48 protein-coding genes (2 of these 48 running past the window's edge) are annotated in these 57123 nt (G+C 71.8%); 26 read left to right on the forward strand and 22 right to left on the reverse strand.

Going from position 1 to position 57123, the window contains the following annotated elements:
* The 3 genes from ACLZN2_RS29050 to ACLZN2_RS29060 form a co-directional block, all read right to left on the reverse strand.
* Positions 1–642, reverse strand: partial view of an FAD binding domain-containing protein gene (locus ACLZN2_RS29050; RefSeq protein WP_416982235.1) — the 5' portion only. The gene continues 288 nt to the left of window position 1, outside the view; the window shows 642 of its 930 coding nt (coding positions 1–642); it begins with the start codon at positions 640–642; the stop codon falls past the left edge of the window.
* 81 nt (positions 643–723) lie between these two features.
* A complete protein-coding gene (locus tag ACLZN2_RS29055) occupies positions 724–2400 on the reverse strand; it encodes an FG-GAP repeat domain-containing protein (protein ID WP_416982236.1) in 1677 nt (558 codons plus the stop codon).
* Positions 2401–2416: 16 nt separating this feature from the next.
* The gene (locus tag ACLZN2_RS29060; RefSeq protein ID WP_416982237.1) at positions 2417–4237 is read right to left on the reverse strand and encodes an alkaline phosphatase D family protein; all 1821 of its coding nucleotides are present in this window, start codon (positions 4235–4237) and stop codon (positions 2417–2419) included.
* Positions 4238–4404: 167 nt separating this feature from the next.
* On the opposite strand from ACLZN2_RS29060, the gene ACLZN2_RS29065 reads away from it, so the two are divergent.
* Positions 4405–5097: a DUF4232 domain-containing protein gene (locus ACLZN2_RS29065; protein ID WP_416982238.1), complete on the forward strand. Its 693-nt coding sequence runs from the start codon at positions 4405–4407 to the stop codon at positions 5095–5097.
* Here the strand turns inward: ACLZN2_RS29065 and ACLZN2_RS29070 are convergent.
* From ACLZN2_RS29070 to ACLZN2_RS29085, 4 genes are all read right to left on the reverse strand, one after another.
* Positions 5081–6157, reverse strand: coding sequence for a LacI family DNA-binding transcriptional regulator (locus tag ACLZN2_RS29070; protein ID WP_416982239.1), 1077 nt, complete (start codon positions 6155–6157; stop codon positions 5081–5083). The genes ACLZN2_RS29065 and ACLZN2_RS29070 overlap by 17 nt on opposite strands.
* Positions 6158–6317: 160 nt before the next feature.
* On the reverse strand, positions 6318–8759 hold the full coding sequence (locus tag ACLZN2_RS29075) for a beta-galactosidase (protein WP_416982240.1): 2442 nt from the start codon (positions 8757–8759) through the stop codon (positions 6318–6320).
* Positions 8760–8886: 127 nt separating this feature from the next.
* The gene (locus ACLZN2_RS29080; RefSeq protein WP_416982241.1) at positions 8887–10644 is read right to left on the reverse strand and encodes a glycoside hydrolase family 35 protein; all 1758 of its coding nucleotides are present in this window, start codon (positions 10642–10644) and stop codon (positions 8887–8889) included.
* Positions 10645–10682: 38 nt separating this feature from the next.
* Complete coding sequence (locus ACLZN2_RS29085) at positions 10683–11897, reverse strand: MFS transporter (protein WP_416982242.1); 1215 nt, start codon at positions 11895–11897, stop codon at positions 10683–10685.
* Positions 11898–12127: 230 nt separating this feature from the next.
* Here ACLZN2_RS29085 and ACLZN2_RS29090 point away from each other — a divergent pair, with 230 nt between their 5' ends.
* Positions 12128–13468, forward strand: coding sequence for an acyltransferase family protein (locus tag ACLZN2_RS29090; RefSeq protein WP_416982243.1), 1341 nt, complete (start codon positions 12128–12130; stop codon positions 13466–13468).
* 189 nt (positions 13469–13657) lie between these two features.
* Positions 13658–14707 (forward strand): Ku protein, encoded by a 1050-nt coding sequence (locus ACLZN2_RS29095; protein ID WP_416982244.1) that lies wholly within the window; start codon positions 13658–13660, stop codon positions 14705–14707.
* Between the two features lie 16 nt (positions 14708–14723).
* Here ACLZN2_RS29095 and ACLZN2_RS29100 read toward each other — a convergent pair whose 3' ends face one another.
* On the reverse strand, positions 14724–15260 hold the full coding sequence (locus ACLZN2_RS29100; RefSeq protein WP_416982245.1) for an ArsR/SmtB family transcription factor: 537 nt from the start codon (positions 15258–15260) through the stop codon (positions 14724–14726).
* Positions 15261–15363: 103 nt separating this feature from the next.
* Here ACLZN2_RS29100 and ACLZN2_RS29105 point away from each other — a divergent pair, with 103 nt between their 5' ends.
* Both ACLZN2_RS29105 and ligD read left to right on the forward strand, forming a co-directional pair.
* On the forward strand, positions 15364–16617 hold the full coding sequence (locus ACLZN2_RS29105; protein WP_416982246.1) for an MFS transporter: 1254 nt from the start codon (positions 15364–15366) through the stop codon (positions 16615–16617).
* A gap of 10 nt (positions 16618–16627) precedes the next feature.
* Positions 16628–17518: a non-homologous end-joining DNA ligase gene (gene ligD / locus ACLZN2_RS29110; protein ID WP_416982247.1), complete on the forward strand. Its 891-nt coding sequence runs from the start codon at positions 16628–16630 to the stop codon at positions 17516–17518.
* Positions 17519–17626: 108 nt separating this feature from the next.
* Here ligD and ACLZN2_RS29115 read toward each other — a convergent pair whose 3' ends face one another.
* Entirely contained in the window at positions 17627–18430 is an 804-nt protein-coding gene (locus tag ACLZN2_RS29115) for a nuclease-related domain-containing protein (protein WP_416982249.1), read from the reverse strand.
* 127 nt (positions 18431–18557) lie between these two features.
* On the opposite strand from ACLZN2_RS29115, the gene ACLZN2_RS29120 reads away from it, so the two are divergent.
* The 11 genes from ACLZN2_RS29120 (at position 18558) to ACLZN2_RS29170 (ending at position 28879) form a co-directional block, all read left to right on the forward strand.
* A complete protein-coding gene (locus ACLZN2_RS29120; RefSeq protein ID WP_416982250.1) occupies positions 18558–19067 on the forward strand; it encodes a protein-tyrosine phosphatase family protein in 510 nt (169 codons plus the stop codon).
* 142 nt (positions 19068–19209) lie between these two features.
* On the forward strand, positions 19210–19944 hold the full coding sequence (locus ACLZN2_RS29125) for a hypothetical protein (RefSeq protein ID WP_416982251.1): 735 nt from the start codon (positions 19210–19212) through the stop codon (positions 19942–19944).
* Positions 19941–21206: an ATP-binding protein gene (locus ACLZN2_RS29130; protein WP_416982252.1), complete on the forward strand. Its 1266-nt coding sequence runs from the start codon at positions 19941–19943 to the stop codon at positions 21204–21206. The genes ACLZN2_RS29125 and ACLZN2_RS29130 overlap by 4 nt, the downstream gene beginning before the upstream one ends.
* Positions 21207–21288: 82 nt before the next feature.
* Positions 21289–21960 carry an SH3 domain-containing protein gene (locus ACLZN2_RS29135; protein ID WP_416982253.1) on the forward strand — a complete coding sequence of 224 codons (672 nt, stop codon included), beginning with the start codon at positions 21289–21291 and terminating at the stop codon, positions 21958–21960.
* 73 nt (positions 21961–22033) lie between these two features.
* Positions 22034–23425 carry an FtsW/RodA/SpoVE family cell cycle protein gene (locus ACLZN2_RS29140; protein WP_416982255.1) on the forward strand — a complete coding sequence of 464 codons (1392 nt, stop codon included), beginning with the start codon at positions 22034–22036 and terminating at the stop codon, positions 23423–23425.
* A gap of 73 nt (positions 23426–23498) precedes the next feature.
* Positions 23499–24956, forward strand: a complete 1458-nt coding sequence (locus ACLZN2_RS29145; protein ID WP_416982257.1) for a penicillin-binding transpeptidase domain-containing protein — start codon at positions 23499–23501, stop codon at positions 24954–24956.
* A gap of 45 nt (positions 24957–25001) precedes the next feature.
* Positions 25002–25532, forward strand: a complete 531-nt coding sequence (locus tag ACLZN2_RS29150) for a DUF3291 domain-containing protein (RefSeq protein WP_416982258.1) — start codon at positions 25002–25004, stop codon at positions 25530–25532.
* A gap of 66 nt (positions 25533–25598) precedes the next feature.
* A complete protein-coding gene (locus ACLZN2_RS29155) occupies positions 25599–26537 on the forward strand; it encodes an AurF N-oxygenase family protein (protein WP_416982259.1) in 939 nt (312 codons plus the stop codon).
* A 95-nt stretch (positions 26538–26632) separates the two neighbouring features.
* Positions 26633–27280 (forward strand): TetR/AcrR family transcriptional regulator, encoded by a 648-nt coding sequence (locus ACLZN2_RS29160; RefSeq protein WP_416982260.1) that lies wholly within the window; start codon positions 26633–26635, stop codon positions 27278–27280.
* Between the two features lie 14 nt (positions 27281–27294).
* On the forward strand, positions 27295–27603 hold the full coding sequence (locus tag ACLZN2_RS29165; protein ID WP_416982261.1) for a hypothetical protein: 309 nt from the start codon (positions 27295–27297) through the stop codon (positions 27601–27603).
* A 115-nt stretch (positions 27604–27718) separates the two neighbouring features.
* Positions 27719–28879 (forward strand): NlpC/P60 family protein, encoded by a 1161-nt coding sequence (locus tag ACLZN2_RS29170; protein WP_416982262.1) that lies wholly within the window; start codon positions 27719–27721, stop codon positions 28877–28879.
* Here ACLZN2_RS29170 and ACLZN2_RS29175 read toward each other — a convergent pair.
* Genes ACLZN2_RS29175 through ACLZN2_RS29195 form a run of 5 tightly spaced genes read right to left on the reverse strand, consistent with a single transcriptional unit; the run spans position 28876 to position 34624 of the window.
* A complete protein-coding gene (locus ACLZN2_RS29175) occupies positions 28876–30129 on the reverse strand; it encodes a styrene monooxygenase/indole monooxygenase family protein (protein WP_416982264.1) in 1254 nt (417 codons plus the stop codon). The two genes, ACLZN2_RS29170 and ACLZN2_RS29175, sit on opposite strands and share 4 nt — an antisense overlap.
* A gap of 47 nt (positions 30130–30176) precedes the next feature.
* Entirely contained in the window at positions 30177–30869 is a 693-nt protein-coding gene (locus ACLZN2_RS29180) for a GTP-binding protein (RefSeq protein ID WP_416982265.1), read from the reverse strand.
* Positions 30850–31296 (reverse strand): DUF742 domain-containing protein, encoded by a 447-nt coding sequence (locus ACLZN2_RS29185; protein WP_416982266.1) that lies wholly within the window; start codon positions 31294–31296, stop codon positions 30850–30852. Before ACLZN2_RS29185 ends, ACLZN2_RS29180 begins: the two co-directional genes overlap by 20 nt.
* Entirely contained in the window at positions 31293–31799 is a 507-nt protein-coding gene (locus ACLZN2_RS29190) for a roadblock/LC7 domain-containing protein (protein ID WP_416982267.1), read from the reverse strand. Before ACLZN2_RS29190 ends, ACLZN2_RS29185 begins: the two co-directional genes overlap by 4 nt.
* Positions 31796–34624 carry a nitrate- and nitrite sensing domain-containing protein gene (locus ACLZN2_RS29195; protein ID WP_416982269.1) on the reverse strand — a complete coding sequence of 943 codons (2829 nt, stop codon included), beginning with the start codon at positions 34622–34624 and terminating at the stop codon, positions 31796–31798. Before ACLZN2_RS29195 ends, ACLZN2_RS29190 begins: the two co-directional genes overlap by 4 nt.
* A gap of 369 nt (positions 34625–34993) precedes the next feature.
* Here ACLZN2_RS29195 and ACLZN2_RS29200 point away from each other — a divergent pair, with 369 nt between their 5' ends.
* A complete protein-coding gene (locus tag ACLZN2_RS29200) occupies positions 34994–35800 on the forward strand; it encodes a hypothetical protein (RefSeq protein ID WP_416982270.1) in 807 nt (268 codons plus the stop codon).
* A gap of 734 nt (positions 35801–36534) precedes the next feature.
* Here ACLZN2_RS29200 and ACLZN2_RS29205 read toward each other — a convergent pair.
* Together ACLZN2_RS29205 and lon are read right to left on the reverse strand one after the other, a co-directional pair.
* Positions 36535–37014: a MarR family winged helix-turn-helix transcriptional regulator gene (locus ACLZN2_RS29205; protein WP_416982272.1), complete on the reverse strand. Its 480-nt coding sequence runs from the start codon at positions 37012–37014 to the stop codon at positions 36535–36537.
* A 180-nt stretch (positions 37015–37194) separates the two neighbouring features.
* Positions 37195–39615, reverse strand: coding sequence for an endopeptidase La (gene lon / locus ACLZN2_RS29210; protein WP_416982273.1), 2421 nt, complete (start codon positions 39613–39615; stop codon positions 37195–37197).
* Positions 39616–39752: 137 nt separating this feature from the next.
* On the opposite strand from lon, the gene ACLZN2_RS29215 reads away from it, so the two are divergent.
* From ACLZN2_RS29215 to ACLZN2_RS29225, 3 genes are all read left to right on the forward strand, one after another.
* A complete protein-coding gene (locus tag ACLZN2_RS29215; protein ID WP_416982275.1) occupies positions 39753–40394 on the forward strand; it encodes a GNAT family N-acetyltransferase in 642 nt (213 codons plus the stop codon).
* Positions 40395–40697: 303 nt separating this feature from the next.
* Positions 40698–41717: a DUF5954 family protein gene (locus ACLZN2_RS29220; RefSeq protein WP_416982276.1), complete on the forward strand. Its 1020-nt coding sequence runs from the start codon at positions 40698–40700 to the stop codon at positions 41715–41717.
* 190 nt (positions 41718–41907) lie between these two features.
* Positions 41908–43434 (forward strand): sulfatase, encoded by a 1527-nt coding sequence (locus ACLZN2_RS29225; protein ID WP_416982278.1) that lies wholly within the window; start codon positions 41908–41910, stop codon positions 43432–43434.
* Here the strand turns inward: ACLZN2_RS29225 and ACLZN2_RS29230 are convergent.
* Entirely contained in the window at positions 43431–44219 is a 789-nt protein-coding gene (locus ACLZN2_RS29230) for a rhomboid-like protein (protein ID WP_416982279.1), read from the reverse strand. The two genes, ACLZN2_RS29225 and ACLZN2_RS29230, sit on opposite strands and share 4 nt — an antisense overlap.
* Positions 44220–44460: 241 nt before the next feature.
* On the opposite strand from ACLZN2_RS29230, the gene ACLZN2_RS29235 reads away from it, so the two are divergent.
* The 4 genes from ACLZN2_RS29235 to ACLZN2_RS29250 all read left to right on the forward strand — a co-directional run bounded on the left by ACLZN2_RS29235 (position 44461) and on the right by ACLZN2_RS29250 (position 51223).
* A complete protein-coding gene (locus ACLZN2_RS29235) occupies positions 44461–45168 on the forward strand; it encodes a spermidine synthase (protein WP_416982281.1) in 708 nt (235 codons plus the stop codon).
* Between the two features lie 122 nt (positions 45169–45290).
* A complete protein-coding gene (locus ACLZN2_RS29240; RefSeq protein ID WP_055635373.1) occupies positions 45291–46031 on the forward strand; it encodes a response regulator transcription factor in 741 nt (246 codons plus the stop codon).
* Entirely contained in the window at positions 46028–47140 is a 1113-nt protein-coding gene (locus ACLZN2_RS29245; protein ID WP_416982282.1) for a sensor histidine kinase, read from the forward strand. Before ACLZN2_RS29240 ends, ACLZN2_RS29245 begins: the two co-directional genes overlap by 4 nt.
* Before the next feature lie 312 nt (positions 47141–47452).
* Positions 47453–51223, forward strand: a complete 3771-nt coding sequence (locus ACLZN2_RS29250; protein WP_416982284.1) for a multifunctional oxoglutarate decarboxylase/oxoglutarate dehydrogenase thiamine pyrophosphate-binding subunit/dihydrolipoyllysine-residue succinyltransferase subunit — start codon at positions 47453–47455, stop codon at positions 51221–51223.
* 61 nt (positions 51224–51284) lie between these two features.
* On the opposite strand, the gene ACLZN2_RS29255 is transcribed toward ACLZN2_RS29250, so the two are convergent.
* A complete protein-coding gene (locus ACLZN2_RS29255; RefSeq protein WP_416982286.1) occupies positions 51285–51467 on the reverse strand; it encodes a DUF6104 family protein in 183 nt (60 codons plus the stop codon).
* Positions 51468–51625: 158 nt separating this feature from the next.
* Between ACLZN2_RS29255 and ACLZN2_RS29260 the strand changes: the two genes are divergently transcribed.
* Positions 51626–52585, forward strand: a complete 960-nt coding sequence (locus tag ACLZN2_RS29260) for a DUF4097 family beta strand repeat-containing protein (protein ID WP_416982287.1) — start codon at positions 51626–51628, stop codon at positions 52583–52585.
* A 1-nt stretch (position 52586) separates the two neighbouring features.
* Positions 52587–53618 (forward strand): helix-turn-helix transcriptional regulator, encoded by a 1032-nt coding sequence (locus ACLZN2_RS29265; RefSeq protein WP_416982288.1) that lies wholly within the window; start codon positions 52587–52589, stop codon positions 53616–53618.
* A gap of 159 nt (positions 53619–53777) precedes the next feature.
* Here ACLZN2_RS29265 and ACLZN2_RS29270 read toward each other — a convergent pair whose 3' ends face one another.
* From ACLZN2_RS29270 to ACLZN2_RS29285, 4 genes are all read right to left on the reverse strand, one after another.
* Positions 53778–54416 carry a Clp protease N-terminal domain-containing protein gene (locus ACLZN2_RS29270; protein WP_416982428.1) on the reverse strand — a complete coding sequence of 213 codons (639 nt, stop codon included), beginning with the start codon at positions 54414–54416 and terminating at the stop codon, positions 53778–53780.
* Entirely contained in the window at positions 54416–54625 is a 210-nt protein-coding gene (locus tag ACLZN2_RS29275; protein WP_416982289.1) for a helix-turn-helix domain-containing protein, read from the reverse strand. The genes ACLZN2_RS29270 and ACLZN2_RS29275 overlap by 1 nt, the downstream gene beginning before the upstream one ends.
* Before the next feature lie 124 nt (positions 54626–54749).
* Complete coding sequence (locus tag ACLZN2_RS29280) at positions 54750–55715, reverse strand: zinc-binding dehydrogenase (RefSeq protein ID WP_416982291.1); 966 nt, start codon at positions 55713–55715, stop codon at positions 54750–54752.
* A gap of 283 nt (positions 55716–55998) precedes the next feature.
* Positions 55999–57123, reverse strand: the 3' portion of a protein-coding gene (locus ACLZN2_RS29285; protein ID WP_416982429.1) for an NAD(P)-dependent malic enzyme. The gene runs 105 nt beyond the window's last position; only the last 1125 of its 1230 coding nucleotides appear in the window; its start codon lies off the right edge, out of view; it ends in the stop codon at positions 55999–56001.

Here is a 57123-nt window from a genome sequence, read left to right on the forward strand (position 1 = left end):
GAGGTCCACCACCGCGGCGGCACCGGCGAGCGCGAGGTCGCCCACGCGCCGGGCCACCTCCGCGAAGCCATGGGCCGCGGTCCTCGGCGTCACCGGGTAGCGGACGGCGACGAGGACCTCCTCGGGCTCCAGGGCCGTGGTCAGCCGGCCCTGGAAGAAGTCCTGGGCCTCGATGGCTCGGGTGCCCGACGGCCCCCGCACGAGAAGCGTCGCGTCGAGCGCCACCGCCGTGCAGGGGAGTTCGGCGGCGGGGTCGGCGAGCGCCAGGCTGCCGCCGACCGTGCCACGATGGCGGCTCTCGATGTGGCCGATGTGACCGGCGGCCTCCGGCAGCAACGGGACCAGTTCACCGACCAGCGGGTGGTCCTCCAGCTCGTACTGGCGAACCCCGGCACCGACCTCCAGCCACCCGTCGGCCGGGCGGTCGTTCCTCTCGTTCCTCTCGATCCTCTCGATCTTCTGCAGGTCACCGATCCCGTTGATGTCGATCAGCGCCTCCGGCCTGGCGAGCCGGAGGGTGAGCATCGGAATGAGGCTCTGTCCGCCCGCGAGGACGAGGGCGTCGATGCCGTACTCCCTCTTAAGGGCGACGGCCTCATCGACGGATTCGGGATCACAGTAGGTGAACGGAGGCGGCTTCATCGCCTGTCCTTGGTTGTGGCTCCTGGGGAAGCCGTTCTCCTCCCAGTGCACCACACTCGGCACAAGGCGGCGCGGGCGCTCTCAGAGCAGATCCGCCCAGCCGCTCCACCCGCTGCTCGCCTTGCTGACCCGGGCCTTGAAGCCGCCCGTGCCCGTGCCCGCGTAGAAGTACAGGGCACCGGCGGAGGTCGTGGCCATGAGGTCGGCCTTGCCGTCGCCGTTGGCGTCGCCCGGGGAGAACACCTTCTTGTACGTCTGCCAGCCCGTGCCCACCTTCACCCGGGACGAGAAGGGGGCGCTGGCGGAGCCGGTGCCCGCGTAGCGCCAGAGGGTGCCGGAGGTGTCCCGGGCCAGGAGGTCGGGGCGGCCGTCGCCGGTGACGTCGCCCGCGCCGATCAGTGTGTTGTAGGTCTGCCAGCCGGCACTGAGCTTGACACGGGAGGCGACCGAGGTGCCGGTGGCGTCGCCGGGGTAGAGGTAGAGGGTGCCGGAGGTGGTGACGGCCAGCAGGTCGCCCTTGCCGTCGCCCGTCACGTCGCCGGGGCCCACGATCCGGTTGTAGGAGGTGGAGCCCGTGGCGAGGGTGGGGTCCGAAAGGGCGTAGAACGCCGGGTTGGTCAGCTTGCCCGTGCTGATGGACTGGACGACCAGGTCGGCCAGGCCGTTCTGGCGGAGGGAGGAGGCGTACGCCAGGCGGGTGGTGGAGGAGGGCCAGGACGAGCCGACCAGGAGTTTGCTGGTGAGGGTGCCCGTGCCGGTGACCTGGTAGCTGTAGACCGAGCCTGCCGAGGTACGGGCCATCGTGCCGTACTTGCCGTAGTGCGGGTTGTTGCCCGCCCCGGCGAACTGGGTCACCTTGCCCCAGCCCTTGCTGCGGGCCGACCTGGTGCCGAAGGTGCCCTTGCCGTTGCCGGCGTAGAACCACAGCTGGCCGGAGAAGTCGCGGGCCAGCAGGTCGGTCCTGCCGTTGCCGTCCCAGTCGCCGCCGCCGACGATCTGGTTGTACGACGTCCAGTCGGTCTTCGGGTCCTTGACCCGGGTGTTGAAGGTGCCGCCCTTCTTGCCCGTGTAGCGGTAGAGGACCCCGGCCGGGGTGCGGGCCAGGAGGTCGCCGACACCGTCGCCGGTGAGGTCGCCGGCGCCGATCAGCTCGTCGTACTGCTGCCAGCCGGTGCCGACCGTCACCCGGCTGCCGAACGCGCCGGTGCCCTGGCCCGGGTAGTAGTAGAGCGTGCCGGCCGGGGTACGGGCCAGCAGGTCGGCCTTGCCGTCGCCGTTCAGGTCACCCGGGGCGACGACCTTGTTGTAGATCTGCCAGCCGGACGCGACCGTACGGTACGAGCCCAGGCCGCCGGGGGTGCGTGCGTAGGCGCCGGAGTGGAAGAAGAGCACGCCGGTGGGGCTCAGGGTCAGCACGTCCTGGACGCCGTCCGAGTCGAGGTCGCCCGGGGTGAGGAGGTCCTTGACCTTGGCCACGTCCGTGTCCAGGGCCATCGTCTCGGCCGCGCCCGTGTTGACGTACAACTGGCCCGCCGCATTGCGGTAGACCAGGTCGGACGTGCCGTCCCCGTCGAAGTCGCCGCGCGCCGGGGCGGTCGCGCCCGCGTCGCCGGGCGACAGGACGAAGACGCCCGCCGCCAGCACCGCCACCGTGCCGGCCAGCGCCCATGCCTTCGTGGTACGGGGGCGGCGGCGGGCGGGGCGCCGTCCGGTGGGCTCAGGGTTGGCGTCGCCCTGCCGGGATCGGGTCGTGAACACGTTCTCTCCCGGAGGGTCAGGGGGTGGTGGAGGCGTCGGCGGACGCGTCAGGGGACGTTTCCGCGGTCGCTTCGCCCGTGGCGGGCGTCGCGGAGTCGGTCGGCGTCGCGGAGTCGGTCGGCGTCGACGTGTCCGTCGGCTCGTCCGTCGACGTCGGTGACTCCGCCGGGGACGTCGTCGTCGCGGTCTCCTCCGGGGTTTCCGACCCCTGCGTGCTCGCCGTGGTCTCCCGCTCGACCCCCACCTGGTACACGCCCGGCACACCGTCCTCCACGCGGAAGGTCGCGGCCGTCGTGGTCGTGCCGTTCCTGGTGAGCACGGTGGAGATCGTCCGCAGCCGGGCGTCGATGCCGTCGGCGGTGATGTCGAGGAGGAGATAGCCGCGCCGGGCGTCGATCATCTTCCAGTGCGGGTTGTCCGCCAGCTTGGGCGCCCACTCGGCGGCGAACGCCACCAGGTCCTCGTCGCCGCTGCTGGAGATGGACGTCCCGACGAACTCCGCGCCGACCACGGCCGAGTCGGCGTCGGCGTAGTCCAGCTTGAGGTCACTGACGATGGTGCGGTGGCGGTCCCCGGACAGGACGACGGGGTTGCGGACGTCCTGGAACTCGGCGAGCAGGGAGGCACGTTCCTTCTGGTAGCCGTCCCAGGCGTCGTACGACCACTCCTTGCCGACCCCGGCGAGGTAGTCGGTCTCGGCCATCATCACCTGGGAGGCGACCAGGTTCCAGCGCGCGCCGGAGGTGCGCATGCTGTCGACCAGCCAGCCGCGCTGGGTGTCGCCCATGATGACGCGGCCGTCCTGAAGGGCCCCGGCGTCGGTGGTCGCCTGGTCGTCGCGGTACTGCCGGGTGTCCAGGACGTGCAGCCGGGCCAGCGTGCCGAAGTCGAGGGAGCGGTACATCAGGACGTCCGAGCCACTGGGCTTCTGCGCGGTCCGGATCGGCATGTGCTCGTAGAAGGCCTGGAAGGCGGCGGCCCGGCGGGCCAGGAACTTCGCGGTGGGCCAGGCCACCGGGTCGTTCGCCACGTCACCCGCCCAGTCCTGCTCCACCTCGTGGTCGTCGAAGACGACGACGAACGGGGCGGCGGCGCGCATCGCCTGGAGGTCGGGGTCGGTGCCGTACTGCTCGTGGCGGGCGCGGTACTGGGCGAGCGTGACGGGCTGTCCGGTGCCCTCGTGACGGCGTACGCGGTACGAGTACGCGGAGCTCTCGTAGATGTAGTCACCGACGAACAGCACCAGGTCCGGCTGCTGTTCGCGCATGTCCTGGTAGGAGGTGAAGTAGCCGTGCTGCCAGTTCTGGCAGGAGGCGAGCGCGATCCGCAGGTTCTCGGGGGTGCTTCCGGCGGCGGGCGCGGTGCGGGTGCGGCCGGTGATCGAGGTGCGGCCCAGCGCCTTGAACCGGTACCAGTAGTCGGTGGCCGCGGTCAGCCCGGTGACGTCCACGTGGACGCTGTAGCCGAGGCTGCTGGTCGCCGTCGCCGTACCGCTCCTGACGACGGTGGTGAAACCGCTGTCCGAGGCGAGTTCCCAGGTCACCGCCAGGGAAGGGGGCAGAATGCCGGAGCTGCCCTGGTTCGCGGGTGTCACTCTGGTCCACAGCACGATCGCGTCCGGCAGCGGATCGCCGGAGGCCACGCCCAGCTTGAAGACGGTGCCGCTCACCTCCGCACCGGCGCCGGCCGTGGCGGTCGCCCCGCTCACGGAGGCCGATGCGCTGCCCGGCAGCAACTGCCCGGCGGCCGCCGCCCCCGCGGCTCCCAGCGTGACGGCTCCGGCGCCCAGGAACCTCCGGCGCCGTATGCCGGGCGTGGAATTGTCGCTCGACTGCACGTGTGTGCCTTTCCCCCCAAAGGCGGTGCGCTGAGCAGCGCCGGTGAACGTGATCGCCGTGGATTCTATGCAATACCCTCACAGCGGTGGGCCCAGGGGCCGCAATCCATCCGTCTGCCCGTTCGACCTGTCCGCTCGACACACCTGCAGGAGTCATGCGCCGACCAATGAGGTACGCCGTCGCGGCCCTGCTGCTCATGGGGGCGGCGGGCTGCTCGTCCGACCCCGACTCGGCCTCCGGCGCCGCCTCCTCGTCGTCGTCCGAGGCCGGGTACATCCCGAGAAGCGGGTCCGGTTCGGATACGCCGGACACGAACGCGGGCGCGGGCGCGGATGCCGGGGGCGGTGCCGGGACCGGTGAGGACACCGGTGAGGGCACCGGCGGTGGTGACGGTGACGGCGCGACCTCCCCGTCCTCCGGCGTGCTCTACGGCGCCGACTCGCTTCCCAGTCCCGCCGCCGACCACTGCCGTACGAAGGACCTGACGGCCGTGGCCCGCAGCACCGGGGAGGGCCGGGCCTCCGTCGTGATCACCAACAAGGGGGACGGCTCCTGTACGGTACGCGGCTTCCCGTCCCTGCTCTTCGAGGGCGAGACCGGGCGGACCGAACTGCCGGTGGACTGGGCCGGATCGGCCGCCGAGGCCACGAAGTTCACCCTGGAGCCCGGCGCTTCCGCTTCCGCCGCGCTCACCTTCACCAGCCTCGACGAGTGTGACGCCGTCACCGGGCTCGACGTCGTACCGCCCGGCGAATCGCGGTCGCTCACGCCGGCGTTCACCGCCTCGGGCGGGAAGAAGAAGGCGGTGCGCATCTGCGACACCGGCGTGCGGGTACGGGCGTTCACACCCTCGGGGTGAGAGCGGTGCTGTCGCGCACGCGCAGTTCCACGGGAACCGTGGTCAGGGGCGGCACCGCTGTCTCCGGGCCCGACGAGGCGTCGATGCGGTCGAGCAGGATGCGCAGCGAGATGGTGCCGATGTCCGTGAAGTCCGTACGGATGGTCGTCAGCGGGGGCAGGAAGTGCGCGGCCTCGGGGATGTCGTCGTAGCCGACGACGCTGACGTCCTCCGGGACACGGCGGCCGGCCTCGTGGAGGGCGCGCAGGACACCCAGGGCCATCTGGTCGTTGGAGACGAAGATCGCGGTGACGGACGGGTCCTTGGCGAGTTCGCGGCCCAGGTCGTAGCCGGAGTCCGAGCTCCAGTCGCCGATGAGCGGGGCGTGGATCTCGGCGCCCGCCGCCTTCAGGGTGTCCCGCCAGCTGTCCGCGCGGCGGTCCGCCGAGGTCCAGCCGGTCGGGCCCGCCACATGCCGGACGGTGGGGTGGCCGAGGGACAGCAGGTGCTCGGTGGCCTTGCGGGCGCCGGTGCGGGCGTCCGAGGTGACCATGGGCGTGCCGTCGCCCAGATCGTTGTCCATGACCACCAGCGGGGTGTCCAGATGGGCCTCGCCCAGGGCCCGGGCCACCCACAACTGGGGGGCGATCGCGATGACGCCGTCCGCGCCCTCGGCGGAGAGGCGGTCCGCCGCGCGCACGACGGTGTCCTTGTCGGCCGTGTCCAGGGCGATCGAGCTCACCAGGTATCCGGCGTCCTGCGCGGCCGTGTTGATCGCGGTCAGGGTGGAGGCGGGGCCGTAGCGGGCGGCGTCGAAGGAGATCACGCCGAGCATGCGGGTACGGCCGCTGGCCAGGGAACGGGCGCTGCGGCTCGGGCGGTAGCCGAGGGTGCGCATCGCCGCCTGGACGGCCTCGCGGGTCTCGGCGCGTACGGCCGGGTTGTCGTTGAGCACCCGGGAGACCGTCTGCTTGGAGACGCCGGCGAGTTTCGCCACGTCGTCCATCACGGGGCGCGCGCCGGCGAAGTTGCGGCGGCTGCGTCCCTTGGTCGCCGGGCCGTCGGCGGCGCTTGGGGTCATGGTGGGTGCTCTGCTTCCTTCGGCCTGGGCTGCTCCGCGGGCGGGCCTGGTGCCGACCGCGGATCCACCGGGCCTGCCCCGCCCGGCTGACCCACAGGATAGGCCGGGTGGGACGGACGGGCCGGAGTCAGGTCCGGCCGAGCACCCACCACGAGCCGCGTCAGCTCCGGCGGAGGGTCCACTTACGGCGCGTCACCCACTCCGCGCGCCTCACCTCCGCCACGCCCGGGGGCGCCTCCAGCGGGACGTACACCTTGGCGTCCGCGGCCGGCGGCAGCAGCTTCAGCAGGACGGGTTCGCCCGGCGGCAGCCGGTCCACGGCCAGGTCCCAGGGGCGGCCCGCGAAGAACTGGTCAGCCACCAGCTGCCCCGCCCGCGTGTACGCCCGTGCCGTGTCGCCCGTCCAGTGCAGGCGCAGGAGGGTGCCCTCGGGGACATCCCCAGGGATGTCCACCCGGTACACCGCGGCTACGGCGTCGTAGTGCTCGTCGGCCGGGGCGCTCGCGCGGCCGAGGACACCGGTGGCGGGGGTGGGCGGCGGGCCCGGCGGGCGGAGGAGGGTGAGGGAGGGTTCGAGGAGGGTGCTGATGCCTGTTTCCGGTTCCGCTTCCGGTTCCCTGCTCGTGTTCGTGTCCGGGAAGAGGGTGTAGCGGGTCAGGGGTCCGTCCTGGGTCTCCTTCAGGGTGGCGCCGGAGACCGTCGGGGCGTGCGGTGGGGCGGGGAGGACCGCCAGGGTCGGCCGATCGGCGGGCGGCTCGGCAGGGCGGCGCGCGTCCGTGCGGGTGTGGAGGCGTACCTCGTCCCGTTCCTCGTCGAAGACGACCCCGTCCGGGGACAGGATCAGGCGCGGCGCTCCCCACGCCCGGCCCTTGTAGGCCGTACGGGCCGTCGTCGCGTCCAGGACCAGCAGGGCCACGCGGCTGCCGTCGGCGGTCTCCGTCTCCACGAGGGCGTCGGCGCCCGGGCGCAGGCCGGTGATCAGGACCCGGCCGGCTTCCCGCCGTACGGTTCCCGGTCCGGTGACCGTCCCCACCGACCGTGCGTCCAGGGCGAGTTCGGGTTCGATGCCGTCCGTCGCCGCGAGCACCAGGACCGTACGGCCGTCCTCGTCGGCGACCGTGCAGACCGGCTGGGCGGTGGCCCAGTCGAGGCGGAGGCCGGCCACGTCCAGGCGCAGGGGCCAGCAGAAGTAGGCGCCGGAGGGGACGGTGACGGGGGTCGTGGGGAGGGTGAGGGGCTCGCCGTCGGGGAAGGCGACCGTGAAGGTGGTTCCCTGGTGGGCCGGCAGTGGCTCGTGCGGCTGGTGGTTGTTGACGAAGAGGAACCCGGAGGCCCGGCCGTCGGTGCGGACCGCCCAGCGGAGGGTGGTGTTGTCGTGCTGGCCGCCCGGGCCGTCGGCGGGCAGTGCCGACTCCATGGGCGCGATCCGCTCGCCGAACTCGGCCAACAGGAGGTGCTGGAGACGGAGTTCGTCGTACGACGGCCGGTACTGGCCGTACTCGCCGAGCGGGGCCTGGAAGTCGTACGTCAGGACCGGGAGGTCGTTGGGGTAGGCGGTGGCGTGGGACTCCTGGAGGGTGGTGAGGGCGCCCAGCGGGTTCGTGCCGCCGTGGAACATGTAGTAGCCCTGCCAGACCGAGCCGCAGCCGATCTTGGTGAGGCCGAGGGCGCCGATGTCGGCGGCGTCGACGCGCGGGCGGCGGTGGTAGGAGACCGCCATGCCGCCGCCCAGTTCGCAGGTGGCCCAGGGGAAGCGGTCCGCGTAGGCCGCGGGGTCGGTGCCGCGTACGGTCGTGGGACGCAGGTCGGCGCCTATGCCCTCGTCGTCGCGCTGGTGGGTGAAGAAGAAGTGCTTGCGGCAGGTGTCGGGCCAGCCGCCGTCGTGCTCCGTCCAGAAGGTCTCGGTATAGCCGCCGTAGAGCGGGAGCAGCTCGTCGCCGGGGAGCTGGACTCCGCCCCAGGCCGTCGAGGTCCACAGGGGTGCGTCGAGGCCGGCTTCGCGGGCCAGCTGCTTCAGGGTCAGCAGGTGGTCGGGCTGGTCGTACAGCTCGTTCTCGATCTGGATGGCGACGATCGGGCCGCCGGACGCGCGGTCCAGGCCGCTGAGTTGCGCCGCGATGGCTTCAAACCAGGGGCGTACGGCGGTGAGGTACGACGGGTCGTTCGTGCGGGGGGCGTGGGTGCGGGCCATGACCCAGTCGGGGAGGCCGCCGTTTCGGACCTCGGCGTGGGACCAGGGGCCGATGCGGGGGATGAAGTCCAGGCCGTGGCGGGCGCAGAGCCGGGCGAAGCGGCGGAGGTCGCGGTCGCCGTCGAAGCGGAGGTCGCCCTCGGTCTCCTCGTGGTGGATCCAGATGAGGTAGGAGGCGACCGCTGTCACGCCGCCCGCCTTCATCTTGAGGAGCTCCTCCTCCCAGTGGGCGGCCGGGTGGCGGGAGTAGTGGAACTCGCCGGAGACCGGGAACCAGGGGCGGCCGGCGCGGGTGAGCCAGCGGCTGGTGACGGCGATGGGGTCGGGGGCGGTCGGGGCGTCGGAGAAGGGGAGGTGGTCGTGGAGCGGGGGTGCGGAGGGGGTGGGGACCTGGATGTGGTGGTGGGGCATCGGGTGTGCGGGCTCCGGGTTGGCGGGGTGGGTCGAAGCGGCGTCGCGCGGGGCGCCTGCGGCCCGGGGGTGGGTCGGGGTCTGGGTCGTGGCGGTGCGGCGGGCCCGTCGCCACGACCCGTGGGCGTCAGGGGGTCGTCGGGCCCAGGTCGGGGGTGTCCATGAGGTGGGCCCTGGGGGTGGTGGTGCCGTGGAGTTCGAGGAGGACCAGGTCGTTGGTGCCGGGGCGGAGGACGGGGGCCGGGACGTAGAGGGTGTGCTGGGGGCCCCGGTTCCAGTAGCGGCCCAGGTTGAAGCCGTTGATCCAGGCCTGGCCCTTGGTCCAGCCGGGGAGGGAGAGGAAGGTGTCGGCGGGTTCGGCCACCTCGAACGTGCCCTTGTGGAAGGCGGGTTCGGCCGAGGTGGGCGTGGTCGCCGGGGCGAAGGCGACGGCGGGCGGTACGTCGTCCACGGGGAGGGGGTGGCAGTCCCAGCCGTGCAGGGCCTCGCCGTTGAAGGTGACCGGGCCGAGCAGGCCCTTGGGGACGCCGATCCGGGGGCCGTAGTTGACGCGGCCCATGTTCTCCACCAGGACGTCCAGGACGGCACCGGGGCGGGGGACGTGGAGGGGGAGCGTCTCGTCGTAGCGTTCGCGTTCGAGGACGCCGACGGGGGCGCCGTCGAGGAAGACCTGGGCGCGGTCGCCGACTCCGCCCTCGAAGTGGAGCAGGCCGGTTCCGGAGGTGGGCACGGTGGTCCGGTAGAGGACGTGTCCGGCGCGCCGGCCGAGCTCGTCGGCGGTGACGGGATCGGCGGAGTGCACGCCGTCGTGCCCGAGCCGCTGGAAGAGGGGGAGGCGGTGGGTCAACTCGACGGTGGTGAGGGGCAGTTTGGGAGACGGAGAGGGTACGGGCTCGTCCGGAACGCCGGCATGACGGGCGATCACCTCGCGGAAGGCGTGGTACTTCGGGCCCGGGTCGCCGCTCTCGGTGAGGGGGGCGTCGTAGTCGTACGAGGTGATGGTGGGCGCGTAGGCGTGGTGGTGGTTGGCGCCGTTGGTGAAGCCGAAGTTGGTGCCGCCGTGGAACATGTAGATGTTGACCGACGCGCCCGCGGCCAGGAGTCGGTCGAGGTCGGCGGCGGCGTCCGCGGCGTCCCGGCCGTGGTGCGGGCCGCCCCAGTGGTCGAACCAGCCGATCCAGAACTCCGAGCACATCAGGGGGCCTTCGGGCTGGTGTTCGCGGAGGCGGGCGAGGGAGGTGTCGACGCGACTGCCGAAGGTGCCGGTGGCGAGGACGCCGGGGAGGGTGCCGTGGGCGAGGTGGTCGCCGTCGGTCTGGTCGCAGGTGAAGAGGAGTTCCTCGATGCCGCGGGAGCGGAGGCTGCTCTCCACGTGCTTGAGGTACGCGGTGTCGTCGCCGTACGCGCCGTACTCGTTCTCCACCTGTACGGCGATGACCGGGCCGCCCGACGCCGCCATGTGCGGGAGGAGTGCGGGGAGGAGGAGGTCGAGGTAGCTGTCGAAGGCGTCGGTGAAGCGGGGGTCGCTGGTGCGGACGCGGATGTCGGGGTCGGAGGTCAGCCAGAAGGGGAGGCCGCCGCCGTCCCATTCGGCGCAGATGAAGGGGCCGGGACGGAGGAGGACGTGCAGTCCCTCCTGCTGGGCGAGGCGGAGGAAGCGGGGGAGGTCGAGGATGCCGTCCAGGTCGAGGATGCCGGGGGTGGGTTCGTGGAGGTTCCAGGGGATGTAGGTCTCGACCGTGTTCAGGCCCATCAGGCGGGCTTTGCGGAGGCGGTCGGGCCAGTGGTCGGGGTGGATGCGGAAGTAGTGGAGGGCGCCGGAGAGGATGCGGAACGGCTCGCCGTGCAGCAGGAAACCGTCGGAGGTCGTGGTCAGGGCGGGCATGCGGGTTCCCTTCGGTACGGGTGGGACGTTGGGGCCGGTCAGAGGGCGGCCGTGCGGGTCGCGCGGGTCAGCCACAGCGTCGCGGCGAGGCACACGGCCGACACCGCGGCGAGGAGGAGCGGTACGGCGCGTACGCCCGACCACTCGATGACCTTGCCGAGCGAGGGGCCCGCGGCGACACCGCCCGCCAGGGAGGCGGCGATGACCAGGGCGCCGGCGCGTCGGGCGTGGGGCGCGGCCCGGTTGAGCCAGGGCAGGCCGGTCGGGAAGATCGGCGCGATGAAGAGGCCGACGCCCGCGTAGGCGTACGGCGCGAGGTCCGGTACGGCGGCCAGCAGCAGGCAGACCGTCATGCCCGCGCAGGAGACCGTGATGATGGCCTGGGCGGAGAAGCGCAGGGCGAGCGGGGCGACGAGGAAGCGGCCGACCGTCATCATCAGCCAGTACACGGAGGTGGCGGTGGCGGCGAGACCGGCGCCGTAGCCGACGGTCTCCAGGTGGGTGGGCTCCCAGCCGCCGACGCCGGCCTCGATGCCGACGTGCAGGACGTAGAGGGCGACGAAGACGGCCAGTACGGAGCGCAGGGCGCGGCGGGCGGGCGCGGGCGCGTCGGCGGTGTCGCCGCCGACGTGCTGCGGAACGTGGTCGCGTACGCCGCGCAGGCACAGCAGCAGGGGCAGGGTGACGAGGGCGAAGGCGAGGAAGACGGCCGGGTAGCGGTCGGCGCCGACCGTGCCGATCAGGGCGGGGCCGAGGATCGCACCGATGCCGAAGTGGGCGTTGAGGATGTTGAGCATCGCGGTGGAACGGTGGCCGAAGCCGACGGCGAAGAGCTGGTTGAGCCCGTAGTCGACCCCACCGGCGCCGAGGCCGGCGAGGAGGGCGGCGCCGAGGGCTGCGGCCCAGTCCGGCGCGAGAGCGAAGCCCGCCGCGCCGGTCGCCATCAGCAGGTACGAGGTGCCGAGCAGCCGCCGGTTGCCGATACGGCCGTACAGCCGGTCGAAGAGGAGGACTCCCGCGACTCCCCCGACGAAGTGGGCGCTCAGGGCGAGCCCGGTGGTGGACGGCGAGAGGCCGAACTCCTCACGCAGGGCAGGAATGGCGGGCCCGTAGAAGGCCTGGAGCGCGCCCATCAGGGCGAAGGCGGCGCAGGCGGCGACGACGGCGGCGGTGCTGAAGACAGGGAGGACAGGGCTGTCCGGCGGTCCCGGCACCGGCGGGGTACGCCGCTGCCGCGTGGGCTGGTCGGTCACGCGGACTCCAGGGGCGGACGGCCCACGACGGTGTGGGCAGGGGTGTGCTACTCCGACGAGCATCGATGTTACCGGTAACATCAGTGCCGTCAAGATGGCCTGCGGGAGGTCGTCCGGGGAAGCCGGGTGGGGCGAGAAGGGAATGGCGGACGATGTCGTCCCGGGCACAGGTTGGTTGCGAGAAGGACCTTTGGGTGTGCGGGAGTTGAGCGGGCTGCACCATGCGAAGCATGGAACGTGACCGGTACGTCGACTTTCTGCGGGCGTGGGCGATCGCGCTCGTCGTGGTGGGCCACTGGCTGATCACGGGGCTGGTCCGGCACCCGGACGGGGAGATCACCGCGCCGGAGCTGCTGGCGACCGTGCCCTGGACGCAGTGGCTGACCCTGGGCTTCCAGATCATGCCGCTGTTCTTCCTGGCGGGTGGGCATGCCGCGAGCGGGTCATGGGCACGGGCACGAGCCGGCGGGGCGACGGCGGCGGGGTGGGTCGGCGGCCGGGCGATACGGCTGCTGCTGCCGGTGGCGGTGTACAGCGGGCTGGTGCTTTTCGCCGTCGGGGTCTGCTCGGCGCTCGGCGTGGATCCGGTGACGCTCGCTCTGGTGGGCTGGGCGATGGCGATGCAGTTCTGGTTCCTGCCGGTGTATCTGCTGCTCAGCGGCCTGACTCCGGCGCTGCACGCCCTGCACCGACGGTGGGGACCGCGGGTCCCGGTGGCGATGGGGGCGGTCGGTCTCGGGGTCGGCACGCTGGTCGCGACCGTCGACGGGCCGTATGCGGAAGCGGTGGGGGCGCTCAACTACCTGCTCGTGTGGGGTGTCGTCTACCAGCTCGGCTTCTGCTGGCGGGACGGGCCGCTGGGCGGGGGGCGACGGGCGGTGCCGTTGGCCATGGCCGTGGGGGGTGGGGCCGGTTTCGCCCTGCTCGTCGGCCTCGGGCCCTTCCCCGTCAGCCTGATCCTGGTGACCGGACAGCACCCCAGCAACACCAACCCGCCGTCGGTGGCCATGCTGGCGTGGGCGGTGGCGCAGGTCGGGGTGAGTCTGCTCGTCGCGCCGGGCATGCGGCGGGTGCTGGAGCGGGCGTGGGTGTGGCGGGCCGTGCGGGGGCTGGGGGCGGCGAGCATGACGCTGTACCTGTGGCACATGCTGCCGGTGCTGGTGGTGGCCGCCGCCTTCTATCTGACCGGCCTCGCACCCGAACCCGGCTACGGCTCAGCGGCCTGGTGGGCGCTTCGGGTGCCGTGGCTGGTGGTGCTCGGCGTCGTTCTGGCGGGCGTACTCCGGGCGCTGCGGCCGCTGGAGCGGTGGCTCGGGGGGTGGGGAGCGCGGGTGCGGCCCGACGCCGGGCTCCGGGGTGCGGCGGCGTGGCGGATGTGGGCGGGGATCGGGGTGAGCGTGTGGGCGTTGACGTATTTCGCGGGGCATGGGTTCGCCTACGGGGGCCGGTTCCCGCTTGCGGCCGCGGTGGGGTTGGGGGCGGGGGCGGGGTTGGTGCTGTTTCCGGGACGGGTTGGGCCTGGTGAGCGGGGGGTGGTGAAGGAGGAGGGGGCGTTGGAGGAGGCGGCATGACGAGGCCTGCGGTGTGCTGGGCTGGGCCAGAGCCCGGACGGAACCCACCCCAGCACGGCCAGGAAGACCAGGACCCACAGGACGAGGTTGCTGACCACGCCTCGTCCGCCGGACCGTCCAGGTGGCGCATGCCGGGATGCGATCTGCGGCCGGGGGAGGTGCCATGGGAAAACAGGAGGTGGGAAAGCCATGGCCCGAGCTGTCTGGAGCGGTGCTCTCTCATTCGGGCTCGTCGCCCTGCCGGTGCAGTTGTTCACAGCGACGGAAAGCCACACGATCCGCTTCAACCAGCTCCAGCGCGGAACGTCCGACCGCGTGCGCAACAAGCGGGTCAACGAGCGCACCGGTGAGGAAGTCCCGATGGAGGAGATCGTCAAGGGCTTCGACATGGGGGACGAGTACGTGGTCGTCGAGCCGGAGGAACTGGACGAGATCGCCCCTGGCCAGTCCAAGTCGCTGGAGATCACCGGGTTCGTCGACCTGGACCAGGTCGAGCCGGTCTTCTTCGACAAGACCTACTACCTGGCACCCAAGGGCAAGGAGTACGCCAAGGTCTACGCCCTGCTCCACAGTGCCCTGGCCCAGGCGAACAAGGTCGGTATCGCCACCGTCGTCATGCGCAACCGCGAGTACCTGGTTGCCGTGAAGGCCGAGGGTGACGTCCTGGCGATGCACACCATGCACTGGGCGGACGAGGTCCGCGACCCTCACCGGGAGATCGGGAGCCTCCCGGAGGAGACACAGGTCGCCGACAAGGAGCTGCAGACGGCGGTGCAGCTGGTCGAGGCGCTGAGCATCGACTGGAATCCGGAGGAATACCACGACACCTACCAGGAGAAGGTGCTCCAGCTCATGGAGGCCAAGCGCACGGGGCAGACGGTGGAGAAGGGCGAGCCGCCGCCGCGCTCCACCAACGTCATCGACCTCATGGACGCGCTGCGGGCCAGCGTCGAGCAGGCCGAGACGACAAGGAAAGGAAGCGGCAAGGGAGCGCGGAAAGCCGCGAGCACGAGTCCTCCGACACCGCTGAAGGCAGCGACCGAAAGACGCGCGGGGCGTACGGCGGGAAAGACCGCGAAGTCCTCGAAGGTTTCGGAACTGGAAGGGCTGAACAAGGCCGAGCTCTACCGGCTCGCAACGGACGCGGACATTCCCGGTCGTTCATCGATGACCCGCGGGGAACTGCTCCAGGCCCTCACCGGCAAGAGGGAAGGACGTCGCCCCACACGAGCCTCGTGACAAGGGAGCAGCGGGTTCAGGAATCGGACTCCTCATGCGCGCCGCCGGACGGCGCCTCCTTCATGGGGAAGGCCATCAAGCTCATGCCGACGGGAATCGTGCCAGGTGAGCGAGGTGGGCGGGCGGCGTCGTGGAGTTCGGCCGCGATGTCGGCGAGCTTCTCCCGGGCCGCGTCCCACGCTGCCGGTTCCACCCACAGCTCCGCGTCGACCGTCACCCCCCTGCCTTCCGGATGCCGGCGCACGGCGCGCTCCTTGAGCGTGTGAGCCAAAGCCGCTCCCAGCAGTTGCGTGCCGTCCTTGCGGTCGGACAGCGGTGAACCATGGACGGTGCGGTACCGGCGTTCCCTGCCTCCACGACGGGTGCGTTCCTCGGCCAGTTCGACCAGGCCGACGGCGTCCAGATTCCGAAGGTGCCGGCTGGCCAGGGCATGAGAGGTGCCCAGCTCCCGGGAGAGTTCGGCGGCGGACATCGGTCCGGGCCACATGAGCGTGAGCATCCGCAGCCGCAAGGGGTGGGCGAGTGCTCTCAGGACGGGGTCCACGTCGGTCACTCCAGCAAGTAAAGCGCATGTCCCCACAGCCGTGAGCTACCCCCAACGAAATCGTTGGGGGTAGGGTGCCGAGAACCCGAAGCGACGTCACGAAGGGGCGGGCATGGCTGTCGGCTTGCTCACGGTGCTGCGGGATCGCAATGCACGCGTCTACATGGCGGGGGTAACCATCTCCGGCTTCGGGGACTCAGCCATGCTTCTGGCCGCCGGGGTCTGGGTGAAGGAGCTCACCGGCTCCAACAGCCTTGCCGCCCTGGTGGGTTTCTGCTCCTGGGCGCCAACCCTGGCGGGACCCGTCATCGGCACTCTGGCCGACCGGATGCGCCGTCGCACACTCTTGATCGCCACGAGCCTGACTCTGGCCATTGTCATGACAGCGCCAGTCGCCGTGCGCTCATCGCAGGACGTCTGGCTGCTCTTCACCGCACTGACCATGGTGGGCGTGGGAACGGTGCTCATGGACGCCGCCGAAACCGCGCTGATCGCGTCAGCCATCGCAAGTGAACTGCGTGGAGACTTCAACGGCCTGGTCCGGACCGCGATCGAGAGCAACAAACTGCTCGGCCCGCTGGTCGGTGCGGGTCTTTTCACCGTTCTCGGCGGCCCGACCGTCGCTCTGCTGAACGCACTCTCCTTCCTCCTGGGCGCCATCGCGTTCAGCCTGATCAAGGTGCGCGAGCCCGCCCCTTCACACCGGTCACGGCGGAACTGGACCGCCGAGACCGTGGAAGGGGTGCGCCACCTGTGGGGGCATCCGACGCTGCGGTCCCTGGTCATGGCGGGTGGCTGCGCCATGGCGGCATCAAGCCTCAGCAGCACGGCCACATACGCGTTGCTCGACATCGGACTGCACCGACCCGCGGCATTCGCCGGCGTGCTCAACTCCGTGCAGGGACTCGGATCCGTCGCCGGCGGCCTGGCGGCGGGCACGCTCCTTCGGCGCCTTCCAGTCCGCGCCTTCTCGGCGATCGGGTCGGCTCTCTTCACGCTCGGGGTCCTGGCCCGGCTCACCGACCTCGTCCCGGTCGTACTGCTCGGCAGCCTGCTCATCGGCCTGGGCCTGCCGTGGCCGCTCATCGGTGCACTGACCACGATCCAGAAGGAAACACCGGACGAACTCCTCGGCCGGGTCGCCGCCACCGCGAACACGCTGGCCTTCGCGCCGACCGCTCTCGCCCTCCTCGCGGGCACGGCCATGGTCGCGATCCTCGACTACCGGGTGCAACTCCTCGCAGCAGGCGCGCTCGGCCTGGCGACAGCCCTGCTACTGGCGGTCACCGCCCGTCCCGCACGCCAACGCGATTCCGCCGAGCCGAGCACGAACCGGAGAACCGCCGAAGGAGGCGGTTTCGTGTGATTCTCGTCGTATGACGCCGATCACAGAGGTGGAGGGGCGGAGGCTCGCGCTCAGCAATCTGGAGAAGGTGCTGTATCCGGCGACCGGCTTCACCAAGGGCGAGGTGCTGCACTACTACGTCACGGTCGCCGAGGTCCTGCTCCCCCATCTGCGGGACCGGCCGCTGTCCTTCCTGCGGTATCCGGACGGGCCGGGAGGGCAGGTGTTCTTCGCCAAGAACGTGCCGCCGGGGACGCCCGAGTGGGTGACCACGGCCGAGGTGCCGCGCTCGGAGGGGCCGGCCCGGATGGTACTCGTGCAGGATCTGGCGAGCCTGGTGTGGGCGGCGAACCTGGTGACCGAGTTCCATACGCCCCAGTGGGTGATCCAGGATCCCGGGCAGGCGGATCGGCTGGTCTTCGATCTCGATCCGGGGGCGCCGGCGGGGGTGGTGGAGTGCTGTGAGGTCGCTCTGTGGCTGCGGGAGCGGCTGGCGGGGGACGGAATCGAGGCGTATGTGAAGACGTCCGGGTCGAAGGGGTTGCATCTGGTGGCGGCGGTGCGGGGGGCGTCGTCGGAGCGGGTCACCGAGTACGCGAAGCAGCTGGCGGTGGAGGCGGAGCGGGCGATGCCCCGGCTGGTGCTGCATCGGATGACGCGGAGTCTGCGGGCGGGGAAGGTGTTCGTGGACTGGAGTCAGAACGCGGCGCGGAAGACGACGGCCACGGCATACACCTTGCGGGCTCGGGAGGAGCCGTTGGTGTCGGCGCCGGTGCGGTGGGACGAGGTGGGGGAAGTCGTGGAGTCGGGGGACGCGGGGCCGGTGGTGTTGGGGGTGGGGGAGGTCGTGGAGCGGGTGCGGGAGTGGGGGGATCTGTTGGCGCCGGTGTTCGACGAGGGGCGGGCGGGGGCGGTGCCGTGAATCCCCGCGCGGCGAGAGGCGAGTGTGCGCTCAGTCTCAGCGACACGCCGCATACACGGCGTGTCGCTGAGACTCGATCACCACTTTGTCGGCCCGGACAGGGTGGGGTTACAGGTGGGTCCAGGTGTTGCGGTCTCTGGCCATGGCGTGGAGGGCCTCGACGTCCGCCGGTTTCAGGACTCCGCCGAGGCGGGTGAAGTTGTCGAGCTCGGGGGCCGTGAGGACGCGGACCTCGCGGGGCGCCGTGGTGAAGGTGACCTCGGTGGGGGCGACCAGGGCCAGTACGGCGTGGACCTCGGCGGTGAGGGCGTGGGAGGCGCGGGCGGCGTCGGTGCGGAGGCGGCGCAGGAGGGGGGCGGGGTCGCGGCGGCCCAGGGTGATGTGGGGGTCGGCTATGCGGACACGCTGTTTCCGGGCGTAGAGGGAGTGGATCGAGAACAGGCCGCCGGGTCCTATCGCCAGGTGGTGGAGGCGGTCGCCGCCGGGGAGCGGGATCGAGTGCAGGGTGTGCCAGCCGGCGCCGTCGAGGCGGTCCAGGGCGTCGCCGACTGTCTGTTCGGCGGTGAGGGCGTGGCGGCGCGGGTCGGGCCGTAGGCGGTGGGCGGGGGGCGGGTCGCGGTCCAGGGAGACCAGGAGGGCCTCGCCGGGGCGGTTGGGGGCGAGGTCGTCGTCCGGGTGGAGGGCGAGCCGGGCCAGCTCGGCGGGGGTGGGCACCGGGGGCGGGCCGACGGTGAAGGCGCCGGTCAGGAAGGGGCCGAGCGCCTCCAGGACGTCGTCCCGGCGGTCGTCGGCGAGCAGGTTGATCCTGGCCGCCTCACGGTCGTACCAGGCGATGTTCCTGCCGTCGGTGAGACAGACGTAGAGCCGTTCCTGGCCATGCCGCCAGGTCGGTACGACGCGTAGTTCGGTCATGCGTCATCACCCCTATGACCATGGGAACAGGCAGGATGCCGCGAGGGCAAGAAGGCGGTTACCTTGGGGAGGAGTTGGGCAGGTCATAGGGCTCAGGCTCTCAGGGAGCGCGCGTGGGGAGGCGCCGTTGCGGACCCGCAGAAAGCAACCCGACGTACCGGCTCCGGACCGTCCGTGGGACGAGATCGTGCCGGGGCTGTGGATGGGCTGTCACGAGTACCGGGGGCCCTCCGGGCAACCGGCCCTCGCCGTGGTGCGGGACGAGTTCGATCTCGTCCAGACACTGACCCGGGCCCGGTCGGAACACGGTCCCGACCCGGGTGTGGTGCATCATGTGTGGCCGATTCCGGACGGGCCGCTGGACGGCACCCAGCTCGCGGGGGTGATCCGGCTGGCGCAGGCCGCGGGCGAGGCCCTGGACCAGGGGCGGAGCATCCTCGTACGGTGCTACAGCGGGTACAACCGGTCGGGGCTGGTCGTCGCCCATACGCTGATGAGGCGGGGGCACCCGGCCGACGAGGCGATCCGGCTGATACGGTCGCGGCGCTCGCCCTGGGCCCTGCACAACGAGTTGTTCGTGGAGTACCTGCGGGCGGGACTGCCGACGGCGAGGCTGCTGGAGGAGCTGGCCGAATGACCCTGCGCCGAATGACCATGCACAATCGTTTCCTCTCCCGTCCTTCCGCCCCGCTCACCCACCCGCTGCCCGGCCCGTAAAAAGGACTTCCCTACGAATAAGGTGTACGGGGCCCCGCATCGCCATGCACCTCAGGAGTCCCGTGCCGCCCAGTCGCCCCACCCGTGTCGCCCTCGCCGTGGCCGCAGCCGCCCTGCTGGCCTCGGCGGCCGCGGCCTGCGGTGACGCGGGCGGGCTGCAGGGCGCGGGTGCCACACCGACCGCGATCAGCCCGGACCGGCTCTGGCCCGGGCTGACCCCCGCCTCCAGCCCGGCCTTCGAGATCGGCGAGCTGGAGACCGAGGTGGTGAAGGGCGTCACGGTGCCCGACGGGGACATCCACGAGGTGGATCCGGTCGCCGTCGTCCGCGCGGAGATCGCCGCGCACCCGGGCGACTACGGCCCGGGAGCTTACGAGGAGACCGCCCGGCGTATGACCTACTGCGGGAAGAGCGGCGCCGCGGGGCGCGAGTGCCCCGTCCTGAAGGCGTACTACCGCGATCTGACCGGCGACGGGCACGACGACATGACCCTGGGCATCCGGCAACTGCCCGGCAACCTCACCGCCGTCCGCGTGTACACCGTCCGCGACCACAAGCTCGTCCAGGTCATGCACTACGAGGATGCGGTCAGCGGCGTCGAACTGGCCGGCCGGTCGGTGATCATCCGGTCCCCCTCGGAGGTCGCCGGCTACGAGTACCGCCTGCAGTGGACCTGGGACCAGCAGCAGCACGCCATGCTGCTCACCCACGACGAGATGCTGCGCATCGGCGGTCCGCGGACCTCTCCCAGTGATTCTCCCAGCGCCTCCGTCACCGCCTCCGCGAGCGGCCGATGAGGCTCGCGCTCCCCCGGTGGGCCGGCACGCTCGCGCTGAAGGCCGCCGTGTTCATCACGGTGATGTGCTGCGCTCTCGCCGCCCTGCTCGGTGTCCTCGTGCACGTGTCGGTGACGAACCAGACCGTCGGCCAGGCCCGTGACCTCGCGCTGTCCCGGCTGGCGGATGCGACGGAGGCGTTCGAGGCCGGGGACACCCTCGGCTCGGGTGCGGACGTCGACCCGCCCGACCTGCCCGCCTCGCTGCGGGCGCTGGCGCTGGCCGGGGAGCGCGGCACGATGGTCGCCGACACCCGGGGGCGCCCCACGATGTGGGCGGCCGGTCCGGCCGACGGCGGACGAGCCCTCGCCGTGCGGGTCGACTACGCGCAGAGCGCCCGCACCATCGAGGCGCTCGACTCCGCGATCCTGTGGTCCGCGGGGCTGGCGATCGGCGCGACGCTGCTGGTCGGGGCGTTCGCGGTGACCCGGGTGACCCGTCGGCTGCACACCACCGCGCGGGTGGCCCGGCGGATCAGCGCCGGTGATCTGGACGCACGCGTCGACGACCCCCGGGCCAGGCAGCGGGGACGGCCGCAGGACGAGGTGGGCGCGGTCGCCGCCGCCCTCGACACCATGGCGGCCACCCTCCAGAGCAAGCTGCTGAGCGAGCAGCGCTTCACCGCCGACGTGGCCCATGAGCTGCGCACCCCGCTGACCGGGCTGCACGCGGCGGCCGAGCTGCTGCCGCCGGGCCGGCCGACGGAGCTGGTGCGCGACCGCGTGGCCGCGCTGCGCACCCTCACCGAGGACCTGCTGGAGATCTCCCGGCTCGACACCGGGCGGGAACGGCTGGAGCTGGACACCGAGGAACTGGGCGCACTGGCCCGGCGGGTCGTACGGGCGTCGGGAGCCGACACGGAGATCAGGGTCGTACGGGACGTACGGGTCGAGACGGACCGGCGGCGCCTCGAACGGGTGCTCGGCAACCTGGTGGCCAACGCGCACCGGCACGGGCGGGCGCCCGTCGTCCTCATGGTGGACGGGCCGGTGGTCACCGTACGGGACCACGGGGACGGTTATCCGGAGTACCTCGTCGCGCACGGGCCGCAGCGGTTCCGTACGGAGGGCGGGGCGAGGGGGCACGGGCTCGGGCTGACCATCGCGGTCGGCCAGGCGGAGGTTCTGGGGGCCGCGCTGGCCTTCACCAACGCGCCGGAGGGAGGGGCGGTGGCCACGCTGACGCTGTCTCAGGCACCGAACCTCCCCGATGGCGCAGCGTGACGGGCGACACGCGCGAGCCGCTCCTAATCTGGCGTCAAGTCAGCTTCTGAGCCGGTTTCATCCTCTTCGTGGAGGTATTGCCATGTCCCTGCGCCGCCCCGCCCTTACCCGCCTCGCCCTGGCGACCGCCGTCGGCGCACTGGTCACCGCGGCCGCCGTCACCCCCGCCACCGCCGACGACGACTGGAACGGCGGCAGCGGCGACCCAGGCTCCAGCGCCTGGGACGAGGGCGGCCAGGGCGGCGGCGGGGACAGCAGCGACTGGAACGGGAACAGCAACACCAACGGGAATGGGAACGGGAACGGGAACGGGAACAGCAACAACCCGGGCAACAGCAACGGCAGCAGCTGGCAGAACCAGGGCGGCGGCCAAGGCGGCGACGGCGGCGGTAACGGAAGCGGAAACGGCGGTAATGGAAACGGCGGTGACGGTGGCGGCAACGGCCACTGGAACCAAGGCGGCGGCCAGGGCGGGGACGGCGGCGACCAGTGGAACCAGAACGGCCACGACAACACCCAGGGCCTCTACCGCGGCCGCGTCACCGCGAACACCCTGCTCCTGCGCAGCAAGCCCACCCGGGCCAGCCAGGTGATCCGTTCCGTGCACCGCGGCGAGATCGTGTCGATCTTCTGCAAGACCCCCGGACAGAGAGTCGACGGCAACCCGCTCTGGTACCTCCTCACCGACGGCACCTGGGCCTGGGGCGCGGCCCGCTACATCGACAACATCGGCGAGGCTCCGCGCTGGTGCTGACACACCCTCACACCCAAGGCTCACAAGAGCTCTCATTTGGATAGGTTCCGGACATGACGAGAGCCGGAGCAACATGACGAGCGCCGGAGCCGGGACAGGTGCAGGAGTCGAAGCCGCGACCTCGATCACCGCGGCCGGCGCACCCGGACCCGCCGTACGCCTCCCCCGGCGCCGCGGCATCGAGCTCGCCCTCATCGTCGTGGCCGTCCTGCTGTCCGTGTACGGCTACTGCGCGGTCGGCGTCGCCCAGCACGGCACCCTCCCGCCCGGCGCCGCGGGCTACGGCGCCGGGCTCGGCGTGCTCGCGCTGCTCGCGCATCTCGCCGTGCGCCTGCGCGCCCCCTACGCCGACCCACTCCCCCTCCCGATCGGTGTGCTGCTCAACGGCATCGGGCTGGTGCTGATCTACCGGCTGGACCTGGCGACGCCCGGTGACCGGGCGGCGCCCACCCAGCTGATGTGGTCCACGCTCGGCATCACCCTGTTCATCCTGGTCGTGGCGGCGCTGCGCGACCACCGGGTGCTCCAGCGATACGCGTACGTCAGCGTGGTCGCCGCGCTCGCCCTGCTGATGCTGCCGATCCTCTTCCCGGCCGTGAACGGCGCCCGCATCTGGATCCGGATCGCCGGGTTCTCCATCCAGCCGGGCGAGTTCGCGAAGGTGCTGCTCGCGGTGTTCTTCGCCGCGTACCTGGCGGCGAACCGCACGGCGCTGGCGTACGCGGGCCGGAGGATCTGGTTCATGCAGCTGCCGACCGGCCGGGTGCTCGGTCCGATCGTCGCGATCTGGCTGCTGAGCGTGTGCGTACTGGTCCTGGAGCGGGACCTGGGGACCTCGCTGCTCTTCTTCGGGCTGTTCGTGGTCATGCTGTACGTCGCCACCGGCCGCACCGGCTGGATCGCGGTGGGTCTGCTGCTCGCGGCACTCGGCGCGGTGGCCGTCGGCCGGCTCGAACCGCATGTGCACGGCAGGATCGAGGACTGGCTGCACCCGTTCGCGTCGATCGACGCGGGCCTCGGGCCCAACCAGCTGGCCCAGTCGCTGTTCGCCTTCTCCGCGGGCGGGGTGCTCGGCACCGGGCTGGGGCTCGGCCACTCCGTCCTCATCGGCTTCGCCGTGAAGTCGGACTTCATCCTGGCGACGGCGGGCGAGGAACTGGGCCTGGCCGGTCTGTCGGCGCTCTTCCTGCTCTACGGCCTGCTGGTGGAGCGCGGCTACCGGGCCGGCCTCGCGCTGCGCGACCCGTTCGGCCGGCTCCTCGCCGTCGGACTCGCCTCGATCGTGGCGCTGCAGGTGTTCGTGATCGCGGGCGGGGTGACCGGTCTGATCCCGCTGACCGGCATGGCCATGCCCTTCCTGGCCCAGGGCGGTTCGTCGGTCGTCACCAACTGGACGATCGTGGCGCTGCTGATCCGGGTGAGCGACTCGGCACGACGGCAGTACGACGGAAGCACCGCCCCCTGACCACGGGAGGCGAGCACCGCCCCCTGACCACGGGAGGCGTGCACGGCTCCCTGACCCGGAAGGTACCGCAGCGATGACCCGGCACATCCGGCACGCCGCCGTGTTCTGCGCCCTGCTCCTGCTGGCGCTGCTGGTCAACGCCCTGCGCGTGCAGGTCGTCCGGTCGGCGGAATACGACGGCAACCCGGCCAACCGCCGTGAGTCCATCGCCCGTTACGGCCGGCCGCGCGGCGACATCCTGGTCGGCGGCGCCCCGGTCACCGGCTCCCGGGACACCGGAGAGCAGCTGCGCTACGAACGGACGTACCGCGACGGGCCGTTGTACGCGCCGGTGACCGGCTTCGCCTCGCAGGAGTACGGGACGACGTTCCTGGAGCACGCCGAGGACGACCTCCTCTCCGGCGTGGACCCGATGCTCGCGCCGCTCCCGCTGTGGAACGACGTGACGCGCAGCCGCCCGCCCGGCGGGAACGTCGTGACGACCCTCGACCGCCGTGCCCAGCAGGCGGCTTACGCGGCACTCGACGGACGCAAGGGCGCGGTGGCGGCGGTGGAACCGGCGACGGGACGGGTGCTGGCGCTGGTGTCCAGCCCGTCGTACGACCCCTCGCTGCTGTCGGGGAACGACCCGGGCGCCGAGGCCGCCTGGGAGCGGCTGAACGGCGATCCCGACAAGCCGATGCTGAACCGGGCGGTGCGGCAGACGTATCCGCCGGGGTCGGCCTTCAAGGTGGTGACCGCGGCGGCGGCGCTGGACGCGGGCATGATCACGGATCTGGACGAGCCGACCGACTCGCCGGTGCCGTACCGGCTGCCGGGGACGACGACCCGGCTGACGAACTCGGGTGACGGCTGCCGGAACGCTCCGGTGCGGGAGGCCTTCGAGTGGTCCTGCAACACGGTGTTCGCGAAGCTCGGGGTGGAGGTGGGGCTGGCCCGGATGACGCGCACGGCGCAGGCGTTCGGCTTCAACGACACGGACGTACGGATCCCGTTCTCCGTCGCCACCAGCACCTTCGACACCTCGCTGGACCGGGCACAGCTCGCGCTGTCGTCGATCGGGCAGTACAACACCCGGGCCACCCCCCTGCAGATGGCGATGGTGTCGGCGGCGGTGGCCAACGGGGGCCAGGTGCGCGAGCCGTATCTGGTGGAGCGGACCACGCGGCGGAGCGGCGCCGTCGTGGGCACGGCCGGTTCCCGTTCCGCGCGACAGGCGATGTACCCCTCGACGGCCGTACGGCTGCGGGAGCTGATGGAGGACGTGGTGCGCGAGGGCACGGGTCGGCGGGCGGCGATCCGCGGCGCCCGGGTCGGCGCCAAGACCGGCACAGCGCAGCACGGCATCGGCAACGCCGGGACGCCGTACGCCTGGTGCGTCTCCTGGGCGCAGGGTCGGCGGGACATCGAGCCGAGTGTCGCGGTGGCGGTGGTGGTGGAGGACGGGTCGGCGAACCGCGGGGAGATCACCGGGGGCGGGATGGCGGCGCCGATCGCGCGGACGGTGATGGAGGCGGTGCTCGCTCCGTGAGACGGGGGGTTTCGGGAGGCGACAGGTCCGTCCTACGGTTCGCGCATGACTGACACCACGAGGACAGAGACCACGGACACCGCCGCCTTCGAACTCGCCCAGGTCAACATCGCCCGCCTCAGGTTCCCGCTGGACTCACCGGAGTTGAAGGACTTCGTCGACGCGCTCGACCCGGTCAACGCGGACGCGGACGCCGCGGAAGGGTTCGTCTGGCGCCTGCAGTCGGACGACGGCGACGCCACCGACATCGACGTCTTCGGCGACGCGTGGCTGATCGTCAACATGTCGGTGTGGCGGGACGCGAACGCGCTGACCGCGTACATGTACCAGGGGCAGCACCGCGAGATGCTCTCCCGTCGGCGCGAGTGGTTCGAGCGGGTGCAGGAGGCGATGGCGACCCTGTGGTGGGTGCCCGCGGGCCACCGCCCCACGGTCGCGGAGGCGGAGGCCCGCCTGCTGCATCTGCGCACCAACGGCCCGACGCCGTACGCCTTCACCCTGCGCACCTCGTTCCCGCCGGGGGCGTCGGAGCCGGTTCTGGGCGAGGTGCCCGAGGGACTGGGGTGCTCGGTGTAGACGCCGGGTCAACAAGTCCCGTCCGAGGGATTGACGGGCTTGCTGACAGGCAGTCTCATAAGGGCCATGACGACCCTCACGGATGCCGACGCGCCGGACGGCCTGCGCGACGCGCTCGGGCTGCTCAAGGACCGCGAACAGGTGGCCGAGCGGCTCCTCGCCTCCTCCGCCAGGCACTCCTTCGACCCCGACAAGGAGCTGGACTGGGACGCGCCCTTCGAGGAGGGCAAGTGGTTCTGGCCGCCGGAGCTGGTGTCGCTGTACGGCACTCCGCTGTGGAAGCGGATGGGCGAGGAGCAGCGGATCCTGCTGTCGCAGCACGAGGCGGCGGCACTGGCCTCGCTGGGGATCTGGTTCGAGATCATCCTGATGCAGCTGCTCGTACGGCACATCTACGACAAGGCGGCGACGAGCGCGCATGTGCGGTACGCGCTCACCGAGATCGAGGACGAGTGCCGACACTCGAAGATGTTCGCCCGGCTGATCGCCCAGGGCGGCACCCCCTGGTACCCGGTGAGCCGGGTCCACCAGAACATGGGCCGCCTGTTCAAGACCGTCTCCACGACGCCCGGCTCCTTCACCGCGACCCTGCTCGGCGAGGAGGTCCTCGACTGGATGCAGCGCCTGACCTTCCCGGACGAGCGCGTGCAGCCCCTGATCCGCGGCGTCACCCGCATCCACGTGGTCGAGGAGGCCCGCCACGTCCGGTACGCCCGCGAGGAACTCCGCCGCCAGATGCTGACCGCGCCGAAGTGGTCCCAGGAGTTCACCCGGGTGACGTCCGGCGAGTTCGCGAGGATCTTCTCGGTCGCGTTCGTCAACCCGGAGGTCTACACGAACGCAGGCCTGGACAAGCGCGAGGCGATGGCCCAGGTGAAGGCGAGCGCCCACCGCCGCGAGGTCATGCAGACGGGCGCAAAACGCCTGACGGACTTCCTGGACGACATAGGGGTGCTCAGGGGCGTAGGCCGCCGCCTGTGGAGGTCATCGGGCTTGCTGGCATAGAAGCGCGAGGTTGCCCCACCTGAAGGGGCGCGGGGAACTGCGCGACCAGCCCCCACGCCCCCGCACCCGAACGACGGCCGGACTACTCTTCACCCATGCCCCCCGCCCCCGCCTACCGGCGCCTAAGTGTCGAGGAGCGGCGAAGCCAGCTCCTCGACGCGGCGCTCACCCTCTTCGCCCACCGGCTCCCCGAGGACGTCTCGCTGGACGACGTGGCCGAGGCCGCCGGGGTCTCCCGCCCGCTGGTCTACCGCTACTTCCCGGGCGGAAAGCAGCAGCTCTACGAAGCCGCCCTCCGCTCCGCCGCCGAAGAGCTCCGGCAGTGCTTCGACGAGCCCCAGGACGGCCCCCTCCTCCCCCGCCTCGCCCGCGCCCTGGACCGCTACCTCGGCTTCGTCGCCCGTCACGACGCCGGCTTCAGCGCCCTGCTCCAGGGTGGGAGCGTGGTGGAGACTACGCGTACGACGGCCATCGTGGACGGCGTACGACGGTCCGCGGCCGAGCACATCTACAGCCATCTCGGCGTCCCCGACCCGGGCCCCCGGCTGCGGATGACCGTGCGGATGTGGATCACCGCGGTCGAGGCGGCCTCGCTGATCTGGCTGGACGAGGACAAGGAGCCGCCCGCCGAGGAGCTGCGCGACTGGCTGATGGAGCAGTTCGTGGCGGTCCTCACGGTGACCGCGGGCCGGGATCCGCAGACCGCCGCACTGGTCCGGGACGCGCTGAGCACGGCGGGCTGACCGACACTGGTGCCGTGAAGAGCGAAGACACCCCCTTCGAGGGCGGCCCGATGGACGGCCGGGTGCTGCCGGTCCTGCTGGGCATGACCGGGCATCCGCCGAAGACGTACCGCATCCCGGTCCCCGACGCGGCGGGCGGCCCGCCGACCGTCCTGGTGTACCGGCGGGTGCCACGCGGACACGGCAAGCGGCTCGGGCTCCCGCAGGGGTGGAAGTACACGTACGACCCCGAGGGCGGGGCCGGTGGCAGCCGCCTGAAGTGGCCGTGGTCGAAACCGGAACCCACCACGCCGGAGAAGCGCCGGGACGACACCGAAGGGTGACGTGACTGGGCCGAACCGAGCAGTCGGCCGAGCGCTTTCTTCCTACATGTCCCATTATCACCCTGCGGGTTCGAGGGGCCACCCGGGCCGCCTCCCCCGCAGCGGAGGTGATGACATGTCAGAAAGGCTGCTGCGTCTGGCCTGTACGGTCTCCACGGTGGCGCTGGCCGCGCAGGCCGTTCTGGCGGGCGGTGTCGCCATGGCGGTACCGGAACCGCCGGACCCGACCCCGAGTCCGACCCCGAGTCCGACCCCGGCCCCGGCGCCACCCGGCGGGCGGACGGTGGCCGAGCTGCTGACGGACCTTCAGCGGCTGTACCGGGAGGCCGAGAACGCGACCGAGGCCTACAACGCCACCGAGGAAGCCCTCAAGCAGCGGCAGACCGAGACCGACCGGCTGGACGCCGATCTGGCCGCGGCCCGGCTGACGCTGCACGAGAGCCGGGGCGCGGCCGGGCGGCTGGCCCGCCAGCAGTACCAGAACAGCGCCGACATCTCCCCGTACGTACGGCTGCTGCTCGCCCGCGACCCGCAACAGGCCCTGGACCAGGGGCATGTCATCGGCCGGCTGGCGCGGGAGCGGGCGGAGACGGTGGGCCGGCTGGAGGGCAGCGAACGCAGGGCCGACGGGCTGGCCCGCGAGGCGCGCACGGCCCTCGACCGCCAACTCACGCTCACCGAACGGAAGAAGAAGGAGCGCGACGCCGTCCGCCGCCGCCTGGACGACGTGGAGAAACTCCTCGCCTCCCTCACCGCCGCTCAACTGGCGGCGATCGCCGAGCTGGAGAAGGACGGGGTGGCGCAGGCGCAGGAGAAGCTGATGGCGTCCGGCGCGCTCAAGGACGACCACAAGCCCTCGCAGGAGGGCGGCGAGGCCCTGCGCTACGCCGTCCGCCAGATCGGCAAGCCGTACGAATGGGGCGCGGAGGGCCCGAAGTCGTACGACTGCTCGGGCCTGACCTCGGAGGCCTGGAACGAGGCCGGCACCCCGATCCCGCGCACCAGCCAGGAACAGTGGGCCAGGCTCCCGCGCATCCCCCTCGCCGACCTGCGCCCCGGAGACCTGGTCCTCTACTTCCCCGAGGCCACCCATGTGGCGATGTACATGGGCGAGGGAATGGTGGTCCAGGCCCCCAGAACAGGCGAGAAGATCAAGATCTCCCCGATCGCGTCGAACCCGATCCTGGGAGCCGTACGCCCAGATGACCAACCTCAAGGGGCGCGGGGAACTGCGCGAGAAACCACAGACGGCCCGCAGTCGCCCACAAACCTTTAGCCCCCCACGACCTCCGCCAAATACGCCGCCGTCTTCTCAGGCTCGTAGAAGAAATTCTCGAAATCGGCCGGATTGTTGAACGCGTTGGCGAAACGATCAGCCACAACCGGCAGCTGCCCCGCCGCCCCCAGCAGGTTCACGATGTGCTCCGGCGGCGGAGCCAGCATCGCGTTCGTCCACTTGGTGACGTGCTGGGCGGTGTCCCAGTAGCGGTCGAAGGTGGCCCGCATCCACTCCTCGTCGAACTCCTTCTCCCCGTGTTCGAGGATCGACGCGAGGTACGCGGCCGCGCACTTGGAGGCGGAGTTGGAGCCCTGGCCGGTGATCGGGTCGTTGGCGACGACGACGTCGGCGACGCCCAGCACCAGGCCGCCGCCGGGCAGCCGGCCGATCGGGTTGCGGACCGTGGGCGCGTAGCGGCCGGCCAGCGTGCCGCCGGCGTCGGTGAGTTCGACCTTCGTCGCCCGCGCGTACTCCCAGGGCGTGAACTTCTCCATGAGTTCCAGGGTCAGGGAGAGGTGCTCGGCCGGGTCCTTGACGCCGTTGAAGACATCGAGCGGGCCACCCGGTATGCCCTCCCAGAACAGGATGTCGGCGCGGCCGGAGGTGGTGAACGTCGGCATGACGAAGAGTTCGCCGACGCCGGGGACGAGGTTGCAGCGGACCGCTTCCATGTCCGGGTGCTCGGGGCGCGGGCCCATGCCGTGGACGTACGACACCGCGAGCGCGCGCTGCGGCTCGGTGTACGGGGAGCGCTCGGGGTCGCGGGCGAACATCGACACCAGCTCGCCCTTGCCCGCCGAGACCAGGACGAGGTCGTAGGCGCGGGAGAAGTAGTCGAGGTCGGAGACGGCCGCGCCGTGGATGACGAGCTGGCCGCCGCGCTGGGCGAAGGTCTCCATCCAGCCGGCCATCTTCACCCGCTGGTCGACGGACTGCGCGAACCCGTCGAGGGTGCCCACCCAGTCGATCGCGCGCTGCGTCGGACCGGGGTCGTGCGAGCCGGGGGCCGCGACCGAGACGCCGAGTCCGGCGATCTTCGGGGCCTGGGACTCCCAGAAGTTCAGCTGGAGGTCGCGCTCGTGCTGGAGGGCGGCGTGGAACATGCACTGCGTCGACATGACCCGGCCGGAGCGGATCTCGTCCGCCGTCCGGTTGGACATCAGGGTGACCTCGTACCCGTGCGACTGGAGGCCGAGGGCGAGCTGGAGACCGGACTGACCGGCTCCGACGACGAGTATCTTCCGCATGCGGGGAGACTCCTTGGTGGGGACTGCTCGGGAGGGGGGATCGAGAGCTACTCGGGGGTTTCGTCGAGCGCGTGGCCCACCAGGGCCAGAAGGGTCTCGATCACCGAGATCCGGCGCCGCGCATCCATGATCATGACAGGTATGTGCGCGGGGATCGTGAGCGCCTCCCGCACGTCCGCGGGCTCGAACAGCTCGCTGCCGTCGAAGTGGTTGACCGCGACGACGTACGGCAGCCCGCAGCTCTCGAAGTAGTCCAGCGCGGGGAAGGAGTCCTTCAGGCGGCGGGTGTCGGCGAGGACGACCGCGCCGATCGCGCCGCGCACCAGGTCGTCCCACATGAACCAGAACCGCTGCTGGCCCGGCGTGCCGAACAGGTAGAGCACCAGGTCGTCGTCGAGCGTGATGCGGCCGTAGTCCATGGCCACCGTGGTGGTGGTCTTCTCGGGCGTGCCGGAGAGGTCGTCGGTCTCCGCGCCCGCCTCGGTCATCAGCGCCTCCGTCTGGAGGGGCTCGATCTCCGAGACGGTGCCGACGAGGGTGGTCTTGCCGACGCCGAAGCCGCCCGCCACCACTATCTTCGTGGCTATGGGGGCTCGGGTGCGGTCCGTCTGCCAGGGCCGCAGGGGCTCGTCGGGCTCGACGAGAGCGGTGGCCGGCCTGGCGGCCGGGGTGACCGGGGCGGCCGGGGCGGCCGGGGCGACGCCAAAGGAGGAGGCGGCGTCAGAGACGACGGAGTCCACTCAGCACCCTTTCCAGCAGAGCGCGGTCGGGACGGCCCGTACCGTGGGCGGTACCGGTGCCGTACACACGGATCTTTCCCTGGTCCGCGAGGTCGCTGAGCAGCACGCGGACCACGCCGAGCGGCATCTTCAGCAGCGCGGCGATCTCGGCCACCGTGCGCATACGGCGGCACAGTTCGACGATGGCCCTAAGCTCCGGCATGACCGTGGCCTTCAGTGAACTGTTCGTCAGTTCCTTGCGCTCCTCGGGGGCTTCGAGGGCAGCCACGAACGTCTCCACGAGGAGGACGTGACCGAAGCGGGTACGGCCGCCGGTGAGCGAGTAGGGCCGGACGCGGGCGGGCTTGCGGTCGCCGCCGCGAACGGGGAGCTGCTTCTTGGGCTGCTGCGGCTGCGGCTGCTCCGTCTGGCGCGGGTCGTTGGTCATCGGGTGCTCCCCGCCGACTCCGACTCCTCCAGCGATTTTCGTAGCTCGCTGCGGAGTTCGGGGGTCAGGACGTGTCCGGCGCGGCCCACGAAGAGGGCCATGTGGTAGGCCACCACGCTCATGTCGCAGTCGGCGGAGCCGTGGACTCCGAGCAGGGAGCCGTCGCTGATCGACATCACGAAGAGGCTGCCCTCCTCCATGGCGATCATGGTGTGCTTCACCCCGCCGAAGTTGATGAGCCTGGCGGCGCCGATGGTGAGGCTGCCGATGCCGGAGACGATGGTGGCGAGGTCCGCGGAGGAGCCGCGGGGGCCGGTGGGTTTGCCGCTGCGGGACTGGCGCGCCTCGCTGTTCCGGCCCGGGTCCGAGGAGAGCAGGAGCAGGCCGTCGGAGGAGACGACCGCGACGGACCGGATGCCGGGGACCTCCTCCACCAGGTTGGTCAACAGCCAGTGCAGGTTACGAGCTTCACTGCTCAGTCCGAAGGTACTGGGCGCGGTCAACTGCTTGCCTCCTCGACTGTGCCCCCCGTGTCTTCTTCGGCGTGTGCGTGTGCTTCTTGAGGTGACGTGGGTGCCGGAACCTTGTTCTGGCCCGTCTTCTCCGCGATCTCCGCCTCCACCTCGCGGTATCCGGCCTCCGCCCCCCGGCGGAAGCCGCCCAGACGGCGGCGGAGGGCCTCCGCGTCGACCGAACTCGTCAGCCGGCGCGGGGCCTGGGTGGGAACAGTGATCTTCGGGGTGCGCTTGGGCAGGCCCTTGTCGGTGACGGGCTCCTCGTCGGCGACGAGTGCCTCCGGCGCGTCCGGGACCCGGCTGTGCTCCGTACGGGTCTCGTCGGCGCCGTCCCGCTCGCCGTCCGCTTCCCCGCGCGGGTGCGGCAGCAGGAGCTCCATGGTGGTCTCGGCGGGGAGCTCGGGGGCGGGGCTCTCCGAGCCGGAGACCGGGCTCTCCGAAGCGGGGGCGGGGCTCTCCGAAGCCGGAGGCTCTACGACCGGGGCGGTCGGGGTCTCGACGACCGGGGCCGGGTCGTCAGCCTCAGCCGCCGGGGTCTCCCGGGGAGGCTCCTGCGGGGAGTCCTGCGCCGCGCGCAGTGCCTTCTCCGCCAGGGCGACCAGCGGGTCGTCCGTGGGCGTGGGCTTGGTGCGGCCGGGGAGGACGTTGGAGTTGACCTCGGCGTCGGCGCCCGGCAGGGAGAAGGCGTGGCCGGTGGCGGAGGCGGGGGTGACGGAGGGGACCGCGGCGGCCGGGGCGGCGGCCAGCAGTGCCGTCGGCAGGACGGCGACGGCGGCGGTCCCGCCCTGCTTCTGCTCGCGCAGCTGCACCCGCACCCCGTGCCGGTGGGCGAGCCGGGCCACGACGTACAGACCGAGGCCGAGACCGTCCTCGCCCTCCTGGTCGTACGGGGTCTCCGGGTCGAAGTCGGTGAGCCGGGAGTTGAGGCGGACGAGCCGCTCCGCGTCGAGGCCGATGCCCTCGTCCTGGACGGAGAGCATGACCTCGCCGTTCTCCAGGAGCCAGCCGGAGATCTCCACGGGGAGGTCCGGCGGGGAGAACGAGGTGGCGTTCTCCATGAGTTCGGCGAGCAGGTGGCTCAGGTCGTCGGCGGCGAAGCCGGCCACGTGCGCGTGCGGCGGCAGGGAGGCGATGCGGACCCGCTCGTAGCGCTCGATCTCGCTGACCGCCGCCCGTACGACGTCCACCAGCGGGATCGGGCCCGCGTGCTGCTGGACGTGCTCGGTGCCGGCGAGGACGAGGAGGTTCTCGCTGTGGCGGCGCATGACGGTGGCGAAGTGGTCGAGCTTGAAGAGGGTCGACAGCCGGTCGGGGTCCTGCTCGCGCTCCTCCAGGCTCTCGATGACGGCGAGCTGCCGCTCGACGAGCCCGAGGGTGCGCAGTGCGAGGTTGACGAAGGTGCCGCCGATCGCGCCGCGCAGCCGCTCCATCTGGGCGGCGGAGTCGGCGAGTTCGGCGCGCAGCTCCTCGCGGGCGTCGGCCATCGTCTGCCGCTGCCCGACGAGGTGCTTGCGGTCGGACTCCAGGGTGGTGACGCGCTCGTGGAGGGCGACGGCGTGCTCGTGCAGGGCGTTGACGGAGCGGACGACCTGGGCGAACTCGTCGTTGCGGCCGGTGAAGCGGACCGGTTCCTCCGCGCCCGGGTTCTCGGCCTCGGCAAGCCGGGCCGAGCCGCGTCGCAGCACCGACAGCGGGAACGTGAGGCTGCGGGCCATGCCGGTGCTGACGACGACCGCCAGCAGCATCAGCGCGCCGATCAGGGCGACGCGGATCTCCAGCGCGGTGACGTCCTCGTCCCGGAGCTGGGCGAGGTCCTTGGTGCGGTGGTCGTAGAACGAGGACTCGACGCCGCGCATCAGCTCGACGCGGGCGGTGAGCGCGGCGTCCAGCTTCCTGGTGCTGGTGCCGAGCTCGTCGTCGCTCAGGACGGGCTGGTCGGTGAGGCCGGTGAGGTACTTCTCCGCGGTGTCGACGTCGCCGCCGGTGACGTTGGAGTCGAAGGAGTCCACGGTGTCCCGCGGAGCGCCCTCGCGGAAGTCGGCGAGGGCCGCGTCGGAACGCACCCGGGCCTGCTGGGCCGCGGCGGTGAGCGCGTCGCGCACCTTGGTGTCGGCCTCCGAGGTGGTCTTCTCGGTGGTCGTCAGACCGGTGGCGGGGTCGTAGACGGACCGGGAGGTCCTCGGCACGTTCAGCGCGGCGAGCAGCAGCCCGCGGGCCGCCGACGCCTGCTGTACGGCGGTGTCGAGTTCGGCGAGGGCGTAGGCTCCGGAGCCCGCGCGGGGCGGCATGTCCTCGGCGAGCCGGTCGGCGAGGCCGTGCAGCGCGGTGATGACGGCGGAGTAGGCCTCGTGCGCCTCCAGGGGCGTGTCGTCGCCGGTGAGCGCCGACTCGCGCACGGACGCGAGGGTGCCGAGGGCGGCGCGCAGCGAGGCGGACAGCTCCGTCGCCTCCAGCTCGCGCGCCTGCCGGTCCACCCGGGCGCTGCTGTCGCCGGACGGCGCCTGCGACTTGGGGCGGCCGGCCGCGATGTAAACGGTGACCTCGTCGCGCTCGTCCGCGACGGACCGGGCGAGGCCCAGCGCGTCCTGGGTCTGCTCGGCGAGGGTGACCAGGTCCTGGGAGTCCTTCAACTGCCCGGAGGCGGTGAGGACTGCGGGGGCGCCGGCTCCGGCGATCGCGGCGGCCACCACGGCCACGGCGACGATCAGCCGGTTGCGTACGTGGGTGGACCGGCCCTTGCCGACAGGGGCGCGCTCCGCGCCCCCCTCGGAGGCCGTCTGCCTGCCTGTGCGCCGAGGCCGCGTCTTCTGCACCGGTGCTCGCATTCCTGACTCGTGTACCCATGGGCCGGATATGACGCCCCGTCAACTGGTGCGTACGCCCGGTTCGGTCCCCGACCCTCCCAGTGCCGGTGGGCAGGGACCGCGCATCGCCTGCCCCGCCACCCGAAGGAGTGAACATCGGAGGGGAGTTGGCGGGCAAGTTCCTCTGGCGTGTGCAGCGCCCTTGCGCGGCAGGCCGGTTGGACGTGGGCGGCGGGCTTTGACAAGATTCGCCACCATCGCTTCCCCGACCCCTGCATTACCTCCCAAAACAGGCGTCTGACCTGCGGGCCTACGCCCGTTCGACGAGCGATGCAAGCCTTTCGCGGAGGCTGTGAAGGGGTCGTGCAGACTGGCCGAATGCGTACGGAACTTGTGTCGCGGCCCGGCGATCCGGCCCGTCCCAACGAGGACTTCGCGAGCGTCGGCGTTCCCGCCTGCGGGCAGGGTGGTTCGGTCGTCGTGCTCGACGGGGTGACTCCGCCGTCGGGCGGTGGGGGTTGTCTGCATTCGGTCCCCTGGTTCACGGCACGGCTGGGCGGGGCCCTGATCGAACTGACCGTTTCGGTACCGGATGTTCCGCTGGTCGAGGCCCTTTCTCTCGCCGTTGCGCGTACCGCCACGGCCCACGCCGAAACCTGTGACCTTTCTCACCCGCGCACTCCGCAGGCGACGGTGGCCGTGGCGCGCTGGTCGGCGGAGGCGGTGGAGTACCTGGTCCTGTCCGACGCGGTGCTGCTGCTCGCCTCGCCGGACGGCGCGGTGACCCCTGTCCTCGACGACCGGCTCGCCCGGCTGCCGCGCGAGCTGCTCCGGAGCGCGGCATACGTCGACGGCTCGCTACGCAACCAGGAGGGCGGCTTCTTCACGGCCGCCGCGGATCCCGCGGTGGCCGCGCGGGCGGTGACAGGACGCGTGCCACGCGCCGAGGTCGGCGCCTTGGCCGCGCTCACGGACGGGGCGGCGCGCTGGACGGAGACCTTCCACCAGGGCGACTGGACAGACCTCTTCACCCTGATCCGCACACGGGGACTCACCACGCTGGTGGAGCACGTCCGGCAACTGGAGCAAGCGGACAACGCGACCGACGGGGACGTCCCAGGCCGGGTGTTCCTGGGGAACGCAAAGACACACGACGACGCGACGGCGGTGTATGTGGAGCTGTAGGGGCGGGGGCCGGGGCCGGGGCCAGGGAGCAGCGGCCCCGGGGCGCAGTGGCCCGGGTGCCCGGGGCCGGAGGCCGCGACCGGGGCCGGGGGCCGGGGGCCGGGCGCCGGAGGCCCGAGGCCCAGGGAGCAGCGGCCCAGGGAGCAGCGGCCCCGGGCGCAGTGGCCCGGGTGCCCGGGGCCGGAGGCCGGAGGCCGGGCGCCGGAGGCCCAGGGAGCAGCTGGCCCGGGGCGCACTGGCCCGGGTGCCGGAGGCCGGAGGCCGGGGGCCCGAGGCCGGGGGCCCGAGGCCGGGGGCCCGAGGCCGGGGGCCCGAGGCCGGGGGCCGGAGGCCGGGGGCCCGAGGCCGGGGGCCCGAGGCCGGAGGCCGGGGGCCCGAGGCCCAGGGAGCAGCGGCCCCGGGCGCAGTGGCCCGGGTGCCGAGGGCCAATGGCCCGGGCTGGAGGTCCGGGGGCGGCACCGGGGACTGGGAGACCGGGGCCGGTGCCGCAGGCCCGGATGCTGCCGACGAATCCGGCCGACAGCCGACAAGTGGTGATCGAGTCTCAGCGACACGCCGTGTACGCGGCGTGTCGCAGAGACTGAGCGCACACACCTGGCTCTCGCCACACGAGAATTCGCCAACGGCATCCAGGGGCCGGGGGCCGGGGGGCTGGGGGGCTGGGGTCCGGCCCCCCGGAGGCCCAAGCCGGGTGGCTGGGGCCGGGCCGGAGCCCGGGACCGGGAGGCCGGGGGCTACTTCTCCATGCCCCGGTTCAGCTGGTGCAGCAGCCGGGCCAGTTCCTCGACCTCACGCCGGTCCCAGTCGGAGAAGTGGGTGACGTACCGCTCGCGGCGGGCCTCGCGGACCCGGCCGACGCGGCGGCGGCCCTCCTCGGTGAGGTCGACGAGCCAGGCGCGGCCGTCGGCCGGGTCGGGCTCGCGGGCGATCAGGCCGAGCTGCTCCAGGGCGCGCAGCTGACGGGACATGGTGGCCTTGCCGACGCCGATGTAGGCGGCCAGCTCGGTGGCTCGCTGGCGGCCGCACTCCTCCAGCCGCACGAGGAGGCCGTACGCGGCGGACTCCAGGTCCGGATGGACCTCACGGGCCATCTCTCCCTGGTTGGCGCGGGCGCGCCGGAACAGCACCGTGAGCTCGCGCTCCAGGGAGAGGAACTCCCGGTCGCCCTGCTCCACCCCGCGCGGCGACGCCTCGCCGTTCGCTTCCTCGTGCACGTCAGCACACTCCCGTTTCCGCCGTGCCCGCCCTGGCCGCGGCTCCTCAAGTATTTCGCAGGTCGGGACCGGCGGCGGTCCCCAGGGGCGGGCGGGCGGGGCCCGGGCCTCTCTCACGAAGAGCCCGGGCCCCGCCCTCATCGGGCCCCCGCGGGGGGAGCCCGACGATGGGCACCGTCGTCACGCCGCGGCCGGAACCTTCGGCGACGCGCCGTTCACGGCGGGCGCGAGCGCCAGTTCCAGGACCTGGCGGACGTCCGTGACGGCGTGGACGTCGAGCTTGTCCAGCACCTCCGCAGGGACGTCGTCCAGGTCGGGTTCGTTCCGCTTGGGGATGACGACGGTCGTCACTCCCGCGCGGTGGGCGGCGAGCAGCTTCTGCTTGACGCCGCCGATCGGCAGCACCCGGCCGGTCAGCGAGACCTCGCCGGTCATCGCCACGTCCGTACGGACCAGTCGGCCCGACAGCAGGGAGGCGAGGGCCGTCGTCATGGTGACGCCGGCGCTCGGGCCGTCCTTGGGGACCGCGCCCGCCGGGAAGTGGATGTGCACGCCCCGGTCCTTCAGATCGCCGACGGGCAGCTCCAGCTCCGCGCCGTGCGAGCGGAGGAAGGACAGGGCGATCTGCGCGCTCTCCTTCATCACGTCGCCGAGCTGGCCGGTCAGGGTCAGCCCCGCCGCACCGGTCTCCGGGTCGGCCAGGGACGCCTCGACGTAGAGCACGTCCCCGCCCGCGCCGGTGACGGCGAGGCCGGTGGCGACACCGGGGACGGCCGTACGGCGCTCGGCCGGGTCCTGGGCGGACTCGGGCACGTGGTGCGGCCGGCCGATCAGGGCGCGCAGGTCCGCGTCGGTGACGGTGAACGGCAGCTCCCGCTCGCCCAGTTCGTGCTGGGCGGCGACCTTGCGCAGCAGCCTGGCGATGGACCGCTCCAGGGTGCGTACGCCCGCCTCGCGCGTGTACTCGCCGGCGAGCTTGCGCAGCGCGCTCTCGTCGAGGACGACCTCGTCCTTGTTCAGTCCCGCCCGCTCCAGCTGGCGCGGGAGCAGGTGGTCGCGGGCGATGACGACCTTCTCGTCCTCGGTGTAGCCGTCGAGGCGGACCAGCTCCATACGGTCGAGCAGTGCCTCCGGGATGGCCTCCAGGACGTTGGCGGTGGCGAGGAAGACGACATCGGACAGGTCCAGCTCGACCTCCAGGTAGTGGTCCCGGAAGGTGTGGTTCTGCGCCGGGTCCAGGACCTCCAGCAGAGCCGCCGCCGGGTCGCCCCGGAAGTCGGAGCCCACCTTGTCGATCTCGTCGAGCAGCACCACCGGGTTCATCGACCCGGCCTCCTTGATCGCCCGCACGATCCGGCCGGGCAGCGCGCCGACGTACGTACGGCGGTGGCCGCGGATCTCGGCCTCGTCGCGCACACCGCCGAGGGCGACGCGGACGAACTTGCGGCCCATGGCGTGGGCGACGGACTCGCCCAAACTGGTCTTGCCGACACCAGGAGGACCGACCAGGGCGAGCACGGCACCACCGCGCCGCCCCCCGACCACACCCAGTCCACGCTCGCTGCGCCGCTTCCGCACGGCCAGGTACTCGGTGATCCGCTCCTTCACGTCCTCCAGACCGGAGTGCTCGGCGTCGAGAACGGCCTTCGCGCCCAGGATGTCGTACTCGTCCTCCGTCCGTTCGTTCCACGGCAGTTCGAGGACGGTGTCCAGCCAGGTCCGGATCCACGACCCTTCGGGCGACTGGTCGCTGGACCGCTCCAGCTTGTCGACCTCCTTGAGGGCGGCCTCGCGGACCTTCTCGGGCAGGTCGGCGGCTTCGACCCGGGCCCGGTAGTCGTCCGACTCCTCGCCGTCCTTGGCGGCGTCGCCGCTGAGTTCGCGCAGCTCCTTGCGGACGGCTTCGAGCTGGCGGCGCAGCAGGAACTCGCGCTGCTGCTTGTCGACGCCCTCCTGGACGTCCTTGGCGATGGTCTCGGCGACGTCCTGCTCGGCGAGATGGTCGCGCAGCTGCTGGGTGGCGAGTTTCAGCCGGGCCACCGGGTCGGCGGTCTCCAGGAGCTCCACCTTCTGTTCGGTGGTCAGGAACGGCGAGTAGCCGGAGTTGTCGGCGAGCGCGGAGACGTCGTCGATGGCCTGGACGCGGTCGACGACCTGCCAGGCGCCGCGCTTGCGCAGCCAGGCGGTGGCGAGCGCCTTGTACTCCTTGACCAGGTCGGCGACTTGACCGGGCAGCGGCTCGGGCACGCTCTGGTCGACACGAAGGCCCTCGACCCACAGGGCCGCGCCGGGCCCGGTCGTACCGGCGCCGATCTTCACGCGGCCGCGGCCGCGGATCAGCGCGCCCGGGTCGCCGTCGGCCAGCCGGCCGACCTGTTCGACGGTGCCGAGCACACCCGTGCTCGCGTACGTCCCGTCGATGCGTGGCACCAGCAGCACGCGCGGTTTTCCGCCCTCGGAACGGGCGGCGGCCTGGGCGGCCTCCACCGCGGCGCGTACGTCGGTGTCATTGAGGTCCAGCGGAACCACCATGCCGGGGAGCACGACCTCGTCATCGAGAGGCAGTACGGGCAGGGTGAGCGATGCGGACGTCGAAGCCATGATCTCCCCTTCGGCAGTCAAGTTGAGCTATGCCGACTCAATGCACAGGCCCCCACGAATGTTCCCCAAGCCCCACCACGTTCGCTGTCGGCGATCAGACGAGGTGGACCGGGGGGCCGTGACTACCGTCGGCAGGTATGGACCGTTGGGTGCAGGCCTGGGTGGACGGATGGGTGGTCTCCCGCGGGGCCGCGCCACCGGTGACCGAGCCGTGGGGCTGGACGATCGACGTGGGGTCGGGCCCGCACCACGTGACCCGGCATGTCCTCCGCGCGACGAACGACGCCGTCGAGGAGGCGACCGTGCGGGAGGTGGCCGTGACCGGGGCGGGCGTGTGGCTGAAGGTGTTCGCCGACCCGGCGGTCGTCGGCGGCTGGCTCGGCACGGAGTGGTGGATCGACCCCGAACCCGGCTGCCTGACGACCAGCCCGCTGACCGGCGACGCGCCCGGGCCCGGGGCCGGGCCCGTCCCCGTCGGACATCGGCAGCGCACCTGGTCGGCCGGTGGCGTGACCCGCACGATGATCGTCGCGCCGGACGGTTCCCTGGCCGCGCGCGGCCAGATCGCCCCGACGGGCGACACGGCGGTCGTCGACCTGATCGAAACAGCCCCCGCCCACCGCCGCCGCGGTTTCGGCACCCTCGTCCTGCACACTCTTCACCACGCGGCCCACGCCCAGGGCGCCCACACCGCGGTCGCAAGACTCCGCACAGCCGCACAGCCGCACAGCCGCACAGCCGCACAGCCGCGGGCAGTCGTGCCTCCCCCAGTGCCTTAAAGGCCTGGGAGGTGCCCCCAGGCGGCACGGGTGGGCGCGGCGGCACGCCGCGAGCGCCGGGCCGCGCACCCCACCCCCGGCCCAGCGTGCCCACGGCCACCCCGCAACGCCGTCGGCCACACCCCCGTACCCGCGCACAGGAGCGGACACCGGAAGCGAGTCCGACACCCCAGGGCGCGCGGGGGCGCGCCCAGCGACGGCGCACGACCGGCCATGCCTCCCCGCTCCCGCCTTCCCTCACCCCGCCCGCCCACTTCCGGCATTCACCCCGAAGCCACCCCACCCGGCGACCACAATGCGCGTATGACCGATGACTGGAAGCGACGACTCGACGCGCTGCACGCCGAGCTCGTGCGCCGCGACGACCCCGTCGCCTGGGTGATGGAGGCAGACGCCGTGGAGGCCTCCCGGCGCTATCCGCACATCGCGCTGCGCGGGCCCGTCTTCGGTGTCGCCGTCCGGGACCCCGCCTGCGCCGGACCGCGCTGGCGGCTGCTGAAGCCGGTGGTGGACGGCATGCCCCAGCAGGCCCGGGACGGGCTGAACTCGCACCTGTGGTTCACGGCCAAGGACGGCACCGACGACCCCGCCGTCCGGCGCGCGCTGCTCGCGGCCGTCGCGGTGCTGGAGCGGGACCCGGCCGACGAGGTGGAGGCACTGGGCGTGCGCTACCGCGTCGTACGCGGGGACGAGTTCGCGCGGACCGGCGACGACGGCCTGGAGCCGCCACGGCCCACCGACCCCGAACCCGTGTCCCCGTCCTGGGAGGAGCGGGCCGGAGTCCCGTCCCCCGACGTGGGCTTCGCTCTGGACCCCGGCCGGGACGAGGGGCCGATGGCGGGCGCCCTGCGGCTGGGCCTGCGCGACTTCGTGTACTCGGGCGCCCGCTTCCCCGAGGACGTGCTCGCGGACTCCGCGCGGGCGGCCGGCACGCACCCGGACGTGGTGCGGCTGCCCGTCGGGTTCGCGGTGGCCGAGCGCGACGCCACCGGCTGGACCCCCTGCGGCTCCCTGCACCCGACCCCGCACGACGCCCGCCGCGCGCTCTATGACGGCATGTCCCGGGTCTGGGCGATGCTGTACCGCTTCGACGACCGGAGGAAGGCCCGTTACGCCCGCGCCGCCGAGGCGTTCCGGGCGGCGGGACGGGCCGACGAGGCGAGCGTGGACGACCGGGTGTTCCGGGTCTGCCGTGTCGAGCGGATGGTCCGGATGGGTCCGGACGGTCCGGAGCCGCCCCGCCCGTCGGACGTCGACGAGTACGGCCCCATGAAGATCCATCCGACCCTGCGGGAGGACGGCACCGTCCGCTACGACGACTGAACGGTCCTAGTCCGCTACGACGACTCAACGGTCCTCACGAGGCCTCCGCCGCCCCGACCGCCATACCTTCGCAAGCGCTCCGTCGTATCCCCGCAACAGAACTCACAGGCAACTCACGCACACTGCAAGGCGATTCACAGTGAGCAAGCCGCCCGAAACACGGGCACAACGGGGCCAGGGGGACACGCACATGAACGACACACCCGACACGAGCCGCAAGCGCCGACCGAGCCGCCGCGCACTCGTCGCCGGAGCGACCGCGCTCGCCGCGGGAGCGGTCACCACCACACTGGCCGTCCGCGCGAGCCGTACCGCCGACGGCGGACAGACCCCGGCCGCGGCCACCCCCGCCCCGGCGGCACACCGGACCGTGAGCGCCCCCTCCCTCACGCCGACGCCCACATCCACACCCAGCCCGCGCCTGCGTTCCGACCACCGCCCGAACATCCTCTTCGTCCTCACCGACGACCAGCCGAAGGACACCGACTGGGCGCTGCGGCAGACGATCGACTGGCTCGGCCGCGACGGCGTCACCTTCGAGCGCGCGCACGCCAACACCCCGCTGTGCGCGCCGTCCAGGGCGTCCATCATGTCCGGCCGGTACGCCCACCACCACGGCGTCCTCGACACCCGCCACCCCTACCACCTGGACCAGCACACCACCGTCCAGCGCCAGTTGCACGAGGCCGGCTACCGCACCGGCCTGTTCGGCAAGTACCTCAACTTCTGGCACCCCGCCGACAACCCGCCCCACTTCGACGAGTGGCTCCTACAGGAACCGGTCGCCTACACCAACGGCCACTACAACGACGGCGGCACCGTCCGGACCATCCCCGGCTACAACACCACCGTCATCAAGGACCGCGCCCTCGCCTTCATCGAGAGATCCCGCACGGACAACCGCCCCTGGTTCGCGTACGTCGCCACGCGCGCGGCGCACGAGGCGAACATCCCGGACGGGAAGTACGCCCACACGCGCGTGCCCTCCTGGAAGGGCCGCCCGTCGGTGTTCGAGACGGGGAAGACGGACAAGCCGCCGTTCCTGTGGACCGCGAACCACTCCTTCGCCGAGGGCAGGGCCCTGCGCTCCCGCCAGCTGCGCACCCTGCTCTCCGTGGACGACGCGATGCGCGACTTCCACGACAAGCTGCGCGAGCTGGGCCAGCTGGAGAACACCCTGGTGCTGTTCACGAGCGATCACGGCCTGGCCTGGGGCGACCACGGCTGGCTGCGCAAGTCGGTGCCGTACCGGCCGAGCCTGGAGGTGCCGTTCCTGATGTCATGGCCGGCCGGCGACCTCGCCAAGGGCGGCAGGGACGACCGCCTCACCTGCCACGTCGACATCGCGCCCACGTTCCTGGCCGCGGCCGGCATCACCCCCGACACCCCGCACGACGGCCACTCCCTCCTCGACCCCCGCAACGACCGCCACCACGTCCTCGCCGAGTGGTGGTGGAACCGCCAGGACAAGGTCCCGATCCACACCTGGGCCTCGTACGTGGGCAAGAACGACCAGTACACCGAGTACTACCGCGGCCGCCTGGACCGCGACGGCCGCCCCCAGGGCTCCGGCGAGGTCCTCTTCCGCGAGTACTACGACCTGCGCACCGACCCCTACCAACTCACCAACCTGCTCCACGGGGCGAGCGAGGAGGACGAGCAGAGACTGGGCATCCCCACCCTGGCCCGCGGCCTCGCGACGGCGAGAGCCGCCTAGGAAGCGCCTTCGGTCCGCTCCCGGCTCCACCGCCGCACCCAGGGCCAGGTCCCGACCCCGATCGACAGCGCGATCAGATGCCCCCAGTTGGTGAGGGGGTCGGTGAAGGCGATCAGGTCCTGGAGCAGCATGCCGCCGAACGCGGTGAGCAGGGGCCATCGCAGCCAGGGGCGGAGCAGACCCGCGAGGGCGCCCACGCTCGCGGCGACGCCGAAGCTGATGCCGTAGTCGAGGCGGTGCAGGGAACTGTCGGGCAGATGGCCGACCAGGACGGCGAGGCCGACCGGGACCTCGGTGGCGAGGGTGGCGAGGACGTGTCCGAGCAGGAAGACGACCGCCGTCCGGGCGCCGCCGAGGCGCCGCTCCAGCGCGGTGAGGACGACCAGGAAGCCGAGCGTGAAGGGGGAGACGAGACCGCCGGCCACCCACAGCGCGCTGGCGATCAGTACCTGCGCCGGGGCGATCAGCAGATGGGCCACGTCGGTGCTGGAGCCCTGGTGGAGGGCGTGCAGGAGGGCCGGGTCGGCGTACGCGGCGACGTAGGAGGTGACGGCGAGGACCACGGCGTAGGACAGCGTGAAGGGGACCGGGATCCGGGGCAGACTCCGGCGCCGGACGCGCGGGCTCGCCTCGACGGGCGCCCCGGTCGACACCTCGACGGGCCGTGTGACCTGGTGCGACACGCGCTGGCCGGGGATGCCGTCCAGCAGTCCGCAGACATCGGGAAGGGGCGGGCTCGTACGGGCCACCGTGGGTTCGACTGCGGGCTCCACCGCGGGTTCCACTGTGAGGCGCTCCTTCCGTTTCACCCCACCCTTCGTGGCCGCCCTGTGCCGTGTCTGTGACCGGCGCCACCCGGAGGCCGATTCACAGGAAGCTCTGAGATTCCCAGGGGCTTCACGACATCCAGCGCACAGCGGCGCGTCAACGTCACACCCGTCAACGTCACACCCGCCCCTCACCCCGTCCGACCGGCCGTCTCCGGAACTCGGCAACAGACCGTCAGGGAAGTGCCAGGATGGGCTGATGCCCAGTTCGTACGACATCCCCGACGCATCCGACACACCCGAGGTGCTCGACCGTCGCGAGGGGCCTCATGGCGAGGTCGTGCTGCGCCGGCACGGCGAGCTCCTCCAGATCATCGCCAACGGCTGCTTCCTGATGGACACCTCCGACGGCCGCTCGGAGCGGCTCCTCGTCGACGCCGCGCTCGCCGCGCTGGACGGCCGTCCCGCACCGAAACTGCTGATCGGCGGCCTGGGCGTGGGGTTCTCGCTCGCACACGCCGCCGCCGACCCGCGCTGGGGCGCGATCACGGTCGTGGAGCGGGAACGGGCCGTCGTCGACTGGCATCTCCACGGGCCGCTCGGCGAACTCTCCGCGCCGGCCCTCGCCGATCCGCGCACGACGATCGTGGAAACCGACCTGTTGGACCACCTCCGTGAGACGTGCGACACGTTCGACGCGATGTGCCTGGACATCGACAACGGGCCCGACTGGACCGTCACCGAGGGCAACGACGGCCTGTACTCGCCGGCCGGACTCACGGACTGCACAAGGGTGTTGACACCCGGTGGCGTCCTGGCCGTCTGGTCCGCCCAGCCCTCTCCGGAATTCGAGGGAACCTTGCGGAATGCCGGGTTCCGGCAGGTGCGTACCGAAGAGATCCCGGTTGCCCGAGGCGTGCCGGACGTCGTGCACCTCGCCGTCCGCCCCGCCGTCGGGCCTGGATAGCAATGCGTCGGTGACTCCGGGTACGTTGCATCCCTGACGCCGATCATTTACGCGTCAACCGCAGTCATGCGCAGACAAGGGATCACCCCACTGATTCCGGAAAGCACACTCAGGGGCGGGCGATGGAGACGACACACACCTCGCACAACGGTACGACGACGGCGACCCCGGGCGCGCAGCGGCGCGTTCTGGTGGTCGAGGACGATCCGACGATCGTCGACGCCATCGCGGTCCGCCTGCGCGCCGAGGGATTCCTCGTGCAAACCGCGGGTGACGGTCCGGCTGCCGTCGACACCGCCGAGGCCTGGCAGCCCGATCTGCTGATCCTCGACATCATGCTGCCCGGCTTCGACGGTCTGGAGGTCTGCCGACGGGTGCAGGCCGCCCGTCCGGTGCCGGTGCTCATGCTCACCGCGCGCGACGACGAGACCGACATGCTGGTCGGGCTCGGCGTGGGCGCCGACGACTACATGACCAAGCCGTTCTCGATGCGGGAGCTGGCCGCACGCGTGCATGTGCTGCTGCGCCGGGTGGAGCGGGCCGCGATCGCGGCGACCACGCCCCGTAGCGGCATCCTGCGCCTCGGGGAGCTGGAGATCGACCACGCGCAGCGCCGGGTGCGGGTGCGCTCGGAGGACGTGCACCTCACGCCCACCGAGTTCGACCTGCTGGTGTGCCTGGCGAACACCCCGCGCGCGGTGCTCTCCCGGGAGCAGCTCCTCGCCGAGGTCTGGGACTGGGCGGACGCCTCCGGCACCCGCACGGTCGACAGCCACATCAAGGCGCTGCGCCGGAAGATCGGCGCCGAGCGGATCCGCACGGTGCACGGCGTGGGCTACGCGCTGGAGACCCCGACGCCATGAGCGGTGCGGACGGACCGAGAGGCCCCGGCTCGGCACCCGGCGAGCCCTGGGGCGGCGTACGCCCGTTCTCGATCAAGACCAAGCTGGGCGCGCTGGTCGTCATCTCGGTGCTGATCACCACGGGTCTGTCGATGATCGCGGTGCACACCAAGACGGAGCTGCGCTTCATCACGGTCTTCTCGATGATCGCCACACTGCTGATCACGCAGTTCGTGGCGCATTCGCTCACCTCGCCGCTGGACGAGATGAACGCGGTCGCGCGCTCCATCTCGCACGGTGACTACACCCGCCGGGTCCGCGAGAACCGGCGGGACGAGCTGGGCGACCTGGCCCAGACGATCAACGTGATGGCCGACGAGCTGGAGGCGCAGGACGCCCAGCGCAAGGAGCTGGTCGCCAACGTCTCGCACGAGCTGCGCACCCCGATCGCGGGCCTGCGCGCCGTCCTGGAGAACGTGGTCGACGGCATCGCCGAGGCCGACCCCGAGACGATGCGTACGGCGCTGAAGCAGACGGAGCGGCTCGGGCGGCTGGTGGAGACGCTGCTCGACCTGTCCCGCCTCGACAACGGCGTCGTACCGCTGCGCAAGCGCCGTTTCGAGGTGTGGCCGTATCTGTCGGGCGTGCTGAAGGAGGCCAACATGGTCTCCTCGGCGCGCGCGACCATGGGCTCGGGCGGCAGCCACACACGCACGGACGTCCATCTGCATCTGGACGTCACCCCGCCGGAGCTGACCGTGCACGCGGACCCGGAGCGCATCCACCAGGTCGTGGCGAACCTGATCGACAACGCGGTCAAGCACAGCCCGCCGCACGGCCGCGTGACGGTGAAGGCGCGGCGCGGGACGCAGCCGGACTCACTGGAGCTGGAGGTCCTGGACGAGGGTCCGGGCATACCGCGCTCGGAATGGCACCGGGTCTTCGAGCGGTTCAACCGGGGATCCGTCCGCCGGCCGCACGGTCCGGGCAGCGACGGCGGTACGGGGCTGGGGCTGGCGATCGCCCGATGGGCGGTCGATCTGCACGGCGGACGGATCGGAGTGGCCGAATCCGAGCGGGGTTGCCGGATTCTTATCACTCTTCCGGGAGAGCCTTCTCTTCCAAGTTGACGTAAAGTGCGCACCGGAGCCACAAGATCCACCGGCTGTCCGCGCTGCCGGACACGTGTGATCAGGCAGTGCACCGGCGCAGGTCGGCCCGGTGCGCGCGGGTCCGCACACTCGGCGTGCGCGACCTGCGTCAACACACCCTTTTCATACCGCAACCACGCTTGTTTCCCGCCATTTCCACCCCCGAAACACGCTTTCCGATGTGACTTACGCGACGATGGACCGGCTCGACCTGACCTTCGCGCTCTTGGAGGCGTAGCCTTTATTTCCGCTGTCCATCACCTTGTGAAGCGGAAGAGGGCGGTTGCCGCCGTGTCGCCACAGTCCCCCAGTAACGCATCGAGCATCTCGACCGACGCACACCAAGCGGGCAAGAACCCCGCTGCCGCGTTCGGCCCGAACGAGTGGCTCGTCGACGAGATCTATCAGCAGTACCTCCAGGACCCGAATTCGGTAGACCGTGCCTGGTGGGACTTCTTCGCCGACTACAAGCCGGGCGCGGCCTCCGCCCCGGCTCCGGCGGGTACCGCGGCCGCGGGGGCCGCGAGGACTACCACGCCACCGGCGCCCGCCGCCCCGGCCGCTCCGGCTCCCGTGCCGGCCCCGGCCGCCGCCCCGAAGCCCGCGGCCGCAGCGCCCGCTCCGGCTCCGGCTCCCGCTCCGGTGAAGGCCGCACCGGCCGCCGCCGCTCCCAAGGCCGCCGCCGAGGCGCCCGGGGGCCCCGAGCTGATCACGCTGCGCGGCCCGGCCGCCGCGGTCGCGAAGAACATGAACGCCTCGCTGGAGCTGCCGACGGCCACCTCGGTCCGCGCGGTCCCGGTGAAGCTGCTGTTCGACAACCGCATCGTCATCAACAACCATCTCAAGCGCGCCCGGGGCGGGAAGATCTCCTTCACGCACCTGATCGGCTTCGCGATGGTGCAGGCCATCAAGGCCATGCCGTCGATGAACTGGCACTACGCGGAGAAGGACGGGAAGCCCACCCTCGTCAAGCCGCCGCACGTCAACTTCGGTCTGGCCATCGACCTGGTGAAGCCCAACGGCGACCGCCAGCTCGTCGTCGCCGGCATCAAGAAGGCCGAGACGCTGAACTTCTTCGAGTTCTGGCAGGCCTACGAGGACATCGTCCGCCGCGCCCGCGACGGCAAGCTGACCATGGACGACTTCACCGGTGTCACGGTCTCCCTGACCAACCCCGGCGGCCTCGGCACCGTCCACTCCGTGCCGCGCCTGATGCCCGGCCAGTCGGTCATCATGGGCGTCGGCTCCATGGACTACCCGGCGGAGTTCCAGGGCACCAGCCAGGACACCCTGAACAAGCTCGGCATCTCCAAGGTCATGACGCTCACGTCGACCTACGACCACCGGGTCATCCAGGGCGCCGCCTCCGGCGAGTTCCTGCGGATCGTCGCGAACTTCCTCCTCGGCGAGCAGGGGTTCTACGACGACATCTTCGAGGCGCTGCGCATCCCCTACGAGCCGGTCCGCTGGCTCAAGGACATCGACGCCAGCCACGACGACGACGTCACCAAGGCCGCCCGGGTCTTCGAGCTGATCCACTCCTACCGGGTCCGCGGCCACGTCATGGCCGACACCGACCCGCTGGAGTACCGCCAGCGCAAGCACCCCGACCTGGACATCACCGAGCACGGCCTCACCCTGTGGGACCTGGAGCGCGAGTTCGCCGTCGGCGGCTTCGCCGGCAAGTCCCTGATGAAGCTGCGCGACATCCTCGGCGTGCTGCGCGACTCGTACTGCCGCACCACCGGCATCGAGTTCATGCACATCCAGGACCCGAAGCAGCGCCGGTGGATCCAGGACCGCATCGAGCGCGCGCACACCAAGCCGGAGCGCGAGGAACAGCTGCGCATCCTGCGCCGTCTGAACGCCGCCGAGGCCTTCGAGACCTTCCTGCAGACGAAGTACGTCGGCCAGAAGCGCTTCTCCCTGGAGGGCGGCGAGTCCGTCATCCCGCTGCTCGACGCGGTCATCGACAGCGCTGCGGAGTCCCGCCTGGACGAGGTCGTCATCGGCATGGCCCACCGCGGCCGCCTGAACGTCCTCGCCAACATCGTCGGCAAGTCGTACGCGCAGATCTTCCGCGAGTTCGAGGGCAACCTCGACCCGAAGTCGATGCACGGCTCCGGTGACGTGAAGTACCACCTGGGCGCCGAGGGCACCTTCACCGGCCTGGACGGCGAGCAGATCAAGGTCTCGCTGGCCGCGAACCCGTCCCACCTGGAGACGGTCGACCCGGTCATCGAGGGCATCGCCCGCGCCAAGCAGGACATCATCAACAAGGGCGGCACGGACTTCACCGTCCTGCCGGTGGCGCTGCACGGCGACGCGGCCTTCGCGGGCCAGGGCGTGGTGGCCGAGACCCTGAACATGTCGCAGCTGCGCGGCTACCGCACCGGCGGCACGGTCCACATCGTCATCAACAACCAGGTCGGCTTCACCGCCGCCCCGGAGTCGTCCCGCTCGTCGATGTACGCGACGGACGTGGCGAGGATGATCGAGGCCCCGATCTTCCACGTGAACGGCGACGACCCCGAGGCCGTCGTGCGCGTCGCGCGGCTCGCCTTCGAGTTCCGCCAGGCGTTCAACAAGGACGTGGTGATCGACCTCATCTGCTACCGCCGCCGCGGTCACAACGAGTCGGACAACCCGGCCTTCACCCAGCCGCTGATGTACGACCTGATCGACAAGAAGCGCTCGGTGCGCAAGCTCTACACCGAGTCCCTGATCGGTCGCGGCGACATCACCCTGGAAGAGGCCGAGCAGGCGCTGCAGGACTACCAGGGGCAGCTGGAGAAGGTCTTCACGGAGGTCCGCGAGGCCACCGCGCAGCCCGCCGGCGGCGAGTCCCACGACCCGCAGGACGGCTTCCCGGTCGCGGTCCCGACCGCGATCTCCACGGAGGTCGTGAAGCGGATCGCGGAGTCCCAGGTCAGCATCCCCGACTACTTCCACGTCCACCCGCGTCTGCTGCCGCAGCTGCAGCGCCGGGCGACGATGGTCGAGGACGGCACGATCGACTGGGGCATGGGCGAGACCCTCGCGGTCGGCTCCCTCCTCCTGGAGGGCACCCCGGTCCGTCTGTCCGGCCAGGACTCCCAGCGGGGCACCTTCGGCCAGCGTCACGCGGTCCTCATCGACCGCGAGACGGGCGAGGAGCACACCCCGCTCCAGTACCTCGCCGAGGACCAGGCGCGCTACAACGTCTACAACTCCCTGCTGTCCGAGTACGCGGTCATGGGCTTCGAGTACGGCTACTCGCTGGCCCGCCCCGACGCGCTCGTGATGTGGGAGGCGCAGTTCGGCGACTTCGTCAACGGCGCGCAGACGGTGGTCGACGAGTACATCTCGGCCGCCGAGCAGAAGTGGGGTCAGACGAGCGGTGTCACGCTCCTCCTCCCCCACGGCTACGAGGGCCAGGGCCCGGACCACTCCTCGGCCCGTGTCGAGCGCTTCCTCCAGCTCTGCGCCCAGAACAACATGACGGTCGCGATGCCGACGCTCCCGTCGAACTACTTCCACCTCCTGCGGTGGCAGGTGCACAACCCGCACCACAAGCCGCTGGTCGTCTTCACCCCGAAGTCGATGCTGCGCCTGAAGGCCGCGGCGTCGAAGGCGGAGGAGTTCACGTCGGGCCAGTTCCGCCCGGTCATCGGCGACACCTCGGTCGACCCGAGCGCGGTCAAGAAGGTCGTCTTCTGCGCCGGCAAGGTCTACTACGACCTGGAGGCCGAGCGGCAGAAGCGCGGTGTCACGGACACGGCGATCATCCGGCTCGAGCGTCTGTACCCGCTGCCGGGTGCGGAGGTCCAGGCCGAGGTCAACAAGTACCCGAACGCCGAGAAATACCTCTGGGCCCAGGAGGAGCCGGCCAACCAGGGTGCCTGGCCGTTCATCGCCCTGAACCTGATCGACCACCTGGACCTGGCCGTCGGCGCCGACGTCCCGCACGGCGAGCGCCTGCGCCGCATCTCGCGGCCGCACGGCTCGTCCCCGGCCGTCGGCTCCGCCAAGCGCCACCAGGCGGAGCAGGAGCAGCTGGTGCGCGAGGTGTTCGAGGCGTGAGCCTCTGACCGATCCGCACCAAGGGCCCGTCCCCTCCGGGGGGCGGGCCCTTTGCCATACGTCAGTCCTCGTCGTCCTCGTCGTCCAGCCGGGCGAGCCAGGTGGCCAGGCGCTCCACCGGCACCTCGAAGTCCGGGTTCAGGTCGACGAACATCCGCAGCTGCTCGGCGAGCCACTCGAAGGTGACCTCCTCCTCGCCGCGCCGCTTCTCCAGCTCCTCGATGCCTCGGTCGGTGAAGTACAACTTTCGCTCCTGCTCCTGCCCGCACCTGTCGGTCTCTGTGCCAAGGGTAGGCGCAGCGGTCACTCTCACGGGTGTCTTGACTTCCGGCGTCCGCGATATATCGTGAATTGAAGAAGACGCGATATGGCGCGTCGCGTGTGCTGTCGAGGAGGCCTCCCATGTCCGAATGGTCCGTCGCCGAGCCGAGCAGGCTCACCTTCGAGGAGCCCGTCAGCGCGCTGCACGTCCGCATCGTCGACGGCACGGTCAACGTGGTGGGCACGGACGAGGGCCCCGCCCGTCTGGAGGTGTCCCGTATCGAGGGGCCACCCTTGGCGGTGAGTCATCGTGACGGCACCTTGACGGTGGCGTACGAGGATCTGCCCTGGAAGGGCTTTCTCAAGTGGCTCGACCGCAAGGGGTGGCGGCGCAGCGCCGTGGTCTCCCTGGCCGTCCCGGCCGGCACGCGGGTGGAGGTGGGTGTGGTGAGCGCCGGCGCGACGGTGTCCGGGATAGACGGGCGCACGGAGGTCAAGGGCGTCACCGGTGACACCACCCTGGTGGGCCTCGCGGGCACGGTCCGCGCGGACACGGTGTCGGGGAGTGTGGAGGCCCAGGCCCTCACCGGCGATCTGCGCTTCAACTCCGTCTCCGGGGACCTGACGGTCGTGGAGGCGGGCTCGTCCGTGAAGGCCGACTCGGTGAGCGGCTCGATGATCGTCGACGTGGACCCGACGAGCAGGCCCACGGAGATCTCCCTGACGAACGTCTCGGGCGAGATCGCCATCCGGCTGCCCCACCCGGCGGACGCGGAGGTGGAGGCCAACACGGCGAGCGGCGCGGTCTCCAACGCCTTCGAGGACCTCCGGGTCAGCGGCCAGTGGGGCGCCAAGCGGATCACCGGCCGCCTGGGCGCGGGCAACGGCAGGCTGAAGGCGACGACGGTCTCCGGCTCGATCGCCCTGCTGCGGCGCCCGCCCGCGGAGGCCGGGGAGACCGGAGATGCCGGGGAGGCCGGGGAGGCCGGGGGATGGTCCGGTACCGGCTCCGGCGCGGGGGACAATGCCGTTTCCGGCCCGGGCGGCGGGTCTCCCTCCGCCGGCCCGGCCGACAGCACGACCGACAAGAAGGTGCTCTGACATGCCTCCCGTCTTCGCCCACGGCCGTCTCCGTCTCTACCTGCTCAAGCTGCTGGACGAGGCCCCGCGCCACGGCTATGAGGTGATCCGCCTCCTGGAGGAGCGTTTCCAGGGGCTGTACGCGCCGTCGGCGGGCACGGTCTACCCCCGGCTGGCCAAGCTGGAGGCCGAGGGCCTGGTCACCCACACCACCGAGGGCGGTCGCAAGGTGTACGCGATCACCGACGCGGGCCGGGCCGAACTGGCCGACCGCAGCGGTGAACTGGCCGACCTGGAGTTGGAGATCCGCGAGTCCGTCGCGGAGCTGGCCGCCGAGATCCGGGCCGATGTGCGGGGCGCGGCGGGCGATCTACGGCGTGAGATGCGGGCGGCGGCCACCGAGGCCCGGCGTGACGGCCGAGCGGGTGCCGTCCCCCCCGACCAGGGCGAGTACGGCGACAAGGAGTCCTGGCGGGCCGCCAAGGAGGAGATGCGCCGGGTCAAGCAGGAGTGGAAGGAACAGGCCCGCCGGGCCAAGGACGAGAGCCGCAGGGCCCGTGAGGAGGCCCAGCGCGCCCGCCGCCAGGCCAAGGAGGCCCAGGACCATGCCCGGGCCCAGGCCCAGGAGGAGATGCAGCGCATCGCACGCCGCGTCCAGGAGCAGGTCCAGGACCACTTCGCGCGCGGCGACTGGCCGACGGGCGTCCGCGAGGGCCTGACGGAACTGGCCAGGGAGTTCGGCGAGTTCGGCAAGGACTTCGGAAAGGAGTTCGGCAAGGACCTGGGCTTCGGCCGCACCTCCGCAGGCGCGGCCCCGTCCTACTCCCACACCCCGGAGGACTTCCCCGCCGAGTACGAACCGTCCTGGGCCCATGAGGACTCCAGCGGCGACCCGGCCCGCGATCTGGACCGCCTGCTCGACCGCTTCCGCGACGACATCCGCGACGCGGCCCGCGACCACGGCGTCACCCCCGACCAACTCCGCGACACCCGCCACCACTTGTCGGCGGCGGCGGCGCACATCGGGGCGATACTGCGGGCGCCGAAGAGCTGAGGGGCTCCCTGGCAGGCCCGCGGACAGCCGGGGGCCGCCGGCAGGGCGCGGGCGCCGGCGAGTCGGTCGACCGGGGCCGTCGGCCTGGGGTGAGCGGTGAGCGGGCCGGCAGGGCGGTGAAAGGGCCGGGCCCGGCTGGGGGACCTGGCGGAAGGGCCGTCAGCCCGCCTTGGCCGTCCCCGCCCCCTCTCCCGCTCCCCCGCCGTAGAGCACCCGGATCAGGGCCGTATGGGTCACCCCGTGGTCGGCGAGGGCCTCGGCCGCGGGGCCGGGGTGGGTGGTGAGGGCGAGGAGGATGTGTTCGTCGCCGATGCGTCGGTCGCGGTGGGCCAGTGCCATGCGCAGGGACTGTTCCAGGATCCGCTTGGCATCCCGGCCGAAGCCCGGGCGCCCCGTCCATCGCCCGGTGTCCCTTGCCCCACCGCTTCCGGCTCCCGGCCCACCCGGCTCGGCGTCCGCCCCGGTGGGCACGGTGTCCGGGGACATCGCGCCGACGCCGTGCACCTCCTCCACCCGGGCGACGATCTCCGTGACGTCGATGCCCAGTCCGGCGAGGGCGTCGGTCTCGGCGCGGGAGAGACCCGCGCGCCGGCGCGTCTCCTCCAGCGCCGCCCGCACCGAGTCCTTGCGGTCGGCGAGCCTGAGGGCGGCCAGCGCGAAGGAGCCTCGGCTGCCCTTCCGGTCCAGCAGGGCGAGCAGCAGATGCTCGGTCCCGACGGTCCGCATCCCCACCCCCTCGCAGTGCTCGACGGCACCGCGCACGACGTCACGGGCGTCCTTCGTGAACCGTTCGAACATCATTGCCTCCCGTACTTCTTGTGCACGGCCTGCCTGCTGACTCCGAGCTCCGCGGCGATCTCCTGCCACGACCAGCCATGGTTGCGCGCACTGCGCACCTGCACCGCCTCCAGCTGCTCCAGCAGCCTGCGCAGCGCGGCGACGGCACGCAGTCCGACCCGTGGATCGCGGTCGCCGGCACGCTCGGCGAGATCCGTTGCTTCGGTCATGCTGTCAATGTAGGTTGACACCTCGCCCCTCGTCAACTGAAGTTGACAACCTGGGGACGCGAAAGGCGGGCCCGGATTCCCGGACCCGCCTTCGGAGGCATCGGCAGCACCGGCCACCGGCGGCTCAGCCGTTGGTGAGCACGATCTTGCCGAACTGGTCGCCGGACGCGAGGCGTTCGAAGCCCTCACGGGCCCGGTCGAGAGGAAGGATCTCGTCGATGACAGGGCGGACCCCGGTGACGGCGCAGAAGGAGAGCAGGTCCTCCAGCTCCTCCTTGGTCCCCATGGTGGAGCCGACGACCTTCAGTTCCAGGAAGAAGATCCGGGTGAGCTCGGCGTGCGAGGGCCGGTCGCCGCTCGTGGCACCGGAGATGACGAGGGTGCCGCCGGGCTTCAGGGACTTCACCGAGTGGGACCAGGTGGCCGCGCCGACCGTCTCGATGACGGCGTCCACGCGCTGCGGCAGCCGCGCACCCGGCTCCACCGCCTCGACCGCGCCGAGCTCCAGCGCCCGCTTGCGCTTGGCCTCGTCGCGGCTGGTCGCGAACACCTTCAGCCCGGCGGCCTTGCCGAGGACGATCGCGGCGGTGGCGACACCCCCGCCGGCCCCCTGGACCAGGACCGAGTCACCCGGCCGGACACCCGCGTTGGTGAAGAGCATGCGGTACGCCGTCAGCCAGGCCGTCGGCAGACAGGCGGCCTCCGCGAAGGACAGTTCCTTCGGCTTGGGCAGGATGTTCCAGGTCGGCACGGCGACCTGCTCGGCGAAGGTGCCCTGGTAGTGCTCGGTGAGGATGGAGCGGGGCTCCTTCGGGCCGACCCCGTGCCCGGTCTGGCCGATGACGGAGTGCAGGACGACCTCGTTGCCGTCCGCGTCGACACCGGCGGCGTCGCAGCCGAGGATCATCGGCAGCTTGTCCTCCGCGAGGCCGACGCCGCGCAGGGACCAGAGATCGTGATGGTTGAGGGAGGCGGCCCGCACGGTGACGGTACTCCAGCCGGGCCGGGCCTCGGGGACGGGTCGCTCCCCCAACTCCAGTCCGGAAAGCGGCTGGTCGCGGTCGATTCGGGCGGCGTAGACGGCGAACATGCACCTGACGATAGGCGCCGGGAGGGACGCGCGAAACCGGGGGCCACTGTGAGACATGCCCTCTTGCGCAACCAGCCGGCGAACGGGAGCGGCCCCACCCAGGGGCGCGGGGCCGTATCGATATGCGGCTCCGCCGCGTGGGCGCGACCAGCCACCCCCACCCGCACCCGCCGACGGCCCGAGCCCACCCGTGGCGACGTCCACCTCGTCATCACCCGATCGGGCCGGGCGGGTGGGCAAAGAAATGGCCCCGCCCTGGCGGACGGGGCCATTCAGGTGCGCGTCAGCGTCGGGCAACGCCCTCGGCCCGAGCAGCGGCGGCGACCGCCGCCGTCACCGCGGGAGCGACCCGCTCGTCGAACGGCGACGGAATGACATAGTCCGCCGCGAGATCGTCACCGACGACCCCGGCCAGCGCCTCGGCCGCCGCGATCTTCATTCCCTCGGTGATCCGGGACGCCCGCACCTGCAGCGCCCCCGCGAAGATCCCGGGGAACGCGAGCACGTTGTTGATCTGGTTCGGGTAGTCCGACCGCCCGGTCGCGACGACCGCCGCGTACTTGTGGGCGACCTCGGGGTGCACCTCGGGGGTCGGGTTGGCCATGGCGAAGACGAACGCGCCCTTCGCCATGGAGGCCACCGCCGCCTCCGGGACCGTACCGCCGGAGACGCCGATGAACACGTCCGCGCCCGCCAGCGCGTCCTCCAGCGTGCCGCTCAGCCCCGCCTTGTTGGTGAACCCGGCGACCTCGCGCTTGACGTCGGTGAGGTCCGTACGGTCCGCCGAGACGATGCCCTTGCGGTCGGTGAGCGCCACATCCCCGATACCGGCCCCGACCAGCATCTTCGCGATGGCGACCCCGGCCGCGCCGGCGCCCGAGATGACGGCCCGCAGGTCGCCGATCTCCCGCCCGCTCAGCCGTGCCGCGTTCCGCAGCGCCGCCAGCGTCACGACCGCCGTACCGTGCTGGTCGTCGTGGAAGACCGGGATGTCGAGCGCCTCCTGGAGCCGGCGCTCGATCTCGAAGCACCGGGGCGCCGAGATGTCCTCCAGGTTCACACCGCCGAACGAGGGAGCGAGGCGCACCACCGTCTCGACGATCTCGTCCACGCCGGTGCAGGCCAGCGCGATCGGAACCGCGTCGACCCCGCCGAACTGCTTGAACAGGATGGCCTTGCCCTCCATGACCGGGAGGGAGGCCTCCGGCCCGATGTCCCCGAGGCCGAGGACGGCCGTGCCGTCGGTGACGACGGCGACGACGGAGGACTTCCACGTGTAGTCGTTCACCAGCTCCGGCTGTTCCGCGATCGCGGTGCACACGCGTGCGACGCCGGGCGTGTAGGCGAGGGACAGGTCGTCCTTGTCGCGGACCGGGACGGTGGCCTGCACGGCCATCTTTCCGCCGCG

The organism is Streptomyces sp. T028 (assembly GCF_048159505.1).
Lineage (GTDB): Bacteria > Actinomycetota > Actinomycetes > Streptomycetales > Streptomycetaceae > Streptomyces.

What these genes read in the sequence shown, in the direction of transcription:
- ACLZN2_RS29115 (WP_416982249.1), bottom strand. Translation starts at nt 18,430, where the DNA reads ATGACCGAACTACGCGTCGTACCGACCTGGCGGCATGGCCAGGAACGG.
- ACLZN2_RS29105 (WP_416982246.1), top strand. Translation starts at nt 15,364, where the DNA reads ATGGCTGTCGGCTTGCTCACGGTGCTGCGGGATCGCAATGCACGCGTC.
- ACLZN2_RS29090 (WP_416982243.1), top strand. Translation starts at nt 12,128, where the DNA reads ATGGAACGTGACCGGTACGTCGACTTTCTGCGGGCGTGGGCGATCGCG.
- ACLZN2_RS29235 (WP_416982281.1), top strand. Translation starts at nt 44,461, where the DNA reads ATGCCCAGTTCGTACGACATCCCCGACGCATCCGACACACCCGAGGTG.
- ACLZN2_RS29080 (WP_416982241.1), bottom strand. Translation starts at nt 10,644, where the DNA reads ATGCCCGCCCTGACCACGACCTCCGACGGTTTCCTGCTGCACGGCGAG.
- ACLZN2_RS29240 (WP_055635373.1), top strand. Translation starts at nt 45,291, where the DNA reads ATGGAGACGACACACACCTCGCACAACGGTACGACGACGGCGACCCCG.
- ACLZN2_RS29170 (WP_416982262.1), top strand. Translation starts at nt 27,719, where the DNA reads ATGTCAGAAAGGCTGCTGCGTCTGGCCTGTACGGTCTCCACGGTGGCG.
- ACLZN2_RS29150 (WP_416982258.1), top strand. Translation starts at nt 25,002, where the DNA reads ATGACTGACACCACGAGGACAGAGACCACGGACACCGCCGCCTTCGAA.
- ACLZN2_RS29175 (WP_416982264.1), bottom strand. Translation starts at nt 30,129, where the DNA reads ATGCGGAAGATACTCGTCGTCGGAGCCGGTCAGTCCGGTCTCCAGCTC.
- ACLZN2_RS29280 (WP_416982291.1), bottom strand. Translation starts at nt 55,715, where the DNA reads ATGTTCGCCGTCTACGCCGCCCGAATCGACCGCGACCAGCCGCTTTCC.
- ligD (WP_416982247.1), top strand. Translation starts at nt 16,628, where the DNA reads ATGACGCCGATCACAGAGGTGGAGGGGCGGAGGCTCGCGCTCAGCAAT.
- ACLZN2_RS29185 (WP_416982266.1), bottom strand. Translation starts at nt 31,296, where the DNA reads ATGACCAACGACCCGCGCCAGACGGAGCAGCCGCAGCCGCAGCAGCCC.
- ACLZN2_RS29220 (WP_416982276.1), top strand. Translation starts at nt 40,698, where the DNA reads ATGACCGATGACTGGAAGCGACGACTCGACGCGCTGCACGCCGAGCTC.
- ACLZN2_RS29140 (WP_416982255.1), top strand. Translation starts at nt 22,034, where the DNA reads ATGACGAGCGCCGGAGCCGGGACAGGTGCAGGAGTCGAAGCCGCGACC.
- ACLZN2_RS29095 (WP_416982244.1), top strand. Translation starts at nt 13,658, where the DNA reads ATGGCCCGAGCTGTCTGGAGCGGTGCTCTCTCATTCGGGCTCGTCGCC.
- ACLZN2_RS29155 (WP_416982259.1), top strand. Translation starts at nt 25,599, where the DNA reads ATGACGACCCTCACGGATGCCGACGCGCCGGACGGCCTGCGCGACGCG.
- ACLZN2_RS29260 (WP_416982287.1), top strand. Translation starts at nt 51,626, where the DNA reads ATGTCCGAATGGTCCGTCGCCGAGCCGAGCAGGCTCACCTTCGAGGAG.
- ACLZN2_RS29200 (WP_416982270.1), top strand. Translation starts at nt 34,994, where the DNA reads ATGCGTACGGAACTTGTGTCGCGGCCCGGCGATCCGGCCCGTCCCAAC.
- ACLZN2_RS29160 (WP_416982260.1), top strand. Translation starts at nt 26,633, where the DNA reads ATGCCCCCCGCCCCCGCCTACCGGCGCCTAAGTGTCGAGGAGCGGCGA.
- ACLZN2_RS29270 (WP_416982428.1), bottom strand. Translation starts at nt 54,416, where the DNA reads ATGTTCGAACGGTTCACGAAGGACGCCCGTGACGTCGTGCGCGGTGCC.
- ACLZN2_RS29275 (WP_416982289.1), bottom strand. Translation starts at nt 54,625, where the DNA reads ATGACCGAAGCAACGGATCTCGCCGAGCGTGCCGGCGACCGCGATCCA.
- ACLZN2_RS29265 (WP_416982288.1), top strand. Translation starts at nt 52,587, where the DNA reads ATGCCTCCCGTCTTCGCCCACGGCCGTCTCCGTCTCTACCTGCTCAAG.
- ACLZN2_RS29070 (WP_416982239.1), bottom strand. Translation starts at nt 6,157, where the DNA reads ATGACCCCAAGCGCCGCCGACGGCCCGGCGACCAAGGGACGCAGCCGC.
- ACLZN2_RS29245 (WP_416982282.1), top strand. Translation starts at nt 46,028, where the DNA reads ATGAGCGGTGCGGACGGACCGAGAGGCCCCGGCTCGGCACCCGGCGAG.
- ACLZN2_RS29135 (WP_416982253.1), top strand. Translation starts at nt 21,289, where the DNA reads ATGTCCCTGCGCCGCCCCGCCCTTACCCGCCTCGCCCTGGCGACCGCC.
- ACLZN2_RS29065 (WP_416982238.1), top strand. Translation starts at nt 4,405, where the DNA reads ATGAGGTACGCCGTCGCGGCCCTGCTGCTCATGGGGGCGGCGGGCTGC.
- ACLZN2_RS29130 (WP_416982252.1), top strand. Translation starts at nt 19,941, where the DNA reads ATGAGGCTCGCGCTCCCCCGGTGGGCCGGCACGCTCGCGCTGAAGGCC.
- ACLZN2_RS29075 (WP_416982240.1), bottom strand. Translation starts at nt 8,759, where the DNA reads ATGCCCCACCACCACATCCAGGTCCCCACCCCCTCCGCACCCCCGCTC.
- ACLZN2_RS29215 (WP_416982275.1), top strand. Translation starts at nt 39,753, where the DNA reads ATGGACCGTTGGGTGCAGGCCTGGGTGGACGGATGGGTGGTCTCCCGC.
- ACLZN2_RS29225 (WP_416982278.1), top strand. Translation starts at nt 41,908, where the DNA reads ATGAACGACACACCCGACACGAGCCGCAAGCGCCGACCGAGCCGCCGC.
- lon (WP_416982273.1), bottom strand. Translation starts at nt 39,615, where the DNA reads ATGGCTTCGACGTCCGCATCGCTCACCCTGCCCGTACTGCCTCTCGAT.
- ACLZN2_RS29145 (WP_416982257.1), top strand. Translation starts at nt 23,499, where the DNA reads ATGACCCGGCACATCCGGCACGCCGCCGTGTTCTGCGCCCTGCTCCTG.